This is a genomic window from Maritimimonas sp. 2210JD6-3 (assembly GCF_056591795.1).
The window spans coordinates 1-57,671 of sequence record NZ_JBWQOJ010000017.1; the positions used below are offsets into that span (position 1 = coordinate 1).

Here is a 57,671-nt window from a genome sequence, read left to right on the forward strand (position 1 = left end):
AAAAAACTTATACCAACATCGTTACTGGATTCTCAATATAGCCTTTTAAGGTTTGTAAGAATTGAGCGCCAGTGGCGCCATCCACAGATCTGTGATCACAGGCCATTGTTAATTTCATCGTATTACCTACAACTATTTGTCCTTCCTTTACAATAGGTTTTTGTACGATGGCGCCAACGGATAAAATAGCCGAATTGGGTTGATTAATAATCGATGTAAAGTCAGTAATACCAAACATACCTAAATTAGAAATGGTAAAAGTACTACCTTCCATTTCTTGCGGTGTTAGTTTTTTATTTCGAGCTCTACTGGCATAATCTTTTACTTGAGCACCAATTTGAGGTAAAGTCTGCTCATCAGCAAAACGTACTACGGGTACTACTAAACCATCTTCAACCGCTACAGCAACGCCGATATGTACATGATGATTCTTCTTAATTCGATCGTCAAACCACTGTGAGTTCACCTGTGGATGTTGCTTTAATGCCAAAGCAGTAGCTTTTACAATTATATCATTAAATGATATTTTAGTGTCTGGTAACGAATTAAATTGCTTTCTAAACGCAATAGCGTTATCCATATTAAATTCTACGTTCAAATAGTAATGCGGTGCTGAAAATTTAGATTCACCTAGACGACGCGCAATAACTTTACGCATTTGAGAATTGGGTACCTCTTCAGAACTTTCTGTCCCAGAAGGAACAAAAGGCATGGCTGCAGTGGCTGCAGCACTGGGTGTATAATTCTCTATATCACGTTTAACCACACGACCATTTTCACCAGACCCTTGCACTCTTGAAAGATCAATACCTTTCTCATTAGCTATTTTCTTGGCTAGTGGTGATGCAATGATACGCCCATTAGAACTTATTTGAACTTTTGATGCTTCTACGGAAGATGTAGTAGCCGCAGTAGGTTCATATTTTGATGGCTGTAATTCTTCTTTTGTTTTTTCAGCTTCTTTAGTTGCCTCTTGTGGCTTCCTATCCGCTTTATTAAAAGCACCACTTTTAATGGCCTCAATAACACCAGAAATGTCAGTTCCTTTTTCACCAATAACCGCTAAAACACTATCAACAGGAGCAGAACCACCTTCATCAATACCTATATATAATAAGTTTCCTTCATAAAAAGACTCAAACTCCATAGTAGCTTTATCGGTTTCGATCTCGGCTAAAATATCTCCCTCAATTACATCATCACCTACTTTTTTTAGCCAAGTTGCTACCGTACCTTCTGTCATGGTATCACTCAATCGAGGCATGGTAATAATTTCAACGCCTTCTGGTTTTTCTGCTTCAGAAGTTTCTGATACAGAATTAGTAGCTTCTCCTACTTCTTCTTTTGGGATTTCTTTCTCTTGTGTTTCCTCTTTAGGTGTTGAAGCATTGGCAACTAACGCGGCGATATCTTCACCTTTATCACCAATAATAGCCAAGAGTGTATCTACTTTAGCTGATTCGCCTTCATTCACCCCAATATGTAATAGTGTTCCTTCATGAAAAGATTCAAACTCCATGGTAGCTTTATCGGTTTCTATTTCTGCTAAAATATCACCTTCTTCAATCTTATCACCAACTTTTTTTAACCAAGAAGCTACGGTACCTTCTTCCATGGTATCACTTAGTCGGGGCATATTTATTACTTCAGCCATAATACTTTAATTTTTTTGAATTAAATAAAACTCAACTTTTAAGCTGCAAATTCCAAATTCAATAATTGGATTTTGATATTTTGAAATTTAATAATTTATTACAATCTGTGTTTTAAAAACGGATAGTCTTTTTGTTCATACACTGCATCATACATTACATTCTTCTCAGGATATGCAGATTCTTCAGCAAATTTTTCACATTCGGCCACCATAGCTTTTACTTCTTTACCCATTTTCTCAATATCAGCCTCAGTAGCATATTTTTTCTCTAATAAGATATCTTTTACCTGAGTTATAGGGTCAATTTTTTTGTATTCAGCTACTTCCTCTTTTGTTCTGTAATGCTGTGCATCACTCATAGAGTGTCCTCTATAACGATAGGTTTTCATTTCTAAGAAATAAGGTCCCTCTTTTCGAGCGTGTTCAATAGCCTCATGAACAGCTTCTGCAACTTTTACAGGATTCATACCATCTACAGGCTTACTTGGCATTTCATATCCCAATCCAAGTTTCCAGATATCTTCATGATTTGCGGTTCTCTCAACAGATGTACCCATGGCATATCCATTATTTTCAACGATAAATACGACTGGTAATTTCCATAGCATTGCCATGTTAAACGTTTCATGTAATGATCCTTGTCGTGCCGCACCGTCACCAAAACAAGTTAAAGTAACAGCATCAGAATCATTGTACTTATCTGCAAAAGCGAGACCCGCACCTAAAGGAATTTGGCCACCAACAATACCATGACCACCATAGAAACGGTGCTCTTTAGAAAATATATGCATTGATCCTCCTAATCCTTGTGAGGTACCCGTAGCTTTACCGTATAGTTCTGCCATAACTCTTTTTGGGTCAACACCCATACCAATAGGTTGTACATGGTTACGATACGCCGTAATCATTTTGTCTTTTGTAAGATCCATTGCATGCAATGCGCCTGCTAAGACCGCTTCTTGGCCATTATATAAATGTAGGAAACCTCGAACTTTTTGTTGTATGTAAACGGCTGCAAGTTTATCTTCGAACTTACGCCAGAATAACATGTCTTTATACCATTTTAAGTAGGTTTCTTTAGTGATTTCTTTCATAAAATAAATTTCAATTCATTAGATGCATAGTTACAAAAATACTATTTTAGAAATTGACTTAAAAGAATTGAGAAAATATTTTACGTTAACGATTTAGTTCTTTTTATGAGACATTTGATATCATTTCTTCACCACTTCAGCACCTTCTGGTTTTTCGAAAAGAGTGCTGTCTGGTCTTTGCTCAGATAATGAGATGTTTGTAAAATTTATAGTATTTCTTGGTTCTATTAACTTTCCTTCTTCACTTTTGAACCAGCTAATAGCATTGGGTAAAACGAAACCATTTACCGTTTTCCAGTCGTTATATCGAATATAACTAACATTGTCACTAGCTTCTCCTTTACCATAAGTAACGGTATAACCTAACCATGCCATAGTGTTGTTGTCTTTATCGTAATAAATATAATAATTGTCATCTGGTGAATCACCAATATTAGCCTTATACGATATTTTGAATCCTGGATAGCTTTTTCCTTCAAATAGTAAATCATCTGCTTTTTCATAGTTAATACCTTCATCACCTAATACAAATGGCATTGCATAGAAGTAAAACATTAAATTATGATAAAAACGTGCATTACCTTTGTAATGGGTAGAATCTTGTTGTATCCACGAGTCATTACCATCAAAACCAATAGTATATTTTTCAGATTCTATGAGATCATTACGTGAAATCAGATCAATAGTTTGTTTTTCATTACCGTTGGGTTTTACAATTTCGAATGTGAGGCTTTTCATGTTTTTCCAGTTTTGAATACCGCCATGTTTTTCAAAAACAGCCATTAATTCTTTAGGATATTTAGGCAATTTAATTTCTTTCACTTTTTCTTGAACTACTACTTCGTTTGTATTAGTAGTTTTTTCTTTACATGAACTAAAGAACAGTAGTAAAGCTGCTACTGCTAAAATTATTTTTTTCATCTGTATTAGTTTAGAATTATTTTATATTATTTATGGTTGTAAAGAATCAATTATTATTTACAATTACTAAGCTTCGATATAATCTTCTATTGGATTACAATCACAAATTAAATGTCTGTCTCCGTAAGCATCATCTACACGACGCACTGGAGGCCAGAATTTTTTCTCTCTTACAAATTCAAGAGGATACGCAGCTTCTTGTCTTGAATAGACAAAACTCCATTCGTCTGCGGTTAACATGGCTTCAGTATGCGGTGCATTTTTAAGTACTGAATCACCTCCATTATATGCATCGATTTCAGTTTTAATTTGAATCATAGCATCACAAAAGCGATCAATTTCAGCTTTGTTTTCACTTTCTGTAGGTTCAATCATTAAAGTACCAGCAACTGGAAAGGATAGGGTAGGCGCATGAAAACCAAAATCCATAAGACGCTTTGCAATGTCAACTACTTCTATACCTTTAGCTTTAAATTCTCTAAAATCAACGATCATTTCGTGCGCCGCATAACCTTTTTCGCCTGTATATAATATCTTATAATGTTTTTCTAGCCTAGATTTAATATAGTTAGCATTTAAAATGGCATATACAGTGGCTAATTTTAAACCTTCAGCTCCTAGCATCTTTATGTAGCCATATGAAATTAAATCAACCAAAGCAGATCCCCAAGGTGCAGAAGAAATTGCTGTTATGGCGTTTTTGCCACCAGTAGGTATAATTGGGTTTGTTGGTAAAAATTCAGCTAAATGCTCTGCTACACAAATCGGCCCAACACCAGGACCACCGCCTCCATGTGGTATAGCAAATGTTTTATGTAAATTTAGATGACAAACATCAGCACCAATAGTAGCTGGGTTTGTAAGACCTACTTGTGCATTCATATTGGCACCATCCATATATACTTGGCCGCCATTATCGTGAATGATCTTAGTAATATCTTGTATAGCACTTTCAAAAACCCCGTGTGTAGAAGGATACGTTACCATCAACGCTGCTAGATTATCAGCATGTAACTCCGCTTTCTCTTTTAAATCTTCAACATCAATATTACCTTCTTCAGTTGTTTTTGTTACGACTACTTTCATGCCCGCCATTACCGCTGATGCTGGATTCGTACCATGTGCTGATGCTGGTATTAAACAAATATTTCTATGATGATTTCCTCGAGCATGATGATACGCTCTAATTACCATTAGACCCGAATACTCACCTTGCGCTCCAGAGTTTGGCTGTAAAGTTGTTGCATAAAAACCTGTAATTTCATTTAACGCTATCTCTAAATTTTTAAGCATTTCTTGATATCCTTGTGCTTGTTCGATAGGAACAAACGGATGAATAGTATTCCATGAGCTCGAGCTTAAGGCTAACATTTCTGATGCTGCATTAAGTTTCATGGTACACGATCCTAAAGATATCATGGAGTCTGTAAGCGAAATATCTTTATTTTCTAGTTTTTTAATATAACGCATCATTTCAGTTTCTGAATGATAGCTATTAAATACTTTATTCGTCATAAAGTCTGAAGTACGCTGTAAGGCTTTAGGGATAGAAGAAAACTCTTTAAAATTTACTGTGAAACTTTCTTTTCCTTCCGCTTTAGCTAGAATTTTAATGATTTCATTTATATCATCTATCGATGTAGTTTCATTTATAGAAACACAAATTGAACTGTCACTATTGTAGAAGAAATTTATCGTGTGTTGCTCTGCTATCGTTTTCAATTTTTGTTCATCAGAAACCTTAATGTGAAGTGTATCAAAAACAGTAGAATTTATTTGTGATAACCCTAACTTTTTGATGGCTTCATTCAAAACATTGGTTAATGAATGAATTTTATTGGCAATATATTTTAATCCTTGAGGACCATGATATACACCATACATACCAGCCATAACCGCCAATAACACTTGTGCCGTACAAATATTAGAGGTGGCTTTTTCACGCTTAATATGTTGTTCGCGAGTTTGTAATGCCATACGCAATGCGCGATCACCGTTGGCATCTTTAGTAACCCCTATGATTCTTCCTGGTATTAATCGTTTATACTCCTCTTTTGTAGCGAAATATCCTGCATGAGGCCCTCCATATCCTAAAGGAATACCAAAGCGCTGCGAAGTTCCAACGACTACATCTGCTCCCATATTACCTGGAGCTTTTAAGATGGGTAAACTTAATAGATCTGCGGCAACGATTACTTTAGCTGCATTTTTATTGGCTGCTGAAATGAAATTAGAATAGTCAAAAACCTGCCCATTTTTATTTGGATATTGTACTATAGCTCCGAAAACTTTATCAGTAAATTTAAAATCTTCATGATTACCAAAAACTAATTCAATACCAATGGGAATTGCTCTAGTTTTTAAAATAGAAATGGTTTGTGGAAATACATCTTCAGAAATAAAGAATTGATTTGCATCATTTTTTTTCTGATCTCTAGAACGTGCGGCAAATAATAAAGCCATAGCCTCCGCAGCAGCGGTACCTTCATCTAATAATGATGAATTGGCAAGCTCCATACCAGTTAATTCTGTAATGATGGTTTGATAATTTAGCAATGCTTCAAGACGTCCTTGAGAAATCTCAGCTTGGTAAGGCGTATAAGAAGTGTACCAACTGGGGTTTTCAAAAATATTGCGTTGAATTACCGCTGGTAATATAGTAGGGTGGTAGCCCATTCCTATATAATTCTTAAACTGTTTATTTTGAGCAGCTAATTCTTGTAAATGAGTGCTAAATTCATATTCACTCATCGCTTTGGGAAGACTTAAATGTTTCTTTAATTTAATGTGTGACGGAATCGTGTTGTAGATTAATTCATCTAAAGAGTCTAAACCAATAGTGTTCAGCATTTCTTCAACTTCATGCTCTCGAGGTCCGAGATGGCGTAAGGCAAAAGAGTCAGTTTTCATAAAAAAATTATCGAATAAAAGTTGTCTGTAAAAATACGTAAAACCACGTATTAATTTATAGTTTAAAATATATTTTAATGCACAAACATTTTGTTACTTTTATTCAATGCAAATTATTAGAAAAAATATTGATTTTTATGTTTTTAGTAATCTACATGTAGCGCTAGCCACAGCTGCATTAACAATGATTACTTCTAGACTTTATGGAAATGATACTAGTGCATTTCCAATTTTTGTTTTTTTTGCAACCTTGTTGTCGTATAATTTTATTCGATTGTACAGAAAAGAAGCTATAAAGTCATGGCTTTATGAGTGGATACATATTAATAAAAGACTACTATATATTCTTACATTTATTTCTGTTTTTTGCATTTGTTATTTAGCTACTCAACTACAAATAAAAACATTGTTATTACTTATGCCATTAGGTCTATTGACTTTGTTTTATGTAATTCCAGTTTACAGTAAAAAATCATTACGTTCTTTATCAGGATTTAAGCTTTTTCTAATTTCATTTTGTTGGGCAGCTGTTACTGTATTACTGCCAATAATAAATGAAGAAGTCGATTTAAATAAAGATATTTGGATCACTTTCGTGCAGCGTTTCTTTTTTGTTGCTGCCATTACAATTCCTTTCGATATAAGAGATGTAATTTATGATACGAATACGTTAAAAACACTTCCTCAAGTGTATGGAGAGGCAAAAGCAAAACGAATTGGTATTCTTTTTCTAATGCTGTTTTTAGGAGGTAATTTTTTTAAAACCAATAGTGTAGAATTATTAAGGATTGAATTTATAATAACCTTACTCAGTTTATTCTTGCTAATTAGAAGTACAACCAAGCAACACAAATATTACAGTGCTTTTTTTGTAGAAGCAGTTCCAATAGTTTGGTTTTTACTAATAGTACTTTTTATAAAATAAAAAGCCTTCTCATATGAAAAGGCTTTACTATATAATTCTTTCTGTCTTTTTTACTTAAGAAGTAAACAATTTTTCCATTTTTTCTTTTTCTTCTTCAGCTAATTGTGCGTCTACTAAAATTCGACCACTATGCTCATCAGTAGTAATTTTTTTACGATTTGCAATTTCCATTTGTACTTGCGGAGGAATTGTAAAGAAAGAACCACCAGCGGCTCCTCTTTTAATAGGTACAACAGCTAAACCATTTTTTACTTTGGTACGAATTCTATTGTAAGCGCTTAACAAACGTTTATCTATTAAGTCACCAAACTCAGCAGATTTTTTATTTAAAAGAGTTTCTTCTTTTTGAGTTTCTGCCATAATTGCATCTAATTCACCTTTTTTGTGTTTTAAATGATCTTGACGTTCTTTTAATCGTTCTTTTGCAGCGCTAATGATTTCATTTTTTTGCTCAATTTTTGCATCGAATTCTTTAATATGCTTTTCGGCTAATTGCACCTCAAGTTCTTGGTATTCTATTTCTTTAGATAAAGAATCGAATTCACGATTGTTACGAACATTTTTTTGCTGCGTAGTATATTTTTTAATAAGTTCTTTAGCCTCTGTAATCGTTTGTTTTTTGTTTTTGATACTAGTTTCTAAATTTTCGATATCGCTATTAAAATTGTTTAATCTAGTATTTAAACCTTCAATCTCGTCTTCTAAATCTTGAACTTCTAAAGGAAGTTCGCCACGCATATTTTTTATCTCATCAATTCTAGAATCGATTAACTGTAAATCATATAAAGCTCTTAATTTATCTTCTACGGTAGCTTCTTTCTTCTTTGCCATATTTAAAAGTAATTGATAGGATTTGTATTAACTTCTGATAAAACGACTGCAAAATTACGGAATTTTTTTGTAAGATAATCGGCTAAAAGGTTTTTTGTGAATTGCTCACTTTCATAATGCCCAATATCTGCTAAAACTATTTGGTTTTCAGCCTTATAAAACTCATGGTATTTAAAATCAGCCGAAATGTAAATATCAGCATTAGCGCGTTTTGCAGTATCTATAGCAAAAGCTCCAGAACCACCCAATACCGCTACTCTTTTTATAGGCTTATTTAAAAGTTTCGAATGGCGAATACTCTTCAAGTTAAATTTTTCTTTTAAAAAAATGAAAAAAGCTCCTTCAGACATATTTTTATTCAGTTCGCCAACCATGCCCATGCCAATATGTTGATGCGTATTGTCTGTTGTTATAATATCGTACGCTACTTCTTCATAGGGGTGCGCTTTAAAAAGACTCGTTAGGACACTATTTTCTAAATGCTTCTCAAAAATAACACTTAACATTGTTTCTTCTTCGATATGTAACTTTCCTCGTTCTCCGAGTGTAGGATTCGAATTTCCATTTCCTCTGAAGGTTCCTTCTCCATTACTGTTGAACGAACATAAATCGTAATCACCGATAGCTCCAGCTCCAGCTTTATGCAGTGCATTTCTAACTACTTTTATATCTTTTAGCGGTACATAAGTAGTTAACTTCTTAATAAGTCCAGTTTTAGGGAGTAATATGACAGTGTTTTCTAAACGAAGCATTTCAGCCATTTTAGCAGAGACTCCTTCTGCAGAATTATCGAGCGCTGTATGTGTTGCATAAATAGCAATATTATTCTTTATGGCTTTTAATACGACACGCTCTACATAATTGTTACCGTTTAATTTTTTAAGACCAGAAAAGATAATAGGATGGAAACTGACAATTAAATTGCAGTTTTTCTCAATAGCTTCATCTACAACTTCTTCTAAGGTATCAAGAGTTACTAAAAGACCAGAAACCTCTGTGCTATAATTGCCAACTAATAAACCTACATTATCGAAATCTTCGGCATATTTTAAAGGGGCTATTTCTTCAATAGTATTCGTAATTTCTCTTATAGTCATGCCTATTTAAATAATGAGCTAAAGGTAGTAGTTTTTTTATTTATCTTAGATATCTAAATTTATCATGTACAATTTTGTAAATCAATTATAAAAATGAAGAATAGCCTCGTATTTATGCTACTTATTTTATTTCAAAATTTGATAGTAACGGTTCAAGCCCAAGATAAAAAAGATCTATCACGATGGACTCCCGAAGATATTATCACTACTGAATATATGTCATCTGTTTCTATTTCGCCAAAAGGTGATATGGTGTTGTGGACAAAAAGGAAAATTGTTGAGAAAGAAGATAAGTTTGTTTCTGATATCTATTTAACACGGTTAAATAGCAAAAAAGATGGAAAGTTTAGAACAGTACAATTAACTAATGGTGATGAAAATGATTATAGCCCACTCTTTTCTAAAGACGGTGAAGCTATTTATTTTCTATCGTCAAGAGATAAAGGTAAAAAACTTTGGAAGCTAAGTGTTTACGGAGGCGAAGCTCAGGAAGTAAAGGAATTTAAAAACGGGATTTCATCAATACAATGGAAAGATAATAACACATTATTATTTAGATCAAATGATGGTAAAACGTTGTATGAAAAGCAATTAGAAGACAAAAAAGACAATGTAATAGTGGTTGAAGATTCTGCTCATTGGAAACCTTCACACGTCTATGCGTTCAGTATAAAGAATAAATCAGTGAAGCGCTTAACTAATAATATAAAACCATTAGGGAGTTTTGCGATTTCGCCAAATGGTAAATGGCTTTTTTATAGTATGGCTAGAAATATTAGTTATGCTTCAGACGCACAACAAGATCCTTTTAGTTATTTGCAAAATTTAGAGACTGGTGAGGTAAAACAAATTATTACTGATCGTGGTTTTCCGATTTTTAATATTCAGTTTAGTAACGATAATAAAGGATTTTACTTTATATCGCAGTATGCTTCTGACCCTAAATGGAACGGTGCAGGAGTTTCAGAACTATACTATTATACGATCGCGTCAAATTCTTATAAAAAAGTCGATTTAAAATGGAATTTAGGACTTGGTAGAGGTTATCGAGTTGTTGGTAATAACGCTATTGCTTCGTTAGCAAACAAAGCCACCTTGAAGTTAGCTTATTATAAAAAGAATGCGAATTCATGGTCAAAATCCGAACTTGATTTAAAAGAGAAAAATGAACATACTTCAATTCTAGCAGTAGCTGATAATGGTACAAAAATTATTTACAATTATTCGACTACCGAAAAATTACCTAGGTATTATATCGCAGACATAAAAGGCACAAAATTTAGTAATGAACAAGAATTAATTCAGTTAAATAAAAGCTTGTCAAAAAAAGCAATTACTAAAAGTGAGGTTATTACCTGGAAAGGTTATAAAGACGAGGAAGTAACAGGTCTATTATACTATCCTGAGAATTATGAAGAAGGTAAAAAATATCCACTTATGTTATCTATCCACGGAGGTCCCGCTGGAGCTGATCTTGACCTCTGGAGTGAACGATGGAGTACGTATCCTAATATTTTAGCACAGAAGGGCATGTTTGTACTCAAACCCAATTACCACGGGTCTTCAAACCATGGTTTATCGTATGTAGAAAGCATAAAGGGCAATTATTATGAACCTGAATTGGAAGATATTACCAAAGGAATAGAGATGCTTAATACACAAGGAAAAATTGATATGGATAAACTCGGAACAATGGGTTGGTCTAATGGTGCCATTATCACAACAATGCTTACTGTAAGATATCCTGATATGTTTAAAGTTGCAGCACCAGGCGCTGGGGATGTAAATTGGACATCAGATTTCGGAACCTGTCGTTTCGGTGTAAGTTTTGATCAATCCTATTTTGGAGGTGCTCCTTGGGATGATACTAACGGAAAATTTTATAATGAAAATTATATTATAAAATCACCATTATTTGAGATCGAAAAGATAAAAACGCCTACTATTATTTTTCACGGAAGTGAAGATAGGGCAGTGCCAAGAGATCAAGGTTGGGAATATTATAGGGGTTTACAACAAGTAGGTAAAACTCCTGTTCGTTTTTTATGGTTTCCTGGCCAACCTCATGGTTTGCGAAAGGTAACGCATCAATTACGAAAAATGAAAGAAGAAATTGCTTGGATAGATACGTATTTGCTTAACAAACCCCCTACTAAAAATGAAGCATTTAAAGAAGATAGCCCTTTAGCTGAGGTATTTAAAATTGAAGAAGCTAAACGTACAAAAAATGGATTGTTTGGTGAATATAAAGATGAGGTTTTAATACCAGAGACCTTAACAATCAAAAAAGATTCAATAGCAATTGGTCGTTTTGAGGTAACCAATGCACAGCTTAAAGCATTTAATAAAAACTTTACCTATGATGCAGGTTTAGACAACTACCCAGCAGTAGTGGATAGAAATACTGCTAATGCATATGTAAAATGGTTATCACAAACAACAGGTAATACATATCGATTACCTAACGAGAAAGAAGCAAAATCTTTACATAAAAAAGCACATGAAATTGCAGGGAAAGAATTAACATTAAATTATTGGGCTGGTTACGCTATTACTAAAGATGAAGTAGCCGAGTTGTATAAAAAGCTTAAAGACCTTAAAACTATTTTATTCAAAAAAGTAGGTAAACGAAAAAGTACTAAAGTTGGTGATGCTATTGTTTACGACCTAGGCGGAAATGTAGCAGAATACTACTCAAAAGGAGTATATGGATATAGTTCCTATGATTTTTATGATGTGAATGATGATAAAATGATCAATAGTAAATATGTTGGGATTAGAGTAATAAGGGAGTAAGTAAGAAAATTGATGGATGGTTTAGATATCGTATTGGTAATTTGTAGTGATATTTTTTGCGAGACTAGGCGTAAGCGCTTGTTAAAATAAAAAAGGAATTTAACTCTTAAAAAAGTTAAACTACCGATAAACTTTATTGACACATTTTATGATGTAGTTTCGAAAAATAATTACTCTTCATAAAATTTAACTACATTTTCACCATTCGATTTTTTATAACCACGGTACATCCCTGCAGAATTAAAAGACCATGCAATATTGCCATCTTTATCTAGTGCTACCATACCGCCGCTACCACCTAAATCACCAACTTGCTTAATCACATTGTCTAAAGATGCTTTTAAGCTTAGATTTTTATACTTCATTAAAGTAGAGGTTTCGTGTGTAGCTACCGTTCTTATAAAATACTCGCCTGTACCTGTCGCCGAAACACCACAAGTGGTATTGTTGGCATAGGTACCTGCACCTATAATAGGTACATCTCCAATACGCCCGTATTTTTTATTCGTCATACCTCCTGTTGAAGTTGCTGCTGCGATATTTCCATTTTTGTCTAAGGCAACCGCACCTACAGTTCCATATTTATGGTCATCGATTAATTCTTTATTTTCAATAATCATTGCGGTATGGTCTAAGGTCACTTTTTCACGTTCTTGAGCTTTTAACAATTGATTATAGCGTTTTTCAGTATGAAAATAATTATCGTCAACAAATTCAATTCCGTTTAGTTTAGCAAAATCTTCTGCTCCTTTGCCCGCCATCATAACATGACGTGTACTATCCATTACGATTCTTGCTGCATTTATAGGGTTTTTAATTCGTTTTACTCCTGCAACTGCTCCTGTATTTAAAGTTTTTCCATCCATAATAGATGCATCTAATTCATTTTTGCCTAAACTATTAAAAACAGCGCCTTTGCCTGCATTAAATAGTGGTGAATCTTCCATTATATTAATTGCTTTTTGAACTGCATCTAAACTAGAACCGCCCTCTTCCAAAATTTTATAACCAGCATCTAAAGACTCTTGTAGTTTTTCGCGATAAGCAACTTCTTGTTCAGGTGTCATATTTTCTTTTTTAATGGTACCAGCTCCACCATGTATGACTATGGCAAAACCTTTTTCTTTTAAAGTATCAGTTACAGAAGTTGAATTTTTAGTGATTTGATTTTCTGATGCTCCTTTTTTACAATTTGTAAACAAGAAAAATGACAAAATAGAAAGAAATAGAATAGATTTCATGATGAATTACTTTTTGTTAAAAGTACTGAATATTTTTATTTCCGATCTTCGAGTCTGTAAACAAATTTAAGTCCGCTCCATTTTTGATCTACTGCGCAAACTTTTACATCAACCAACCCGATTTTTAAGAGATGCTCTCGTATAACTTCTCTTTTTAAATCGGTTTTGATACCAGAACTTCCTTTAGGCCAACTTATCCATAATAAACCCTCAGATTTTAATTACTCCATTAAAGGCCTAGTATTATTTTTTAGTTCATCAAATGACTTACAAAACAAGTGGATAAAATCAATAGTATTTTTTTCTTTGCTTTTTATGAATTTTCAGCTACTTTTTTTTATTAATTTACAAGATAAGATTAGTAAATTTGTTATGCGTTTAAAATACGAATGAAAATGATTAGTGAATTAGCGAATAAAATTTTTAAAGAGAGTATAGTAAAATATCATGAGCTTGATGATGTTTATCAATCATTTAAAAATAGGTATCCTGAGAATACTATTGAAAATTTATTATATAAAAAGAATTGGATAGATACTGTACAATGGCATTACGAAGATATTATCAGAGATCCAAATATTGAACCTGTGGCTGCTTTGAAATTAAAAAGAATGATTGATGATTCGAATCAGCATAGAACTAATTTAGTTGAGGATATTGACGATTATTTTTTGATGAAATTTAAGTCGATTAATGTTAAAGAACAGGCTACTATTAACTCTGAAAGTCCAGCTTGGGCTGTAGATAGATTATCAATTTTGGCACTAAAAATTTATCATATGCAGGAAGAAGTTGAGCGTGAAGATGCCTCGTTAGAACATAAAGCTAGATGCCAATTTAAATTAGATGTTTTACTAGAGCAACAAAAAGATCTTTCAACGGCTATTGATCAATTACTTACAGATATTGAAAATGGTGATAAATATATGAAGGTTTATAAGCAGATGAAAATGTATAATGATAAAGAAACGAACCCTGTACTTTATAAAAAGAAATAGGGTTATTTAAATATTTTTAGAATTATGCTGGTACTTTCTATTTGAAATGTTTTTTAGAAGCATTCCAATACACATCCATTTCGGCCAAGGTCATTTCAGAAAGTTGCTTACCTTCTTTTTTAGCAGCTTCTTCTAAAAATTGGAAACGTTGTATAAACTTTTTATTAGTTCGTTCTAAAGCGTTTTCAGGATTTACTTTGATAAAACGGGCATAATTGATCATCGAAAATAAGACATCGCCAAATTCTTTTTCAATATTTTCTTGTTCACCTTTCTCGATAGCCTCATTTAACTCAAAAAGTTCTTCTTTTACTTTATCAAAAACTTGATGAGGTTCTTCCCAGTCGAACCCTACTCCTGCCACCTTATCTTGAATTCTATTGGCTTTTACCATAGCAGGTAGGCTTTTGGGAACTCCTTCTAAAACAGATTTTTTACCTTCTTTAAGTTTTAATTTTTCCCAATTTTGTTTTACCTCTTCTTCATTTTCAACGTTAACATCTCCATAAATATGTGGGTGACGGTCTATCAATTTTTTAGCAATAGCATTAGCTACATCTGCGATATCAAAAGCATTCGTTTCAGACCCTATCTTAGCATAGAAAACAATATGTAATAATAAATCGCCAAGTTCTTTCTTGATTTCTGGTAAATCATTATCTAAAATGGCGTCACCTAATTCGTATGTTTCTTCTATAGTGAGATGGCGTAAAGATTGGAGTGTTTGCTTTTTATCCCACGGACATTTCTCACGGAGTTCATCCATGATATCTAATAGCCTTTTAAAAGCAGCGAGTTGTTCTTTACGCGAATTCAAATTATTCTTCTTCGTCTGTGGTTTCTTCAGTTAGAGTGGTAAAATCAAAATTAGAAGCTACAAGAATATTATACCATTGCACTACCTTTTTAATATTCGAGACATATACACGTTCTTCATCAAAATCGGGTAATACTTCACTAAAGAAAGTTTTTAAAGTATCATTATTTTCTTTGTGACTAATTGTTTGTTTTCCATTTTCTTTATCCGCAATAGTTGCAAAAACTTCACGCAGAGGTACTTCTTCTTCGTACGTATAAATAGCAATATCGTTCAAAATACTCACATTTTGAACGGCATTTACTGGAAATCGTTTGTTGTCGATTAGAGAGCGTACAATAATACCTCCTTTAGTTTGTGAAATGATTTCATATAATCCAGGTTTTCCTGAAATCGCTACAATTTTATCTATTGTCATTTTTATATTATTTTTTAGGAAAACGCATTCTGTATTCTACCTCTACTTTTCCTTTACTTATATTGTCTAATTTCTTTTTGATTAATCGTTTTTTTAAGGAAGATAATTTATCGGTAAATAATTTTCCTTCAATATGATCATATTCATGTTGTATTACCCTAGCTGCTAATCCATCGACAGTTTCTATATGTTTTTTGAAGTTTTCGTCATAATATTCTATGGTTACAGTTTCTTGACGAAATACATCTTCATTAATATTGGGGATACTTAAGCAACCTTCACTAAACACCCATTCATTACCTTCTTCTTTTAAGATTTTTGCATTGATAAAAACTTTATTAAAATTTTGTAAAAATTCTTGTTCTTCTTTACTCAGTTCATCATCTTCTGCAAAGGGTCTAGTATCTACTAAAAACAATCGTATGGCTTTACCTATTTGCGGAGCTGCCAACCCGACACCACGTGCATTTTTCATGGTATCTTTCATATTTTCAATAAGTTTTTGTAGCTCTGGGTAATCTTTATCAATCTCTTTTCCTACTTTTCTTAAAACAGGATCACCATATGCTATAATTGGTAAAACCATAAGTGTTTTCTAATTTATGAGGTGCAAAAGTACGAAAATAGGTGAAAGCTAAAAGTTACAAACTTGAAGATTTTTTATCTATGTAGAATATAAATACGATTGCAAAATTATGGTAGCACTAATTTCATCAACTAATGCCTTATTTCTACGTTGTTTTCTTTTGAGACCACTATCAATCATGGTTTGAAATGCCATCTTAGACGTAAAACGTTCATCAATTCGTTTAATGGGAATTTCAGGAAACGTCGTTGAAAGTTTTTCTAAAAACGGAATAATTAAAGCTTCACTTTCTGAAGGAGTGTTATCTAGTTGCTTAGGTTCACCAACCAGTATTAATTCAACAAATTCTTTTGTAATGTAATTTACTAAAAAAGAAAAGATATCTTTTGTTTCAACTGTTGTCAAACCTGAGGCAATAATTTTTAATTCGTCAGTAACAGCAATGCCTGTTCTCTTTTTTCCGTAGTCTATAGCTAATATCCTTCCCAAATTTAAAATTTTTACAAAAATACAGTATCTGTTTTTAGCTTTCTAAAATTGTGCCAATCATTTACAAGCAATTATATTTGCAAGTATAATACAATAAGTAATGAATAATTTACAAGAAATAATAGAAACAGCTTGGAATAACCGAGATCTTTTAAAAGAAGAAAATACAATTAATGCGATTAGAGAAGTAGTAAATCTACTTGATAGAGGGAGTTTACGTGTTGCTGAACCCACAAATGGTGGCTGGCAAGTAAATGAATGGGTAAAAAAAGCAGTAGTGTTGTATTTTCCGATACAAAAAATGGAAGTTTTAGAAGCAGGTATTTTTGAGTATCATGACAAAATTCCATTAAAAAGAGGGTACAAAGAAAAAGGAATTCGTGTAGTGCCGCATGCAGTAGCCAGACATGGAGCTTACATATCTAAAGGAACCATTTTAATGCCAAGTTATGTAAATATTGGAGCTTATGTTGATGAGGGTACCATGGTTGATACGTGGGCAACCGTAGGTTCTTGTGCGCAAATCGGTAAAAATGTACATTTATCTGGTGGTGTAGGTATTGGCGGTGTTTTAGAGCCTTTACAAGCGGCACCCGTAATAATTGAAGATGGATGTTTTATAGGTTCTCGTTGTATTGTTGTTGAAGGAGTAAGAGTAGAGCAAGAAGCTGTTTTAGGTGCTAACGTTGTTTTAACTATGAGTACAAAAATTATCGATGTTACCGGAGATACGCCAATTGAAATGAAAGGAAGCGTACCCTCACGTTCTGTTGTAATTCCTGGAAGTTATACTAAAAAATTTGCAGCAGGAGAGTATCAAGTACCATGTGCATTAATTATTGGTAAGCGTAAAGAAAGTACTAATAAAAAGACTTCTTTAAATGATGCGCTACGCGAATATGATGTAGCGGTTTAAAATCTTTGATTGAAAAAAATTCTTGTCATACAACAAAAGATGATCGGTGATGTACTGGTCTGTTCTATACTTTGTAATAACTTAAAAAAAGCATATCCAGATGCTGAGATTCATTATATGGTTTATGAATCTACTACTCTTGTTTTAGAAGGTAATCCAGCTTTTGACAAACTAATTTTATTTAAAGATGTTCATCGTACTAGTAAACTAGCTTTTTATCGATTTTTAAAACGAATCCGCCAAGAAGAGTATGATTTATTAATAGATTCATATTCTAAATTAGAAAGTTGGTTAACTGCTTTTTTTTCTAGAGCTAAACGAAGAATTTCTTATAAAAAACCTGGTAGAGGTTTTTTGTATACCGATTTGGTAGATACCTATGAGGAGCCTTTAAGTAATTTAGGGTTAATCATTGAACGCAGATTATCTTTACTCGATCCGTTAAATTTAGATATAGATTTAGACCCTATTCCTAAATTATATGTTACTATAGAAGAGAAGTTAAATGCAAAAAAGTTAATGAATGAGCATGGTGTTGATTTCTCTAAAAAAATAATCATGATCTCTATAATTGGTAGCTCAGATGTTAAAACTTACCCACTCAATTATATGTCTAAAGTTATAGATTTTGTGGTTGGGCAAATAGACGCAAATGTTTTATTTAATTATATACCAAACCAATTAGAACAAGCAAAAGAAATTTATAAGAGATGTAAGGAGTCAACTCGAAGAGCAATCTTTTTTAATCTTCTAGGGAAAAGCCTTCGAGAATATATTGCACTAATGAATGAGTGTGATATGATAATTGGTAATGATGGAGGTGCTATTAATATGGCAAAAGCCTTAAATAAACCTTCCTTTATAATTTTTTCGCCATGGATAGAAAAACAAATGTGGTCAACTTTTGAGGATGGGAAATTTCATAAATCGGTACACTTACAAGAATATAAGCCTGATCTGTTTGAAGGAAAGTCAGAAAAATATTTAAAACGAAATTCTATAGAATTATATCAGCATTTTAAACCAGAATTCATTTTTGATGACTTAAAAGCATTTTTAGATTTCAATATAAATAATGGAGCTAAACTTGATTTAAACTCTCTAATAAAAGCTAAAGATGTAAAAGAGAAAAAGCCATTCTCTGCTATAGTAATTACAAAAAATGAAGCTGAAAATTTATCCTCTTTAATACGAAATTTAAGTTTTGCAGACGAAATCATTATTGTAGATTCTAACAGTACAGATGATACTTCAGAAATGATGAAGGATTATCCACACGTGAATTTTATTCAACATAAGTTTACTAATTATTCTAATCAGCGAAATTTTGCCATTGAACAAGCTTCAAATAATTGGATATTGTTTGTTGATGCTGATGAGCGTTTACCAAAGAATCTACAATGTGAAATTCTAAAATCTCTTAAATCACAAAACAATATTGTGGCTTATAATATACCTAGACAATTTTATTTTGTAGAAAAACCACTTAAATATGGAGGTTTTCAATCTGATACCGTAACTCGTCTATTTAATAAAAATTTTGCTAGATATGAAACTACTAAATATGTACATGAAATACTAAAAATTAATGGTGAATCAGGCAACTTTAACGGCAAAATTTTACACTATTCTTATAAAAATTACGAAGATTTTAAGAAGAAGCTAACATCATATGCAAAACTAAGAGCACAAGAATTAAAAGAAAATAACGTTAGGCCTAATTTTTTTCATTTCTATATCAAACCAGCATATAGATTTTTTCATCATTATATAATTAGGAGAGGATTTTTAGATGGAAAAGCAGGTTATACTATGGCAAAATTACATGCTTTTGGTGTAAAACAGCGTTTTATTGAGCTTAAAAAATTATATACTAATCAACCTTAATTGGTATACCTAATAATCTTTTCTTCCAACGTTTTTTTCTAAAGAAACGATATTGAAACGCTTCAGTTTCGCCCCACATTTTTTCAAATACTTTTTCATATGGTTGATTAATAAGCTTGGCATATTCATCGCTCATAACTTCCACCATCTCTTTTTTAGGAGTTAAACGAGAAAAATTTGTTATACGCGAATCAAAATCTAGATCAAAAAATTTCATTCGATTGAGGTCAACTAGATAGAAGTCATAATTACTACTATTCTTTTTAATTAAGGTATTTCCCGGAGAGTGATCTTTAAAATAAATACCTTTTTCATGTACTTTGTATGTGAACTGAGTAAATTGTCTTAAAATTTTTTCATGCTCTGGATAATTAGGATCAGACACTAAAGTTCTATACATAATATCATAATCGATATGCTCACTAAAGTAGTAGCTGTTCTTTATTCCGTAAGGTGAAAAATATTCATAATAAGCAATAGGCTGCGGTGTACCGATACCTTTTTCTAGTAATTTGTTAGCGTAAGTGTAAGAACGCTCAGCTTTAGATTTTCTAAAAAATTTATAAGCTACCTGATTAAAAATATTAGGGATTTTAAAAGATTTTATATTAACATTTAGACTATCAATTTTTACCGAACGCATTTTATTACGTTTCTCATAATCATAATCGCCAGAAGTTTCAAAACCTTGAATTATAGCTTCAAAATGATCTTTTAAATGAAGATAATCTTTGTGTATTTTGTAATTCATTTTCACTGACAAAGCTACTTTAAATACTTATCAATTCCGTTTTTGCACCAAGTTAGTTTGTTTTTGATGGTGTTTTGTTGAATTTCATCATTTATGTTTAAACGCTCACGAGAGTTTTCGGGGTGATAAATATGGTATATAATACCAGCATATCTTAACCTCTTTCCTAGTATGCCTTTATTTAAAAGTCTAGATATCATCTCAGAATCTTCTCGCCCCCAACCAGTCATGTCTTCATTATAACCATTTATTGCAACAATGTCATCTCTCCAAAACGATAAATTACAACCTCGAATTTTTTTAGAGAGTTCATTTTTAGGGCGATAAAGTTCGCTTAAAATAGGAATATGTAGATTTCTAGTTCTTTTTTTAATTCCCTTAGCAAAGAAATTGTATTGAACTACTTTATTACTAAATAAATTTGATAAAAATGACTTTTGAATATTGACTCTCGAGCCAAATAAATAAACTCCTTTTTGAGCATGTTTAATATGATCTCTAACAAAATGCTTATGTATAATACAATCTCCATCTAATTGGATTAGATAATCAGAAGAAGTTTGTGCAAATACTTTGTTTAATACTTCAGATCTTCTAAAACCTTTATCTTCATGCCAAAAGTGTATCAATTTTGTTGGATAATCATTTTTAAAACGTTCAATTACTTTTGTAGTTTCTTTTTTTGAACCATCATCTGCAATAATTACTTCGTTGGGCATTAAACTTTGCTCTTTTATACTTAATAGAACAAGTTCTAAAGCTTCTGGCCAATTATAAGTGGTTAATACTAATGAAGTAGAAAAATCATTTTTCATCTAAAATTTCATTGTATAAGTCAAAAATTTGTTTTGAAAGTTGAGATGTAGTGAATTTATCAAATAATAATTTATGAGATTTTTCAACAAACTTTTTTTGAAGTTTTTGATCATTTATTAGTAGCTGTAAATTTTTAGCTAAGTGTTTATAATCTTTGGTTTCAGATAATAATCCATTTTCATTGTGCACAACAGCTTCTGGTATTCCGCCAGCTTTAGTACTAACTACAGGGATTTTCTTTAAAAAAGCTTCGTAAATAGTAATTGGCAACCCCTCTCTTTCTGAAGTCATTAAGTATATATCTAATTGAGAAAGTAAATCTATAGCATTTTTTTGAAAACCAGCCAAAGTAATATAATCTTGCAAGTTATATTTATCAATAAATGGTTCAAATATTTCTGTGTACTTACTTTTATAACCTATCTGCATAAAATGAATATTTTTTATATTTAAATTATTAACAAGTTCATTTGCGGTTTCTACAAAAGTAACAAGATCTTTAGCTCTGTTGTGATTAGCGATGTTACCAATTAGAACTTTATCATTATTGATATTAAAATATTTTCTAAGAACTACGTCATTTTTATTTTGCTCTCGATCAATTTTTATACCGTCATATATTGTAATTAATTTATGATGATTTTTGGGTTTCAAAGTATTTTTAAAGGATTCTTTTACAGCGTTAGAGACACAGATAATTTTCTTAATGTTCTTATAATTGTATTTATATACACTAAGCCCTTTCTTTTTTGTGCTTATTCCTTTTTTAGAAAAAACAGCAGGTGTTTTTAGACAAAATAGTAGGTCTGAAACAACATACCCTGTAACAGAATCACTAGTATGCAAATGAAGAATGTCAATTTTTGTTTCTTTAATAAATTTTGCTAAGCTTTTGGTATAGTAGTAAGTAAAAAGTTTTGACTTTGGTACGCTTTTATATACTAACTTATGCTTAATAGTATATTCTTCTAATGGGGAACCCTTAAAACAATAGATAATATTCTTTATACCCAACTTTTTAAGATCTGGAATACTATCTACTAATTGTTGTTCATTACCTCCCCAAGTAGTTGCTCCTGATAGATGTAGAACATTCATAAAAAAAAATTTATGCAAATATAAAATAGTTGATTACAAGTATATACACATTACTATTTTATTATTTTTGTTGGATGCAAAAAGAGATTAAAAATAGCCTACAATTTTTAGAAGAAGGTAAAGTGATTTTATACCCAACAGACACTGTTTGGGGTTTAGGCTGTGACGCTACTAATGAAGAAGCCGTTGCTAAAATTTATAAGATTAAACAGCGCGAAGAAACTAAGAGTTTAATTATTTTAGTGGCTGATTTTGAGATGCTCAAAAAATATACAAATGTTATTCCTAAAGAGGTTAAAGCAATCATCAAAGAATCTGAAAGACCTACAACAATTATTTATAATAGTCCTAAAGGTTTGGCTACAAATGTAATTGCTGAAGATAATACTGTTGCAATTAGAATTGTGCAAGATGAATTTTGCCAAAAACTTATTTCAAAGTTTGGTAAACCAATCGTTTCTACATCAGCAAATATTAGTGGTAACCCAACCCCAAAGTCATTTAAAGAAATAGATACTTCAATTTTGGATGCCGTTGATTATGTGGTAAATTTGCACCAAGAAAAAATCTCAACGCAATCTTCGAGAATCATTAAGTTTAATGAAGAGGATAAGGTTGAAATTATTAGAGACTAAAATCTATGCAGCACACTTTTTATAAGGAGGCTATTTCGTCTAAAATTTTTCAGATAATAAGCAAAGCTTCTAATCTATTAGGGTTAGAGAGTTATGTTATTGGCGGCTATGTACGCGATCTTTTACTAAAACGTGGTAATGCAAAAGATATTGATATAGTTGCTGTTGGTAGCGGTGTAGAATTAGCTAAAAAAGTAGCTTCACTTTTACCTGCGAAACCTAAAGTACAGGTTTTTAAAACCTATGGAACTGCGATGTTGAGACATAATGATATTGACTTAGAATTTGTAGGCGCCCGAAAAGAGTCTTACACCGAAAATACTAGAAATCCTAAAGTTGAGCCTGGTACTTTAGAAGACGATCAAAATCGTAGAGATTTTACTATCAATGCTTTAGCTTTAAGTTTAAACGAAATTAATTTTGGAGAATTACTCGATCCGTTCAATGGAGCAAGAGATCTTGAGAATAAAATCATTAGAACACCCTTAGATCCTGATATTACGTATTCTGATGATCCGTTGCGAATGATGCGTGCCATTCGTTTTGCTTCTCAGTTAAACTTTACGATAGAAGAAAAATCGTTAAAAGCAATTTCGAAAAATGCAGAACGGATAGATATAATTACTAGAGAACGTATCGTTGATGAACTACATAAAATTTTACTTTCTGATAAACCCTCTATTGGTTTTAGATTATTAGAAGAAACAAAGCTTTTAGAAAGATTCTTACCCGAATTAATTGCATTAAAAGGTGTTGAAGAAGTAGAAGGACAAACACATAAAGATAATTTTTATCACACGTTGCAGGTTGTAGATAATATAGCTAAAAAAACAGATAATTTATGGCTACGGTGGTCAGCTTTACTACATGATATAGGCAAAGCACCCACAAAGCGATTTCATAAAAATATTGGTTGGACTTTTCATGGTCACGAATTTGTAGGTTCTAAAATGGTGTATAAAATATTTAAACGTTTACGGATGCCATTAAATAATAAAATGAAGTACGTGCAGAAAATGGTATTGTTAAGTTCACGACCCGTAATTTTGGCTGAAGAAGAAGTTACCGATTCTGCAGTACGACGTTTAATTTTTGATGCTGGTGATGCTATTGATGATTTAATGACACACTGTGAAGCCGATATTACTACGAAAAATCCAAAGCGGTTTAAACAGTATATGAACAATTTTAAATCAGTACGTGATAAAATTAAAGAAGTAGAAGAGCGAGATCGTGTTCGAAACTTTCAGCCTCCAATTACAGGAGAACTTATAATGGAAACTTTTAATTTAAAGCCATGTAGAGAAATTGGTCAAATAAAGGAAGCTATAAAAAATGCCATTTTAGACGGTAAAATTCCGAATGAGTACCATGCTTCCTATGAATTTATGTTAAAAACCGCATCGCAATTAGGTCTAAAAAAATAGTGTATTTAACCAACTTATTGGTCTTATACAATGAATTTTAGACTAAGCTATAAAAGTTTTCAGTAGGTTATAGTGGATACTTTTCTTTATGATGAACCTATACTTAAGTATAGAATAAAGCAAAATGATATTTTTTCAAACCTTAGGTTACTTCCTGTAAAGTTTGATTTGCAATTGTATGCTTTCAGTTTGCCAAAACGTCAAGCTTTGTTAGAACAATGTATTTTTTAGAAGACTCTTGAAATCACTGAAGGTCATGAATGGCGAGTGGTTGTGGATGAATATGGTTTAAATCAGTTATAATTTTTTTAATTTTAGTGTAACAAAATTGCTAAACTGAGCGTCTATTGTTAAAACAACTCTCCGAAATTAACTCAAAGTACACTCTTTTATGTTCGACATAGATCGTTGGCAAGAAATTTTTGATACTATTCGTAAAAATAAATTACGAACTTTTCTCACGGGGCTTTCTGTAGCATCGGGTATTTTCATATTGGTAATTTTATTAGGTTTTGGTCAAGGATTTCAGAATGGAATAAAAAAAGAGTTTGCGAAAGATGCTACTAACAGAGTGTGGGTATGGACTCAAGTCACTACAAAAGAGCATAATGGTTTAAACCCAGGAAGAAGAATCCAGCTTAAGAATGAAAACTTAGAATATCCAAATCAGGTATTTTCGGAAGATATTGAATTCAATTCGGGTGTATTTAGAGTTCGCGGTGTTAGTATCAATTATAAAAAGGAGTCTGGCGCTTATGGCATTCAAGGTGTTGGCCCAGACTACCAACGTATTGAAAATGTAAAAATGGTGACAGGTCGTTATATCGACGAGTTAGATATGGATGGCAATCTTAAAGTTGTCGTGATAAGCAAGAAAATTAAGCGAGAATTAATGAAAAAGGTTGAAAATCCTTTAAATGAATATTTACAATTATCAGGAATCAACTTTAAAATTATTGGTGTATATGCTGATGAAGGAGGAGAGCGTGAAGAAAATAGAATATATATACCCATAACAACTGCCCAAAATGTTTTTAACGGACAAAATAAATTGGCAAATATGTCCTTTACCTTGACCCCAAAAGAAACGTTTGACGAATCTGTTTTTGCTGCCAATAAGTTCACAGAAAAACTAAAAAAATACTTACAAAAAGCACACCAAGTTTCTCCAGATGATAATAGTGCAATTGGCGTATGGAGTGCAGAAGAAGAAGCAAAAAGATATTTTACAATGACCAATAACATTGCGATGTTCTTCTGGTTTGTTGGAATATGTACTATCATTGCAGGTGTTGTAGGGGTGAGTAACATAATGCTTATCATAGTTAAAGATCGCACACGAGAAATAGGCATACGAAAGGCATTGGGAGCAAAACCTTGGTCTATAGTAGGTATGATATTACATGAAGCTATTTTTGTAACGGCTATTTCGGGCTTTACTGGTTTGATCTTAGGTATGGGTTTGTTAGAAATTGTAGGGCCTAATGTTGAAGTACAATATGTGTCAAACCCAACGGTTAATTTTTCAATAGCCATGACTATGGTAATTTTATTAATAGTAGCAGGGGCTGTTGCTGGGTTTTTCCCAGCATGGCGTGCAGCAAAAGTTCAACCCATCGTAGCACTTAGAGACGAATAATATGTTTAGCAGAGATCGTTGGAAAGAAATATTAGAAGTGCTATCAGGTAACTGGTTTAGAACAGTATTGACCGCTTTTGGTGTATTCTGGGGAATTTTCATATTACTTATTTTGTTAGCAGCTGGTAAAGGCTTTGAAAATGGAGTGAATATGGAATTCGGAGATGTAGCCACAAATACGATGTTTATGTGGACTCGCACGGCAACAAAAGCCTATAAAGGTATGCCTAAAGATAGAAGATTTAGTCATAGACTTTCTGATGTTGAAGATATAAAACGTAATGTGTCAAATTTGAGATTCGTTTCTCCGCGCAATCAATTGGGTGGTTTTAATGGTGCTAACAATGTAGTGAGAGGCACTAAAACAGGTGCTTATGATGTATATGGTGATTACCCTGAAATCATTAAACAAGAGCCCATGGATATCAGTAAGGGAAGGTTTATCAATTATAACGATATCAATAAAAGAAGAAAAGTAGCTGTTATTGGCGAAGGAGTACACAATGAGTTATATGATAAAGAAGAAGAAGTGCTTGGAAGCTACATTAAGATTCAAGGTGTGAATTTTATGGTGATTGGTATTTATAAAAAGAAAAGTAGTGGTGGTGATGGTGAAGAAGGTCAGAAACAAGTATATGTACCCTTTACTTCTTTCTCGCAAGCTTTTAATAGAGGTGATAGAGTAGGCTGGATGGCAATTACTGCAGAAGACAATACACCGATTACGGCTATTAAAGAAAGTATATTCAACATCGTTAAAGAGAATCACAGCATACACCCAGACGATGAACGAGCTGTAGGGCATTTCGATTTATATGAAGAATATAGCCGCGTACAAAATTTATTCGCAGCAATAAGAATAATGGCATATTTTGTCGGAACCTTGGTGTTATTAGCGGGTATTATTGGTGTTAGTAACATTATGCTTATTGTGGTAAAAGAACGTACAAAAGAAATTGGTATTCGAAGATCCTTAGGGGCCTCACCATGGAATATAAGAAGTCAGATTTTGACTGAATCTGTGTTTTTAACTATTATTTCAGGCATGGCAGGTATTGTATTCGCTTCTTTACTAATATATCTTATCAATTATCTATTAGATAGCAACGGACCTGTAGATATGTTTGCAAACCCGAGTGTAAATATTGGTGTTGTATCTATAGCCTTAACTATATTGATTGTTTCGGGGCTCTTGGCAGGATTTATACCGGCTCAAAACGCAGTAAGAATAAGACCCATTGAAGCATTAAGAACAGATTAAATTTAAACCAGAAACATATTATATATGAAAAAGTCAGTAACCATTTTTATATTAATAGCTATCGTAGTCACTTTTGCAGCGGCAATGTATTATCTATATCAAAAAAATCAGGAAGATCCTGTAGTGTATAAAACTGAACAACCAGAGACAAAGACTATTGTTAATAAAACTGTTGCCACAGGAAGTATATTACCATTAGAAGAAGTTTTAATCAAGCCGAACATATCAGGAGTTATTCAGGAAGTATATGTAAAAGGAGGGGATATGGTTAAGGAAGGCGACTTACTCGCTAAGATCAAAATAATCCCGAATCTTAATTCTTTAAACAATGCTAAAAATCAGATTGAGACAACAAAAATTGCCTTAGATGACCAAAAGCGCAATTATGATCGCCAGAAAGCACTTTTTGATAAAGGAGTAATTTCTAGACAAGATTTAGAAAGAGCAGATGTAACTTATAAGCAAGCACAACAAGATTATAGAGCGGCAAATAGAAATTACGATATTGTACGTACGGGTTCAACACGAGGCTTGGGGAGCGCTGCAAATACCCTAATTAAAGCTACAGTAGCAGGTATGGTACTAGATGTGCCTGTAGAGGTGGGTAACCAGGTAATAGAAGCTAATAATTTTAATGAAGGTACTACGATTGCTTCTTTGGCTGATGTAAACAAACTTATTTTTGAAGGTAAGATTGATGAATCTGATGTAGGGAAAGTAAAAGAAGGATTGCCTATTGAGATTGTTGTTGGTGCTTTAAAAGATATAAAATTTGAAGCTGTTTTAGATTATATCGCTCCGAAAGGTGTGTTAGAAAATGGTGCGATACAGTTTGAAATTAAAGGAACATTAAAAAAACTAGATACTACTTTTGTACGTGTAGGTTTAAGCGCAAATGCATCGATTATTTTAGCAAAAGCAGATAGTGTATTGGCGATTAAAGAAGCTTTAGTACAGTTTGATAAGGAAACTAAGTTGCCGTATGTAGAAGTTAAAAATGGTGATGAGTTTAATAGAAGAGATATTTCTTTAGGTGTTAGCGATGGTATTCATGTTGAGGTAAAAGACGGGCTTACTAAAGAGGATGCTATTAAAATCTGGAATAAATTAAAAGAAGAAGATAATAAGAATAATAATTCTTAATCTTAAGATTAGTTTCGTTATCGACTTTGTATATAGCAAAAAGGACAGAAAGAAGTAATTATCATTTCGGTTGAACTACCTTATAAATATAATAAATCCTTTGCTAATGTCTAAGCAGGTATTCGATTTATTATGTTGTTGATTCTATGCGTTGGGAAATATTGCTTTAATTTTGTCTTCAGTTACAACTTGTTTTGTTGTAATTACCTTAATCTTTGGTGATTCAACTAAATTCAATTCTTTTACTTCCTCAATCACATTGTCAAAATCAGTACTTGTGGCGCAAACTGCGCTATCCAATCCTATTACGTCGCCAATTTTCTGTTTGGCATTTACCATACTTGCATCATCTTCCGACAATGTTATTAAATAACATTTAGACCTACGATGGACATATTTCATCGCAATTGCTTCTAAATCTGCTTGTTTGTATCTTTCTCTAAAAGATGTTTTTGCACTTAAACAAATTGGACCTCTATCAGTTGAATAGAGTAAAAGATCATAGTTAATGTTTGGCACAAATGCAACTTTGGCATTCATATAAATTGGATAAATCTTTTCGCGAATTAGCAAGGTCGCAATGATGATTTCAAAAATCTTTCCGTTAACACCTCTTTTCTGTTGTTCGTTGTTGAGAAGAACATCTCTTTGTAATAAATATGCCTCCCAATATTTTGAAATATACTCGCTTGGTCTTTCGTATTCAACTTCCATAAAAGACGGAAATAGTTTTTCAAATATTCCACCTGCAAGAGTTGATGATCCTTTTACTATGTCTAAATCTTGTAATAATGCCATTATTTGATTTGCAATTTTTCAATTATTTTTTCCGCTGTGGCTTGAATAGCTGGAACTGCAACTGAATTTCCAAATTGTTTATAAGCTTGTGCGTCTGATACTATTATTTTGAAATTATCGGGAAACCCTTGAAGTCTTGCCCATTCTCGTGGTGTCATTTTTCTAATTCCCTCACGATTTACTTCGCCCGAAATATTTGTGACTGGTTTAAAGTTTGTCAATCTGTTGTCTAAAACTAAATTTCGCTCTCTTCCCATTCCTCCACAAACAACCGCATTTGCAGTTCCGTCATTTGGTATAATTTCGTAACCAAACCCATTTCCTTTGCTTTCATGTCTTGCTCTGTGGTTTTTTAAAGTTTGCACGTATGTTGTCGATAAATAATATTTTACCGAAACCTCGTTTTCCTCTAAAATGTCATCCAAAACAGTATTTTTATCTGTTGGTAGAGGATATTTGAAATCTGTTATTCTTAAATCCTTTCTAAATCCTACGATGAAAATTCTTTCTCTGTTTTGAGGAACTCCAAATTCTTTAGCATTTAAAATCTGAGGTTCAGGAACGTAATAATTCAAATCTTCTCGCAGAACATTTAAAATTGTTTTTAAAGTTTTTCCTCTATCATGATTGCGTAATCCTTTTACATTTTCGAGAAAAATGGCTTTTGGTTGTTTTTTCTTTATAATTTCTGCAACATCAAAAAAAAGTGTTCCACGAGTGTCCTCAAATCCGCAACGTCTGCCAGCAATTGAAAAAGCTTGGCAAGGAAAACCTGCACATAGCACATCGAAATTATCTGGTATATAGTTTTTCGTTTTTGACTTGGTAATGTCGCCAAAAGGAATTTCGCCAAAATTTGCTTTGTAAGTTTGTTTTGAATATTTATCCCATTCGCTTGTAAAAACACATTTTCCTTTAAGGTTTTGAAGAGCTAATCGAAACCCTCCAATTCCAGCGAATAAATCAATGAATTTAAACATTGGTTTTTCAGGTGCTGGAAAGGGAACGGATTTATTAATGTCAAAAATCAAATATTGAAGTGCCTCTTCTGCAACTTTATTTGTTATTTGATTTTCTGGATATTCTTTTGATAGGATTTCTTTCACATAAGAAAGAGCATCTTTTCTGTAATACTGGGAAACACCGTTTTTGTAATTGTGCAAATAATGAGTAAAAGAAGCTGGTTTAGAGTTGTCTGACTCAACTATTTTTCTTTCAAATAGCTGTCCATCAATGTTTTCTATATCAATGTTTTCTTTTATCATACCATTGTAAATTCAACTTCACAAGTTAAAAAAGATTTGTTTGTTTTATGAGCTCTGTTTGCTTTTTTGTTCACATTCTTTTGTCGATAAAATTGTATGAGTACAAAGACAAAAATTAAAGAGCTGACTTAGGGGGTGGCGTTTATCTTGTAAAGAACGTTAAGCTAAGAAGAGTTTTAATTCATTTTAGCGCACGATAACGAAGTTCGTATTTTTTGAAGAAAGTTAATTACCGTATTTACAGGTTTTCTACACTTTTTTAATCACATTGGTCACAATACCCCAAATCATAAAATCGCTTTCTTCAGTGATTTTTATGGGTTTATAGTTTGAGTTTTCGGGTTGTAACCACAGTTGTTTACCTTCTATAAGTAATCGTTTTACAGTAAACTCACCATCTAAAATACATACTGCAATTTTATTATGTCGAGGTTCTAAGCTTCTGTCAATTACCAGCAAATCATTATCATCTAAACCTGCACCAATCATAGATTGCCCAGAGACACGTGCGAAAAAAGTAGCAGTTTTATTTTTAATAAGCTCTTCATCTAAAGAAATACGACGTTCTTTAAAATCATCAGCTGGTGAAGGAAAACCAGCAGCAATGCCCGAATCAGCAAAAATAGCACCTACACTATCAGAAGGCTTTGGTGTATAAATTAGTAGATTTTGCGATACAGGAACACTCATAATTTTATGTAGCTGGTTTATAACTTTTCTTATCGATGACCATTTTAGCAATAATTTCTCTCAAAATCTCAGAGGTACCACCACCTATAGGACCTAAGCGGCTATCACGTAATAAACGAGCCATCGGATATTCTTCCATATATCCATAACCGCCCAACATTTGCAAACATCCATTAGCAACTTCATCAGCAACCTTTGTAGAAACTAATTTAGACATGGTTGCTTCCTTTACAACATATTCTCCATCATTTAGGCGCTTTGCAACGGTGTAATTAAATGTTTTACACACTTCAACTTCACTTACCATATCAGCGATTTTATGACGTAATGCTTGAAATTTATCAATGGTTCTACCAAAAGCTTCACGTTCACCCATATATTGTAAAACATATTCTAAAGCATATTCAGATCGTGCATGTGCATTCACACCCATCACCAAACGTTCTAGAGCAAAATGCTGCATAATGTAAGGAAAACCTTTTCCTTCTTCCCCCATCAAATTTTCAGCAGGCACTTTTACATTATCGAAAGCAATCTCTGCAGTATCAGAAGCTCGCCATCCCAATTTATCGAGTTTTGTAGCTGAAACACCTGGCAAATTACTATCGATTACAAAAATACTGATACCTTTATTTCCTAGTTCTACATTCGTCTTGGCGGCAACTACCATATAATCTGCGTAAACACCATTTGTGATAAATGTTTTTGATCCGTTTAATATATAATGATCGCCATTTTTTATGGCTGTAGTGCGCATTCCGGCAACATCAGATCCGCCAAAAGGTTCTGTTACGCATAGGCATCCTATTTTTTCACCATCAACGCTAGGTGTGAGATATGCCTTTTTAATACGATCGTCACCTTCTTTATTTAAATGCGTCATAGCTAGATAAGCGTGTGCCCACATTGCAGCTGCAAATCCGCCAGAATTTATTTTTTGAAGTTCTTCTAAAAAGATAACGGTATAGAAAAGATCTAAACCTAAACCACCATATTCTTCAGGAGTATTTAAACCGAAATAGCCCATTTCGCCAAACTTTTCCCAGATAAAACGTTCGATAGTACCTGTTTCTTCCCATTTTTCAATATGTGGAACGACTTCTTTTTGCAAAAAATCTTTAAAACTTTGCCTAAATGATTCGTGTTCTTCAGTAAAATATAAACTCATTAAAGTGGATTTATTTAGCTTGTAAATATAAGGCTATTCTGTCAAATTTGTCTAGTGGGAATCCGTCTATTTGTTTTAATTCTTCTAGTGATTGTAGTTCAGCAACTTCATCTCGATATTCAAAAATTTTCTTAGTGAGTTCGTAATCAATATAAGGGAGTGCTAATACTTCTTTAAAGGTAGCTTCATTAACATTAACCTTTTTGATTTCAGGTTTTTGAAGTACTTGAAACCGTTCTAGAACTTTGTTAGCAACTTCTTTGTCTAAATAATAAACTTCATATAATTGTTCATTGATTAGAAAACCACCTAGCTTATTTCTATAGTTAACAATACGTTGTGATAGACGGTCGCCAATGCCATTGATAGTTTTTAATTCGTCGGTTGTGGCAGTGTTAATATCTTTGATACTAATGTCTTTAGCATGCTTAGATTTTTTAAGTTTATTCGAAACGGCGCTATAGTTTTTTCTTTGATTCTTTTTAACAACCCAATCTGGAAACTTAAAATATGGAGAAATCTTATTTAATAAACTATCAGAAATTCCTGTTACTTGCTGAAATTCTTTTACAGAATTAATATACTTTCCTTTTGCGCGATGCGCTAAAAGTCTATCAATTTCTATAGGTGACATACCAAGTTGGTATCCTTTAAAATCGGTGATAAAACTCGGGTTAAAAGGATATATTTTAGGCTTTCTTGCTTCAATCTCAACTTGTTTCAAAGAATCTATTTCTTGTTGAAGTTTTGTAATTTCTAAAGTATTGAGATTTGTAATTTCTTTTGAAGAAAAATCAACAAAGAAGATAATTAGCTGTAAAGTAATTATGAGTATTGCTAAAAACAAAACCCCATTTCGTTGGCGCTTATTGTACCAGAAATAGGGTTTCATCATTATTAATTGAGTTAGATTATTCTTTTTCTCCTCGAATTGCCGATAGGTATCTAGTTAATTGTTTTTTAACAACTGGGAATAAGAAATATAAACCTACCATATTTGGGAATACCATAGCAAAGATCATTGCATCTGAAAAGGCCCAGATAGACCCCATACTTGCTGCGGCACCTATTACTATAAAGGTTAAAAATAATAGTTTATAAACTAAGTCAGCGGTTTTACCACGACCGAATAAAAATTTCCAAGACTGTAGTCCGTAATAAGACCAAGAGATCATCGTAGAAACGGCAAATAAGAACACAGCTATCGTTAAAAATACATTTGAATATGGAATATATTGTGCGAACGCTTTCGAGGTAATTCCTGCGCCTTCATATGATACTCCATCGATTAGAACAGCACCAGAACCGTCACCTCCATATTGAAAAATAGCACCATCGCCACCTCCAAAATTAAAAATGATAATTACTAAAGCTGTCATTGTACAGATAACAACAGTATCAATAAACGGCTCTAATAAAGCAACTAATCCTTCAGAAGCAGAATATTTTGTTTTTACTGCAGAGTGTGCAATAGAAGCAGAACCAGCACCAGCCTCATTTGAGAAAGCCGCTCTTTTAAAACCTACTAATAATACACCAATTAGACCACCAACGCCAATAGCTCTTGGGTTAAAGGCCTCTCTAAAAATTAATCCAAGAGCATCATCAACTAACCCGAAATTCGATATTATTATGTATAAACAAGCAATTAGGTATAGTACAGCCATAAATGGCACTACTTTTTCTGTTACAGAAGCAATACGCTTAATACCACCAATGATAATGATACCAACTAGAACGGCAATTACCAGCCCAATAATTGTTCCAGCCATAGCACTTTCTAAACCTAGAAGTTCTTTTAAAACAATAGTTGCTTGGTTTGATTGTGCAGCATTTCCGCCCCCAAAAGAACCTCCTATACAGAAAATTGCAAATAACACAGCTGCAATTTTACCTAAGGTTGCGAATCCTCTTTCTTTAAGTCCTTTACTGATATAATACATGGGGCCACCATACACAGTACCATCTTCACCAACATCACGATATTGTACACCTAAGGTACATTCTACAAATTTTGTTGACATACCTAAAAGACCACAAACGATCATCCAAAATGTGGCTCCAGGTCCACCTAGGGCAATTGCTAAGGCTACACCAGCGATATTACCATTACCAACAGTTCCTGATACTGCAGTGGCTAATGCCTGAAAGTGAGATACCTCTCCTTCTTTACTTTCATCACGAATGGTTTCTATTGAATCACCACCAGGTGTAACATCTCCATATGCAGGTTCGGTAATAGCATGATCTACTTCATCGTATTTACCTCTAACAACATTAATTGCCGTAAAGAAATGGCGAATGTTAGGGAATTTAAAATATAATGTAAAAAAAGCGGCACTACCTACTAATAAAACTAAAACAAATGGTATTTCAGGGTCTTTCCATACAGGAAAGAATATTACTTTACTGAAAAAATCTGATATAGGTTGAAAAGCTTCATCAATTCGTTGATCTAATCCCTTCTCTTGAGCAAAAGTTACGTAGGGAATTACTAAAAATAGTAATGAGAGAAGTTTTTTATTCATAATTTATATTGGAGTTAGTGTTTTTCTAGCTCGCAATATCATAAAAAAATGTCCTCACTACAAATTTTAAGGGTTAAATATTAAGAAATTATTAAGGATATTGTAAAAAAATCCCCCAAGTAAAATAATATTACTAAGGGGATCAATTAACCAAAATTGAAAAACTGTTTTCTAAAGGAACCCCGAATTTTGCTTTTCGTTGCTGTCGCGGTTTCTTCTTCTTTTTGCTTTGTTTTTACCACCACCAAAACGATAGTTAAAACCTAAGAATGTAGTTCTGCTTTCCCATTGAAATCTCCCATTTTGAACAAACGGATTTGTAGAATTAAATGTAAAATTCATGCCTTGAAATATATCATTTACTCTAAATGTGATATCGCCTTTTCCTTTAAGCACTTTGTAATTTGCCCCAATAGTAATCATCCACATATCATCCACCTTCCATTGAATATCTTCTTGTGGGCCTCTATACATGGCAAATAATTGTAATCTTAAATTTTTTGTAGCTGTAAAACTATTACTAATACGTGCATTAAAAACTTCATTAGTTACTTCTCTTTGCTGAGCATTTTCGATAGAAAGATCTGCGGTACCAAATTGTTTTTGAGAGTAAAAATCCATACTTGCATTGGCTCGCCACCATTTTGCTAATTTCAAATTTGCAGAAAACTCTATACCATATGCATCAGTATTATTAAAATTTGTAAACGATAAAATCTGTCTAACGTCTGACGCATCTGCTGGATCTTTGTATGTCACCCTTGATATAGCGTCATTTATTTTTCTATAGAAAGTGCCAAATGTTAATGATCCTGGTTTAATTTTACGTGTATAATTTAGTTCTATTGAGTTTGTGAATTGTGGTACTAATTCAGGATTTCCAATAGAGGTAATTAGAGGAGTACTCCATTCTCGAATAGGATTTACTTGCTGAATAGAAGGTCTGTCAACTCTCCTACTGTAGCTTAGTTGAAACTGATTCTTCTCGCTTGGATTATACGTAAAGAATGCTGAAGGATATACACTAAAAATCTCATCGGTTACAACCTCATTCTGTTGGTTTTCTTGCCTGAAAGTACCCTCAATTTCATATTGCTCAAAACGTGCACCTAATTGCATAGTTACCTTCCCAAATTTATGTCCATAATTTACATAGGCAGAATAGATATTTCGATCATAATCAAATGATGAGTTTCCAATTCTTTCTGTGCCTATAATTTCATTAAGATCATTAAATGTGTAACGTTCTTGATTAGTTTGATTGTCATTTTCAGTATTGTTTGTTCTGTACTCTAACCCTAATTCTAATTTGCCTTTTTCAGAAACGGGATTCGTATAATCTAAATTTAACAATACATTTTCTCTATCATTTTCTATAAGATTGAAAAAGTTAAGTAATCGATAATCGAAATCGATGATATCAACTTCTGCATCACTGTTTGAAGCATCTTCGGGAGCATCAGATTCAGAATACGTGGCTTCAAATTCGATATTATGTCCTTCTTTTTCAAAATCTAACTTATAATTTACATTGTAAGCACTTGTTTGATTTTCTTGATCTTGTAAATTCCTAGCATCGCTTACCAATTCGTCAATTTGCCTAATTTTTACACTACCGATTCCATCACTATCAAACCAATTTTGAGTGGTATAAAAAGATAAAGTGTTCTTATCGTTTATATAAATATCTGCACCAACTTTAAATAAGTGAGATTGATTATCATTTGCAAAAATAAAATTTTGACGATTTACCGATGGCCGTTCTACAAAACCAAAATTGTAACGTTCACCTCCGTTATATCCATAATTACCAAAGAAATTTACTTTTCCAGTTTTATAGTTCATATTTGTTGATGCATTGTAACGTACATAATGACCAGCAGTAACACCTGTATTTAATGAGCCATTAAAACCTTGATTTGCATTTTTATGTAACACAATATTTATAATACCCGACATACCTTCTGGGTTATATTTTGCAGAAGGATTTGTAATTAATTCTACACTTTTAATAGATGTAGAAGGTATTTGTTGTAGTAACTGAGCCGCGCTAATATTGGTTGGCTTTCCGTCAACAAGTACTCGTACATTTTCGTTTCCACGTAAGCTTATGTTACCTGTTTGTGAATCAACATTTACTGAAGGTACGTTGTTTAAAAGTTCAGAAGCAGTGGTGCCAGCTGAAGTTAAATCTTTGCCTACGTTGATTACCTTTCGATCTACTTTTTGAGTAATTGTAGATGTTTCTGCAACGACGGTTACTTCATCTAAAGCAGCAGCACTTTCACTAAGTTTTACGGTTCCGAGATTTTGTTTTAAGTTTTTACCAGTCAAATTTATTTCTTGTTTATAGGTATTATATCCTATAAATTGAATTTCGACCATGTTCTTTCCTTCAGGAATCTTACTGACAGTAAATATCCCATTGTCATCAGATACGCCACCTGTAACTGTTGCACCCGTCATATCTTTAATAACCACAGTTGCATAGGGAATTGCTTCTTGTGTATTGGCATCTACAACTTTACCTGAAATACTACCTTTTTTTGGAAGTTTATTTGCTGGCATTTGAGCAGTCACAGCAATACTTATCAATAAAAAAAGTGCATGAATAAATTTTCTCATTTGTTTTCTAAATTTTGTTTGAATTATTTCATTTTGAGTTGTATTATCATTTTTATGACATATAATTGACGCTCTATTACATATATTTGTAACAGTATTTAACAGATGATTAACACTACTTTAACAGAATGAGTAAAAAGACACTTGTAATTGGGGCATCGCTTAAAACAGAGCGATATTCTAATATGGCGATTAAAAGATTGATAGCTAGTAAAAATGAAGTAGTTGCAGTAGGCTTGAGGAGCGGAGAAGTAGCAAGTGTGAAAATTGAGACCGAAAAGAAAGATTTTAAAAATATAGATACCGTGACTCTTTATATAAACTCAAAAAGACAGGTTGATTATTACGATTACATCATTTCTTTGAAACCTAGAAGGGTAATTTTTAATCCCGGGACAGAAAATTTTGAGTTTGTCAAATTGTTACAAGCAAATAACATTCTTGCTGAAGTAGCTTGTACTTTGGTACTATTAAGTAGCGAGCAATACTAATTTTGATGAGCGATAAGGAGCTCTTTACTTACTTCACTTTCAACCGTAAATACTTTTCCTTCTTTAGCTAGAGATACATTATGAAAAACGGTTTCAGCTTCTTCTTTAAATAAAGAAAGGTCATCATATCTGCTAGAATAATGCCCAAGTATCAATTCGCCAACTTTCGCTTGTTTTGCAATTAAACCAGCTTGTTCGGCTGTTGAGTGTTTGGTTGGTTCGGTTAGTTGTTCTTTATCTTTTAAGAATGTTGACTCATGATAAAGCAAATCGACACCTTTAATTATAGAAATAATGTCAGGTTTATACATGGTGTCGCTACAATATGCATAACTTTTAGGCTTAGGCGGATTAAAAGTAAGCTCACGATTTTTTATGATAGTACCATCTTCGGTAATAAAATCTTTGCCATTTTTAAGATTCTGATAATCACAAATTTCTATTTCAGAATTTTCTTTAATTGCCTCTATATTTAATTTTCGTTCTTTAGATTTTTCTTTAAATAAAAACCCATTTGTGTAAACGCGATGCTTTAAGGGTATTGTGTGAATTTCTACTTTATCATCTTCGTAAATCATTGTACTATTCTCAGAAGTAAGTTCATGAAATACTAAGTCAAACTGTAAGTACGAATTCGAAATTTTTAACTGTAACTCTATAATTTCTTGTAACCCTTTAGGTCCATAAACATGTAAATCATTTTGCCTTTTCAATAAACCAAATGTTGAAATAAGACCTATGAGCCCAAAAAAATGATCTCCATGTAAATGAGAAATAAAAATATTATCAATCTTAGAAAATTTGACTTTGTATTTTCTAAGTTGTACTTGAGTTCCTTCACCACAGTCTATTAAAAAAGAACGATTATTAATTTCTAAATACTGTGCCGTAGGATGCGCAAAAGTTCTTGGCGTAGCCGAGTGGCAACCTAATATGGTTAATGCGAAGCTCACTTATTTTATAACAATACGTTTAGAAATTATTTCATTACTTGTTTTAATAGAATAAATATAAATTCCTGAATCTAGCTTATCTCTGTAGAACGGAATGTAATTTACTCCTTTTTTAGTGTTGTACTTTTGAATATGTACTGTATTGCCAATCAAATCTTTTACCGAAAATTCTATTTTGAAAATAGCGTCAGCATAAAATTTAATTTTTGTTGTAACACTAAAAGGGTTTGGTGATGCCACAATATCTCTTATCACTAAAGTAGTATCTCTAGCAATTTCATTCTCAGCGTTTTGCTGAGCAAAAGCTGTAAAAGAGAATGTAACAATAAGTATAAAAAGTAGTTTTTTTATCATACGCAATTTTAATTAAAAACCTAAATCTCGCTCAATTTTTTCCATTTCTATTATATCTTTTGCTTCTGTGATTGTTGGAACTACGATAATTTCTTCTGGTAAGATATCTGTATTAATTCCATTAACAACTACTACAAAAGACATACCATTGTCTTTATGCGTTTTTGAATGTTGCAAAAATAATAAGATATTTTCTGTATTTACCCCTTTTAAATCAGAAAAGTCTATAATAATATTATTGTTGCTAAAAGTAATATATTTTTTTTTAAAATCAGAAAAAAAATCTGAAACCGATTTTCCAGAAGGCTTTATAAGAATTTCCGTATCATTTTTTTTCAGTTCCATTATAGTATTATCGTTTAATTTGTTGAGCCAATAAATAAATAACTGCCATACGTATGGCGACACCATTTTCAACTTGATTTAAAATTATAGATTGATCAGAATCTGCTACATCACTTGTAATTTCAACACCTCTGTTAATAGGTCCTGGATGCATTATTACAATTTTCTTGCCAAGCTTGTCTAGTAATTCTTTATTGATTCCGAATAACTGTGCATATTCTCTAGTAGAAGGAAAATATTTAATATCCATTCGTTCATTTTGCACACGTAACATGTTAGCTACATCACACCATTCTAAGGCTTTTTTTAGATTGTGCTCGACTTTTACTCCTAACGTAGAAATATACTTTGGTATTAAAGTAGTAGGCCCACAAACCATAACTTCTGCACCTTGTAATTGTAATGCATAGATATTCGATAATGCAACTCTAGAATGTAAAATGTCTCCTACAATCACTACTTTTTTTCCTTTTACAGAACCTAGTTCTTCTTTAATAGAATACGTGTCAAGTAGTGCCTGCGTTGGGTGTTCATGAGCACCATCACCAGCATTGATAATTTTTGCATCTATGTGTTTAGAAAGAAAAACCCCAGCTCCAACATTTGGGTGTCTCATCACCACAATATCTACTTTCATAGAAAGAATATTGTTTACCGTATCAATTAAAGTTTCCCCTTTTTTTACAGATGATTGACTCGCAGAAAAATTTATAACATCTGCTGATAGGCGTTTTTCAGCGAGTTCAAATGATAATTTTGTACGGGTGCTATTTTCAAAAAAAAGATTAGCGATCGTTATATCACGCAAAGAAGGTACTTTTTTAATAGGACGATTAATAACTTCTTTAAAATGATCGGCAGTTTCAAAAATTAAGTCAATATCTTTTTTGTTAAGATATTTAATTCCTAATAAATGTGCTACACTTAACTGCTTCATTTAATTTGTGTTAATAATATATACGGCATCTTTCGTATCATTCTCTTTCCAAGAAACTTTGACTTTCTCAGAATTAATTACATCAACTTGTCTGCCTCTATAGTTAGGTTGAATTGGTAAATGTCTGCTAAATCGCCGATCAATTAGTACTAATAACTCTATTGAAATAGGCCTCCCAAAAGATTGAATAGCTGTTAAAGCCGATCGAATACTTCTCCCTGAATACAAAACATCGTCTATCAGAACCACTTTCTTATCTTCGATAGCAAAATCTATTTTAGTTGAACTTGCTTCTAAGGGCTCTTCTCTACGTCTAAAATCATCTCTAAAAAAAGTAATATCCAATTGCCCTTGTTTCAAATCTTTAATTTGATAGTCTTCTTTTAAAATTTTACTAAGTCTATTGGCTAAAAATACACCTCTTGGTTGTAACCCGAGAAGTACAGTATTCGAAAAGTCTAAATGATTCTCTAACAACTGATTGGCTAAACGATGAAGAATGATATGAATATCTTTCGCGTTGAGTAATGTTTTTTGAGCCATGTTGCTATCCAAACCTTGTTTGGAATACAAAAGTAAACTATTTTTTGAAAAATAAGAGTAGAGTCTGGTGTTAATTAATTTGTTAAAAACATTTCAAGAACAAGGTTAAACAAAATAGGTCTTATGGTACTTTTATTAGGTAACCCAGAGCTACATTATATGTTTCAATTTCCTGACGCTAACAACAACTTACCTCTTATCAAATTCGAATCAATGCTAAAAACTAATAGTGTTTATTTTTTTGATTCTATTGAGTTTGAAGAGATCATTAATCACTATTTAAATTCTGGTAAAATATCATTGGCAAAAAAAGCTATTGATCTGGGTATGAAACAGCATCCAACATCAATTATTTTAAAGTTAGCTTTAGTAGAGGTGTATATTTTTGAAGAGAAATTTGATAAGGCTTATTCAATGCTTAATAAACTTGAAGAAATTGAGCCTTCTAACGATCAGATTCATCTCCATAAAGCTACAATTTTCTCAAAAAAAGACATGCATAAAGAAGCCATACAAGCGCTTAATAAAGCTTTGTTGTTTGCTGAAGACGAGGTAGATATCATATCTATGATTGGTATGGAATATCTTTATCTTGATGATTATGAAACGGCTAGATTGAATTTTGCGAAATGTTTAGATGTTGAGTTCGATGATTATTCATCACTATATAACATTATCTATTGTTATGATATGGAAGGAAAGCATCATGAAGCAGTCGATTATTTGCAAGATTATATAGATAAAGAACCCTATTGTGAAATTGCTTGGCATCAATTAGGACGTCAACATTATATCTTAGAAGAGTATAAAGAAGCATTAAAAGCCTTTGATTATTCTATTGTCATAGACGATCAATTTATAGGAGCTTATGTTGAAAAAGCCAAAACTTTAGAAGAACTAAAGCGGTATGAAGAAGCTATTGCTAATTATTTAGTATCAATAGAGTTAGAAGATGGAACTCCGTTTATCTATCTACGTTTGGGTATGTGTTATGAAAAAATATCAGATAAAAAACAAGCATTAAAATACTATAATCTTACGGTTAAAGAAGATCCGTTATTAGATAAAGGGTGGTTAGCTTTGACAAATTTATATATAAAACAGAAAAATTATCATAAGGCTTTATATTTTTCGAATAAAGCTTTGCAAATTGATAATGAAAATCCATTATATTGGGCAAATTTTGGAGAGATCAATCTCAAGCTTAATTTATTTGAAGAAGCCGCTAAAGCATTTCAGAAATGTATTGATTTAGAAGATTATAGGTTAGATGTTTTTGTAGCATTAATAGATATTTTATTTTATTTAGGAGAATTTCACGATGCTTTAGAAGCTTCGAAAAAAGGGAAAAATTTTTATAAAGATTTTGCTGAAATTGAATATCGTTTAAGCGGAATGTATTTTCATACTTTAGATGATAAAAACGGATTGAAATTCTTAAAGAACGCCTTAAATTTAGACTTTGAATATCATCAAATTATAAAAGAGTTATATCCTACAGTTTTTGATAAAGTAGAGGTAAAAGAACTCATTTCAACTTTCAATAAGTAATATCCTAAGATTAAATTTTAATACACATTTTTTGATATGGTGAGCCAACTATATTAATTATATTTGGTGGGCTAATTCAAATCGTTAATGAATCGTACTTTTTTAAATTATTTTATCATTTCCCTAAAGGGCTTAGCTATGGGGGCAGCAGATGTCGTGCCGGGAGTGTCAGGAGGAACTATCGCATTTATTTCTGGTATATACCAAGAGCTTATAGAATCGATTAATAAGATTAATTTTAAGACGTTTGCAATTTTTAAAGAAAAAGGCTTTAAAGAAGCATGGCAATCTATAAATGGTAATTTTCTTTTAGCACTATTGCTCGGTATTGGGGTAAGCATAGTGTCTTTATCAAAAGTAGTAAATTGGTTGATAGAAAATGAGCCCATACTTATTTGGTCTTTCTTTTTTGGATTGGTTTTAGCCAGTGTTATCTATATCGCTAAACAAATAAAAGGTTGGAATTTAGCGACAATTTCAGCTTTGATAATTGGTGCGGTAGCAGCGTACTATATTACTACGCTGCCACCACTTGTTTCTGGCAATTCATCTTCAATATTTTTGTTTTTATCTGGAGCACTTGCCATTTGTGCTATGATATTACCAGGTATTTCGGGTGGATTTATATTGTTATTGTTAGGAGCCTATAAACCAGCTCTTGATGCTATTGAAGATAAAGATTTTAAAACGATTTTACTTTTGGCGACTGGTGCTATAGTAGGATTACTTTCGTTTTCAAGACTACTAAAATGGTTGTTTACCAAGTATGAAAAACTCACTTTAGCTGTTTTAACAGGTTTTGTAGCGGGATCACTTAATAAAATATGGCCTTGGAAAACAGTCTTAGAATCTGAAATCATAAATGGTAAGTTAAAAATATTAAAAGATAAAAGTGTATCGCCTTTTAATTATGAAGGTGAGCATCAATTGTCACTTGCTATTATTTTAATGATTGTTGGGTTTGTTACAATATTATTATTAGAAAAATTAGCCGTAAAAAAGCCCATCTAAAAATGCCAGAAAAAACACGTACCCTTATTGATGCTATAGTACTCTTTCTTAAAGGAGTAATGATGGGCGCAGCAAATAAAGTACCAGGTGTTTCAGGAGGGATGGTAGCCTTTGTTGCAGGATTTTATGAAGAAATGATTTATTCGTTTCAGAAAGTAAACGCTAAAGCCTTTAAGTTGCTATTTAATGGAAGGTTTAAGAGTTTTTTTAGATATGTTAACGGACGATTTTTAGTTATTCTTTTCGCAGGTAGTGTCTTCAGTTATTTTAGCGTATCGTTACTGTTAGATTATCTTATTCATAATTATGAACTATTCGTATGGTCGGTATTTTTTGGGATGATCATAGGATCCATTTTTTATATAGCTAAAGGGTTTAATGATTGGCGATCAAAAAATATTATCGCAATTTTTATTGGTGCAGCGATTGGTATTGCAATAAGTTTTATGAGTCCTGCAAAAGAAAATGATAATTTATGGTTTGTTTTTCTTTGCGGAATTATCGGTGTCTCGGGTATGACCGTACCAGGATTGTCAGGTTCTTTTATTCTAATCCTTTTAGGAAACTATGTATTACTCTTAGTAGATGCGGTGAATATGTTATATCGAACCATCACAGATGTGTTTTCAGGAGACTTTTCTTTTCTTGATAATGATGAACGTATTCGATATCTTAAAATTATAGCTTCTTTTGGAGCGGGATCGGCTTTTGGTTTAGTAGTGACTTCACAAATTTTAGGATATGTGTTAAAACGTTATCATCAAATTGTTACAGCAGTTATTATTGGGTTTATTTCGGGTTCTTTGGGTATTGTATGGCCTTGGAAGAAAAAGATTTTTAAAACCGATATCGATGGATCATTTTTGTTAGATTTACAAGGGAATCAAATTTTAGAAAATTATAAACGTTATATACCAGATATGAGTATAATACAAAATTGGTATGCAGTTTTGTTTGTCATACTTGGAATAGGAATCATTTTATGGATAGATCGCTATGCAGGAAAAACGGGAAGACGTGTTTAAATTTGGATTAGTAGGTAAAAATATTTCTTATTCTTTTTCAAGACAGTATTTTTCTGATAAGTTTAAGAAATTGAATATAACTGAATATGAATATGTTAATTTTGATATAGATTCAATTGAGGAATTCCCGTTACTAATTTATAACAATGAAAGCCTCAAAGGCTTAAATATAACCATACCTTATAAAGAAGAAGTACTGCAATTTTTAGATAAAATTGACAGTGACGCGCAAAAAATTGGAGCTGTAAATACGATTAAGGTATTGCCAAATAGAAAGCTAAAAGGATATAATACAGATGCGTATGGTTTCGAAAACTCATTAAAACCTTTTCTTAAAAAGCATCATCAAAAAGCACTTATTTTAGGAACAGGAGGAGCTTCAAAAGCAATTAAGTTTACACTTGATAAATTAGGTGTTTACTCGAAATTCGTTTCTCGAAACCCTAAAGAAACAGATATACTTTCGTATGGAAGTTTATCGAAGAAACGATTAGAAGATTATCATATTATTATTAATTGCACGCCTTTAGGTACTTTTCCAGATGTTACTAAATATCCTGCTATAGATTTTGAGTTTTTAACAGAAAAGCATTTGTTGTTTGATTTAATTTATAACCCATCTAAATCAACATTTTTAGAAAAAGGAGAGGCAAAAGGAGCTACTATAGTTAATGGGTTACGAATGTTAGAATTACAAGCAGAAGAAGCTTGGAGAATTTGGAGAATATAATATAAATGTTAAATTTACACGCCCAATTAAATCCCTATGAATCAGAAAATCGAGAAAAATCTGCACTGCAGATTTTGTTCATCTGAGCTGAGAACTTCGTTTGTTGATCTTGGTTCTACTCCGTTATGCCAAAAACATATAACGCAGAAAGAGTTTCATTCTTCAGAGAAAAACTACCCTTTGCATGCTTATGTATGCGAGAACTGCTGGTTAGTTCAATTAATAGATTATGAAATACCTGAAGCTATATTTTCAGATGATTATGCATATTATTCGTCATATTCAGATAGTTGGTTAGATCATGTAAAGAGTTATACAAACATGATGATTAAAAGGTTTGATTACAATGATGATACTTTAGTTTCTGAAATGGCGAGTAATGATGGATATTTACTTCAATACTTTTTGAAAAAGGATATTCCTGTTCTCGGTATAGAGCCAGCTGGTAAAGTTGCAGATGTAGCTATAAGTAAAGGTATCAAAACAGAAAAAGTTTTTTTTGGAGTTGAAACAGCAAAAAAACTAGCAGCCAAATACGGGAAAACAGATTTATTAATTGGAAACAATGTTTTAGCGCATGTTCCTGATATTAATGATTTTGTGGGGGGTATGAAAATTTTCTTAAAAGATCAAGGTGTTATAACTATAGAATTTCCACATCTCCAGAATCTTATAGAACTAAATCAGTTTGATACTATCTATCACGAACATTTCTCATATTTATCTTTTACTGCCGTAAATACCATATTTTCTCATCATAAATTAGAAATTTTTGATGTAGAAGAACTCCCAACGCATGGAGGTTCACTTAGAATTTATGTAAAACATAATAAAGATACTACTAAAGCAGTGAATTTATCTGTTAGAAATCTTTTACAAAGAGAAATTGATTTAGGATATACTTCTAAAAATATATATGCTGAGTTTAGTGAAAAAGTAAAAGAAACTAAAAGAGCATTACTTGAATTTTTAATAGAAGTAAAAAGAGAAGGTAAAGTCATAGTGGGCTATGGCGCACCTGGCAAAGGTAATACACTCTTAAATTACTGTGGTATAAAAACTGATTTTATTGATTATACCGTAGATAGAAACCCTAACAAACAAAATGCATATTTACCAGGTTCTAGAATACCAATATATGACCCTGAAATGATTGCAGAGACAAAGCCTGATTATATTCTTATTTTACCATGGAATTTAAAACAGGAAATCATGCAACAACTTTCATATGTCAATGAGTGGGATTGTAAATTTGTTATTCCTATCCCTAGAGTTGAAGTACTAAATTAATTATTTAATTATTATGAAAGTAATATTATTTTGTGGAGGGAAGGGAACAAGATTAAGAGATTTTTCTGATGTAGTACCAAAACCAATGGCAACTATTGGATATAGACCAATTTTGTGGCAAATTATGAAGTATTATGCGCATTTTGGGCATAAAGAATTTATATTGGCACTCGGCTACAAAGCAGATGTGATAAAAGATTATTTTATTAATTATAATGAAACTATTACGAATGATTTTGTATATTCTAAAGGAGGTAAAAAGTTAGAATTATTAAATTCTGATATTGAAGACTGGAAAATAACATTTGTTGATACTGGCTTGCATTCTAATATTGGAAAACGTTTTATGAAGGTCAAAGAATTTGTAAAAGATGATGAAATGTTTCTAGCTAATTATGCAGATGGTCTTACCGATATGCACTTACCATCGATGATTAATCATTTTATAGAGCAAGAAGATAAAGTGGCTAGTTTAATGGCCTACAAGCCTATAGAAAGCTTTCACACCATTTCAGCTCTAGAGAATGGACAGATAACCGCAATGGAACCAATGTCACAATCTTCTCTGTGGTTAAATGCAGGTTATTTTATTTTTAGAAAAGAGATATTTGATTATATCGAGTATGGAGAGGAGCTCGTACAAGAACCCTTTCATAGGCTTATAGATCAAGACAAATTAACATCTTATAAATTTGATGGCTTTTGGAGACCAATGGATACTTTTAAAGATAAAATGATATTAGATGATATGATGGATAAAGGAAATGCAGTATGGGAAGTTTGGAATCAAAATGGTAGCATAAAATAATGTTAGAATTAAGCCTCGATAATAATAAAGCACTTAACATACTACTGTTAGGTGCGCATTGTGACGATATAGAAATTGGTTGCGGAGGAGCTATCTTAAAGATGATAGAAAAATATCAGATTGATAAGATTAAATGGGTGGTATTTGCGTCTAATGAAGTCAGAAAAAAAGAAGCTATTAAATGCGCAAAAAAATTCTTAAATGAGATACAGCAAAAAGAGATAACAGTATTAGATTACAAAGACGCTTTTTTAGAATCTTCTAAATTCGAAATTAAAGAATATTTTGAATCAATAAAGACTAGTTTTAATCCTGATATAATATTCACGCATTATCGAAATGATCGTCATCAAGACCATAGATTGATTTCAGATCTTACCTGGAATACTTTCCGAAATCATTTTATTTTAGAATATGAAATTCCAAAATATGATGGTGATTTTGGTCAACCAAATTTTTTCGTAAAACTTTCAGAAAAAGAAGCGAGCAAAAAAGTAGATTTAATTATAGATTCCTATATAAGTCAATTAGATAAGCATTGGTTTGACAAAGAAACTTTTTTATCATTATTGAGGTTGCGAGCTATAGAAAGTGCTAATAGCTCAAAATATTCTGAAGGTTTTTATGTGAGAAAAGCGATTCTTTAATTCTTCAATTTTTATCGCAACCTTTTACCCATTTTTACATCTATACTATAGGTTTGGTTTTGTGATTTGCCAAGCTATTAGTATCTTTCGAGACCTTTAGTTTTAAAAGAGGAACCTTAAACATTTTGATATGTTAGATAATATTGATGAGAATAAAAATATTGAAGAAGTACAAGAAGAAAAGACTTCTAAAGTACGTGAAGAATTAGTATCAAAGACTACAGAGAAAAAGACTGAAGAGCCTGAAGCAGACGATTTGGTAAATGCAGGTGAGGCTCAAGATGTTGAAGAGCTTAAAGAACCAGAAAAAAAAACAGATTATTCAAGTTTTGATCTTGAATCTCTAGTAAATGAATTTCAAAAGTTATTAAAAAAAGATACTGTTCATCAGATAAAGAATGAAGTAGAAGTTATTAAAACTAATTTTAATCAAAAGTTTGGAGCGCTTTTACAAGAAAAAAAGAAAGCTTTTATTGATGCAGGTGGTAATGAAATTGATTTCCATTATAATTTTCCTCTAAAATCACGATACAATGATCTTCTTTTCGAGTATAAAGTCAAAAGAGATCGATACTACAAAGAACAACAAGAACTACAAAAAAATAATTTAGAGAAGCGATTGGCACTTATAGAAGAAGTGAAATTGCTTATAGATAATGCCGAGCCGTCAACAATGTATAAGCAATTTAGAGAATTGCAAGATCAGTGGCGTACTATAGGTAAAATTCCTCACACAAAATATAACGATGTTTGGCGTACGTATCATCATCATGTAGAACGTTTTTATGATCTTTTACATTTAAGTAATGATTTTAGAGATTTAGATTTTAAACATAATCTAGAAGAAAAACAAAAATTAATAGTTAGAGCAGAAGCCTTAGTTAATGAGCCAGATATAAATAAAGCTTTTAAAGAGTTGCAGATGTTGCACCGCATGTGGAAAGAAGATGTTGGTCCCGTAGCTCGAGAACAAAGAGAAGAGGTGTGGGAAAAATTTAGTGAGGCTACTAAAAAAATTCATGATAGAAGACATGAAGCTCATAAAGAATTAGAATCAAAATATGTTGAAAATTTAGAGAAAAAGCTTGCTGTAATTGAAGATATTAAAAAATTAAAAGCAGACAGTACCGATTCTCATTCTGATTGGCAAAAGAAGATTAGAACTCTAGAAACTTTGCGTCAAGAGTTCTTTAAGATAGGTCGTGTACCGCGTTCTAAGAGTAATCATACTTGGGCTGCTTTTAAAGAAGCTACTAGAGAATTCAATAGAGAAAAAAACACCTTTTATAAGGGCGTAAAAAAAGTTCAGCAAGAAAATTTAAATAAGAAAATGGAGCTTGTTAATAAAGCCGAATCTTTAAAAGATAGTGAAGATTGGGATACTACTACTCCTGTTATGAAGCAGATTCAATTAGATTGGAAAACAATAGGTCATGTGCCCAAAAAATATTCTGATGAAATTTGGAAACGTTTTAAAGATGCTTGTAATCATTATTTTAATAGATTGCACGGTGTACAAGATGAAGCAAACAAAGGGCAAATAGAAGTTTTTAATAAAAAGAAAGACTTATTAGAAAATTTAAAAAGCCAGGCCGATAAAAATGAAGCATTAACACTAGATGTAGTACAATCGTATGTTGATGATTGGAAAAAGTTAGGTCAGGTGCCATATGATATGCGCCATATTGAGTCGAAATTTAACAAAGTTTTAGATAAACTTTACGGAAAATTAGACATGGATAAAACAGAGATTGCCATGCTAAAATTTAAAACGATAGTTGACCAGTACCAAGTCAATAATGATGTGCGAAAATTAGAAGCAGAGCAATTGTTTGTAAGAAAGAAAATTGATGAAGTTACTCGTGAAATTCAGCAATTGGAAAATAATATCAGTTTTATTTCTAACGCAGGTGATGATAATCCGTTAGTGAAAGGTGTACGACAAAATATTGCATCCTATGAAGACGATCTCACTATATGGAAGTCAAAATTAGAATATTTAACAAAGTTAGAGTATTAGATTTCTTTTTACCAACGTATAACAACGCTGCCCCAAGTAAAACCACTACCAAAAGCAGCCAGAATAACGAGGTCATTATCTTTTATTTTTCCAGCTTCCCAAGCTTCAGTTAAAGCAATTATAATAGAAGCAGCGGTCGTATTTCCATACTTTTGAATGTTGTTAAAAACTTTACTGTCTTCTAACTGAAATTTTCGTTGGATAAATTGTGCAATTCTTAGATTCGCTTGATGTGGAATTAACATGTCAATATCTTCTTTCTGAAGATTATTTGCAGTTAAACCTTCAACGATTGCCTCAGAAAAACGTACCACAGCATGTTTAAATACAAACTGCCCGTTCATATATGGAAAGTACGATGTATCATTCGGATCATTTTCTGCCAAAATTTCGGGTACCCAACGCCCAGTAGCTGGCCCTTCTAACGAAAGTTCTTTAGCATGCTTTCCTTCAGAATGTAAATGTGAAGATAATATACCTTTATTTTTTTCTTCAGTTCTTGTTAAAACTGCAGCACCAGCACCATCCCCAAAAATTACGGTAACACCACGACCACGGGTAGAACGTTCTAATCCGCCAGAGTGATTTTCAGAACCTATTACCAATACATTTTTATACATTCCGGTTTTAACAAACTGATCGGCAACCGATAATCCATAGATAAATCCAGAACATTGGTTGCGAATATCTAAAGCACCTATCGTAGGCATGTCTAGCATATCTTGCACACGTACACCGCCTCCAGGGAAATACATATCTGGGCTCAATGTGGCAAATACTATAAAATCTATATCATCTTTTGTTAAACCAGCTCTTTCAATAGCTATGGTTGCAGCTTTAGCTCCCATTGATGAAGTTGTATCATCAGTTTTTGGATCTATCCATCGACGCTCTTTAATACCAGTTCGTTCTTGAATCCATTCATCACTGGTCTCCATCCATTGCTTAAGATCATTATTTTTGACCACGTTTTCAGGCACATAATACCCAAGGCCTATAATTTTAGAATTATACATATAAAATTATTTGTGTCTTAATTACGATTTCAAATATATAAATTTATTATGCATCGAATAATAAAAAAATGGCTGTCATCTTGTCATTATTATTGTTTTGGTATTTTTTTTGACTAAATAATTTTAAGAATCAATAAAAACTAAAAATATATATCATGGCAAAAGGAACTATTAATGTTTCAGTCGAAAACATATTTCCATTAATTAAAAAATTCTTGTATTCTGATCATGAAATCTTCTTACGTGAATTAATTTCGAATGCAACAGATGCTACACTTAAACTTAAGCATTTGACCTCAGTAGGTGATTCGAAAACTGAGTATGGAGAACCTAAAATTGAAGTAAAGATTGATAAAGAAGGTAAGAAATTACATATTATCGATCAAGGTTTGGGTATGAGTGAAGAAGAAGTGAAAAAGTATATTAATGAAGTTGCTTTTTCTGGTGCCGAAGAGTTTCTAGATAAATACAAAGACTCTGCTAAAGATGCTGGTATTATTGGTCATTTTGGTCTAGGTTTTTATTCAGCATTTATGGTGGCCGATAAAGTTGAGATTATAACCAAGTCTCATGTGGCTGAAGAACCAGCTGTACATTGGACATGTGATGGCTCACCAGAATTTACACTAGAAAAAGCCAATAAAGAAGATCGAGGAACGGAGATCATCTTAAATATTGCTGAAGATTCTACTGAATTTTTAGAAGAATCTAGAATACGTGAATTGTTGACAAAGTATAACAAATTTATGCCGATACCAATTAAGTTTGGTACCAAAGAGGTAAACGATCCCGATCATACGCCAAAAACAATAAAAGATAAAGATGGCAAAGAAACTACAGAACCTCAAAAGAAGATCACGGTAGATGATATTATCAATAATCCAAACCCAGCTTGGACGAAGCAACCAAAGGATCTAAAAGATGAAGATTACAAATCATTCTATCGAGAACTGTATCCTATGCAATTCGAAGAACCGTTGTTTAATATTCATTTAAATGTAGATTATCCTTTTAACCTTACGGGAATCTTATATTTCCCTAAGATGACAAATAATTTAGATATTCAAAAAGATAGAATTCAATTATATCAAAATCAGGTATTCGTAACAGATAATGTAGAAGGTATTGTGCCCGATTTCTTACAGATGTTACGTGGTGTGATCGATTCGCCAGACATTCCATTAAATGTTTCTAGAAGCTATTTGCAAGCTGATGGAGCAGTAAAGAAGATATCGTCGTACATCACAAAAAAAGTTGGAGATAAGTTACAATCATTATTCAAAAAAGATCGTGAAGAATTTGAAAAGAAATGGAACGATATCAAGATCGTAATCGAATATGGTATGCTTTCAGAAGAGAAGTTTTATGAAAAGGCTCAGAAGTTTGCATTATATCCAACAGTAGATAATTCATATCTTACATTCGAAGAGTTAGTTGAAAAAATAAAACCAGCTCAGACTGATAAAGATAAGAATATTGTGGTGCTGTACGCTAGTAATAAAGAAGAACAACACAGTTACATACAAGCAGCCAAAGATAAAGGTTATGAAGTACTGTTATTAGATTCACCTATTGTTTCGCATTTAATACAGAAAATTGAAGGCGAACATTCAGAATTATCAGATAAAAAACAACCGATTAAGTTTGTGCGTGTTGATTCTGACTATATTGAAAATTTAGTTAAGAAAGATGAAGAACAAATCTCTAAGTTATCTGATGATGAGAAGAATAAATTAAAAGAGATTGTAGAAGGTATTGTGCCTAAAGAAAAATATACAGTTCAGCTAGAAGCGTTAGATTCTAATTCGAATCCGTTTATTATCACGCAGCCAGAGTTTATGCGTAGAATGAAAGAAATGCAACAAACTGGCGGTGGAGGCTTTATGGGGATGGGCGGCTTTCCAGAGATGTATAATCTTGTTGTGAATACCAATAATGATTTGATGCAGAAGATTTTAAAAGCAAAGGCTAAAAAAGAGGAATACGTAAATCAAGCGTTAGATTTAGCGAAATTGTCACAAAATTTATTACAAGGTGAAGATCTAACTAATTTTATTAAACGTAGTTATGACCTCATGAAGCAATAGCGCTTATTGCTTTTAGATAAATCTTATCAATTAAAATAAGGAGGTCGTCTAAAAAGTAATTTTTAGGCGATTTTCTTTTTGGTTAAATTTGATTCTGTATCATATAGCTACATTTGTGAGTAATGGAGCTGTTATTTTTTTATTCGGATATAAAATTTAAGGCTATTTGTTACAAAACAAATATCTTAGAAACATGAAGAACGATTTTATAACGTAGCGTTACAAGAACAAGCAGCAGTACGATTAAGGTCTTAAAAACTGCTTTTATGTTCATTCTTAAAGTAGTTAACAATTGCTTTAAAAATTTGCAAAAAAAAGACTGCCTTTTCAGACAGCCTCTTCTTTATTCTTTCAAAAAGAAGATAGATTTTTAATTAGGTGTTGTAACGGGTATTGTTAGTTTCGCTTTTTCCCAGTTAAAAATTATCGCATTTTTACCAACGGCGTATTCTAGAGATTCTTGATTCTCTTTAGTAAATTCTGGTTTCACTTTAACACGAACAGCGTCATCAGATTCTTTATATGAGTATGCGCCCCAAGCATCATTCTTTGTATTAAAAATGGCAATCCATTCTCCTTCTTCATTGGGTATGATGAAAAAACCATACTTTCCTGCCTTTAAAGAGGTGTCTCCAATTGTAACGGTATTATCAAAAGTAACGGTTGTATTTTCATTTGCACCCGCTCTCCAAACTTTACCATATTTTTCTAAACCTCCCCATACGGTTCTTCCTTTTACACTTGGTGAACCATAATCTATAGATACGTTTACACCGTTTATAGTTCCGGTAGCTTGTTTTCTTGGACTCTTTTGTGCACAAGCGATACTTGTTACCAAAAGAAAACTTAAAATTAAACTTAGTTTTTTCATATATTAAAATTTAGAATTTGTTTTTATTTAGACCATTCTGCAATGGAAGCTTCATTCATTTTTACATAATTCTGATTGCCTGCTTTTTTAGCTACTTCTAGAGAAGTTTTTGCTGCAGCAATAGCTTCTTTTACCTTGCCCATTTTAGCTAATATTAATGATTTTTCACGCATCATCCAGAAAGCTTCAGGACGCATTTTTGTTGCTTTATCTACCCAAGTTAAGGCTTGATTCAAATCTTTACCAGAGTCTTTGTAATATTTAGCTGCACCAAAATAATCATTTGCAGATGGGCCAGCCATAATTTTTTTGATACTAGCTGTAGCTTTACTATCAGTTGGCACATTAAATGGTACACCTACATATACATCTTCCCAAAGTAAACCTAGCGTGGCACCATCATCTTTAAGATCATCAAAAGTAATCGTAAAAGTTTCGATTGGCATTGGCATTTTTTGTACTGGTACTTTTACGGTTAAAGCAACTAAAGCATCACTCCATTTTCTTGGAGTTCCCCAGTTATTAGCATCTTTATAAAAATATACCTCCCACATTTCTGGATTAGGTTTTGTATATAGTGCATAGGTTCCTTTTTGAATAGTGTCACCATTGATAGTAATATCATCACCAAAAGTTATTTTAGTGTTAGCATTAGCGCCAGTTCTCCAAACTTTATCATATGATTCTAATCCGCCGAATATTTTACGACCTTTCATAGAAGGACGAGAATATTCAACACTTACGTCTGTAAGACCAACTTTTTGTTCTAATTTAGAAGAAGGACTCGGTGCGGGAGTTTCAACCTGTGCACTTACCGAGAGAGCAGCAAATACGAATGCTACTAATAAAGTAATTTTTTTCATTTGTGAATTATTTAGGTTTTCAATTTTGTCTTTCAAAGATACTAAAAATTACACCCTTGATTTGGCTTTAACGTTTCTTTAACGATATTTTCGTCGTCTTAAAAATGTAAAAATAAACCCAAATATTGCTAACAAAGCGAGCGGTAAAACTACATTAATAGTTTGCCAATAAGAACGTTCGTTATAGGCCTTTTGTTTGTCTAAAAACTGTAATTGAATAGTCTTTGAACGAAGATTAATAAGACCTGAATCATCTAAGAGGTAATTCACGGTGTTTAGTAAAAATGTAGCATTACCATTTCTAAGGTTAGTCCATTTGTCTAGTCCTAATTCTAAGGGTTGTCCTTGATGAACTTGGTTTGCAATTAGATCTCCATCAGCGATTATCGCCATTTTAGTAAATGTACCCTTATCTTTTTGCAAATCTGAAGTAAATGGTTTTACACGACTTGCGTAAGCCGATTTAAATTCACCTTCTAGTAATACTCCTAAAATTTGATCACCATTATTATAATCTTTTGGTTGTGGTTTTTTAGAAATTTCTTCTAAAGAAATTATAAATGGCGTGCCAATAGGTTTTGAAAGCTTTGAGCTTTGTAGCAATATAGTTTTTTTAATATCATTTTTAAGCGTGTCTATAGAATTGCCAAAGCGCACATTTACAGGATCTGTATTCTGCGTAATTGGGTGATTGTTTTTAGAGGTAATCATCGGGTAATATTGCCATAGAAAATCTTCATATTGCGTTCTATTGCCAACTTGACCAGAAGCCAATCGTATAGTAGCGCTATACATGTCTTTAACGATATCATAATTTAAACGAACACCATAACTAAATAGTAAATCGGTGAGGTCAAGGTCTCTATTAAAAGCTAGTGACTGCCCCGTTTGCATTAAGCTATCTAATTCAGCATGTACATTATCAATAAGCCATAATGATTTACCACCATTCATTACAAATTGATCTAGCGTAAATTTTTCACTTTCAGAGAATTTTTCTGTAGGCTTAGCAATAATGGCTAAATCATAATTGGTTAATTTTTCAAGTGTGTTTTGCGGATTTTCACTTACAGAATCTAACGTAAAAGGAGCAAGCCTATAATAGGTTCCTAACGTTCTTAAAAAACTGGCTAAATAAATATCTTCAAGCTCTCCATTTCCTTTTAAAATGGCAATAGTTTGCTTTTTATCTGAAGAAACTTTATGCATAGCATCTGCAAAAGCATACTCTAAATTTTGAATAGATCCTTGTAATTGCTGTTCTTGAGAGCTCGCTGATTGGCTTGCTAAAAGTGATACGTGTTCTGTTTTATTATTGTACGCTACGGTGGCCCAAGGAAAAATAACAGCTTCAGATACTTTACCTTCTTCTTGAACGGATAGGCGACTGGGTTGTAATCCTTGTTGTGTAAGTTCTTCAGCTTGATCTAAAGGATCAATAAATCTAAACTTAATGTTTTTATTGATAGCACTTAATTCTTCAAGATGTTGACGTGTTTCTGTCTGTAATCGTTTAAACTCAGACGGAAAATCGCCTTGAAGATATACTTTTATGATTGCTGGTTTATCAATATTTGCAAGAATATTTTCAGTGGTTTCAGATATAGTGTAGCGCTTATCATTTGTTAAGTCAAAACGCTTATAGAATTTGTTTGCTACTACATTTAGTAACACTAGTCCGACAAGTAAAACAATGGCTTTTGAGTATTTTTTCATTCTTGTTCTAATTTTAGTTTTGTTAAGAATAAAAAGAATACGGTAATACTTATAAAATAAAACAGATCACGGGTATTTAGTACACCTCTAGATATACTATTAAAATGTTCTTGCATGCCAAATTTTTCGATTCCGTTTAAAACATTCATGTCAGCTAAAGCGGCAAAACCATAATACATAAAAAATGATATACCAACAGCTAAAATAAAAGCTACGATTTGGTTATTAGATAATGTAGAAGTGAACAAACCAATGGCTGTATAGGCAGCAGCTAAAAATAGTAATCCAATGTAGGAACCTAAGGTACTACCTACATCTAAATTACCGATAGGATTTCCTAATGAATGAATACTATATGCATAGATTAGTGTTGGTAGTAATGCCAAAATAATTAAAACCAGCGCACCAAAAAATTTTCCGAGTACTATTTGCCAATCTGTTACGGGTTTTGTCTTCAAAATTTCGATGGTACCTAATCGAAATTCATCAGAAAAACTACGCATAGTAACAGCAGGTATTAAAAACAAAAAGAACCACGGAACTATAAAGAAAAAGCCGTTTAAATCTGCAAAACCAGCATTTAAAATATTAAAATCACCTTTAAATACCCATAAGAAAAGTCCGTTTATGAGTAGAAATACTGCAATCACCAGATAGCCTATAGGTGATGCAAAAAATGAATTGAGTTCTTTCTTTAAGATTGCTAACACAGTTACATTATTTATTATTTTCACTAATCACTAATCACTAATCACTAATCACTAATCACTAATCACTAATCACTAATCACTAATCACTAATCACTAATCACTAATCACTAATCACTAATCACTAATCACTAATCACTATTTTATCTACACTCCAAGCTTCAGGTTTATCATTAAATAGTACTTTAGTTTTTGCCCAAACACCTTTAAAAAGCTCAGATTGTCGATACTTTTCTAGGTCTTTTTCTGTTTTCCAATAGCTATAGGTAAAAAAGACATTTG

General features: G+C 32.3%; 52 protein-coding genes (1 of these 52 running past the window's edge). 20 read left to right on the forward strand and 32 right to left on the reverse strand.

All coding sequences use genetic code 11. The features are described 5' to 3' along the window. Positions 1-7: 7 nt before the first annotated feature. From AC1EUY_RS08785 to gcvP, 4 genes are all read right to left on the reverse strand, one after another. Positions 8-1,654: a pyruvate dehydrogenase complex dihydrolipoamide acetyltransferase gene (locus AC1EUY_RS08785; protein ID WP_480195150.1), complete on the reverse strand. Its 1,647-nt coding sequence runs from the start codon at positions 1,652-1,654 to the stop codon at positions 8-10. Between the two features lie 98 nt (positions 1,655-1,752). Further along, positions 1,753-2,748, reverse strand: coding sequence for a pyruvate dehydrogenase (acetyl-transferring) E1 component subunit alpha (gene pdhA, locus AC1EUY_RS08790; RefSeq protein ID WP_480195151.1), 996 nt, complete (start codon positions 2,746-2,748; stop codon positions 1,753-1,755). Positions 2,749-2,868: 120 nt separating this feature from the next. Beyond that, on the reverse strand, positions 2,869-3,669 hold the full coding sequence (locus tag AC1EUY_RS08795) for a DUF6503 family protein (protein WP_480195152.1): 801 nt from the start codon (positions 3,667-3,669) through the stop codon (positions 2,869-2,871). A gap of 66 nt (positions 3,670-3,735) precedes the next feature. Beyond that, the gene (gcvP, locus tag AC1EUY_RS08800; protein ID WP_480195153.1) at positions 3,736-6,579 is read right to left on the reverse strand and encodes an aminomethyl-transferring glycine dehydrogenase; all 2,844 of its coding nucleotides are present in this window, start codon (positions 6,577-6,579) and stop codon (positions 3,736-3,738) included. 106 nt (positions 6,580-6,685) lie between these two features. Between gcvP and AC1EUY_RS08805 the strand changes: the two genes are divergently transcribed. Next, a complete protein-coding gene (locus AC1EUY_RS08805; RefSeq protein WP_480195154.1) occupies positions 6,686-7,504 on the forward strand; it encodes a UbiA prenyltransferase family protein in 819 nt (272 codons plus the stop codon). A gap of 54 nt (positions 7,505-7,558) precedes the next feature. Here the strand turns inward: AC1EUY_RS08805 and AC1EUY_RS08810 are convergent, their stop codons facing one another. Both AC1EUY_RS08810 and AC1EUY_RS08815 read right to left on the reverse strand, forming a co-directional pair. Then, entirely contained in the window at positions 7,559-8,335 is a 777-nt protein-coding gene (locus tag AC1EUY_RS08810; RefSeq protein WP_480195155.1) for a zinc ribbon domain-containing protein, read from the reverse strand. Between the two features lie 2 nt (positions 8,336-8,337). Continuing rightward, a complete protein-coding gene (locus AC1EUY_RS08815) occupies positions 8,338-9,432 on the reverse strand; it encodes a Nif3-like dinuclear metal center hexameric protein (protein WP_480195156.1) in 1,095 nt (364 codons plus the stop codon). Positions 9,433-9,525: 93 nt separating this feature from the next. Between AC1EUY_RS08815 and AC1EUY_RS08820 the strand changes: the two genes are divergently transcribed. Continuing rightward, on the forward strand, positions 9,526-12,228 hold the full coding sequence (locus AC1EUY_RS08820) for a S9 family peptidase (RefSeq protein WP_480195157.1): 2,703 nt from the start codon (positions 9,526-9,528) through the stop codon (positions 12,226-12,228). Positions 12,229-12,398: 170 nt separating this feature from the next. Here AC1EUY_RS08820 and AC1EUY_RS08825 read toward each other — a convergent pair whose 3' ends face one another. Beyond that, positions 12,399-13,469 (reverse strand): isoaspartyl peptidase/L-asparaginase family protein, encoded by a 1,071-nt coding sequence (locus AC1EUY_RS08825; protein WP_480195158.1) that lies wholly within the window; start codon positions 13,467-13,469, stop codon positions 12,399-12,401. A gap of 395 nt (positions 13,470-13,864) precedes the next feature. Between AC1EUY_RS08825 and AC1EUY_RS08830 the strand changes: the two genes are divergently transcribed. Then, the gene (locus tag AC1EUY_RS08830) at positions 13,865-14,467 is read left to right on the forward strand and encodes a DUF4254 domain-containing protein (protein ID WP_480195159.1); all 603 of its coding nucleotides are present in this window, start codon (positions 13,865-13,867) and stop codon (positions 14,465-14,467) included. Between the two features lie 37 nt (positions 14,468-14,504). Here the strand turns inward: AC1EUY_RS08830 and mazG are convergent, their stop codons facing one another. The 4 genes from mazG to ruvX form a co-directional block, all read right to left on the reverse strand. Continuing rightward, entirely contained in the window at positions 14,505-15,284 is a 780-nt protein-coding gene (gene mazG / locus AC1EUY_RS08835) for a nucleoside triphosphate pyrophosphohydrolase (RefSeq protein ID WP_480195160.1), read from the reverse strand. A 1-nt stretch (position 15,285) separates the two neighbouring features. After that, complete coding sequence (locus tag AC1EUY_RS08840) at positions 15,286-15,702, reverse strand: DUF5606 family protein (RefSeq protein WP_480195161.1); 417 nt, start codon at positions 15,700-15,702, stop codon at positions 15,286-15,288. Positions 15,703-15,709: 7 nt separating this feature from the next. Next, a complete protein-coding gene (gene def, locus AC1EUY_RS08845) occupies positions 15,710-16,288 on the reverse strand; it encodes a peptide deformylase (RefSeq protein WP_480195162.1) in 579 nt (192 codons plus the stop codon). A gap of 78 nt (positions 16,289-16,366) precedes the next feature. After that, positions 16,367-16,777 carry a Holliday junction resolvase RuvX gene (ruvX, locus tag AC1EUY_RS08850; RefSeq protein ID WP_480195163.1) on the reverse strand — a complete coding sequence of 137 codons (411 nt, stop codon included), beginning with the start codon at positions 16,775-16,777 and terminating at the stop codon, positions 16,367-16,369. A gap of 100 nt (positions 16,778-16,877) precedes the next feature. Here ruvX and AC1EUY_RS08855 point away from each other — a divergent pair, with 100 nt between their 5' ends. Both AC1EUY_RS08855 and AC1EUY_RS08860 read left to right on the forward strand, forming a co-directional pair. Further along, entirely contained in the window at positions 16,878-17,693 is an 816-nt protein-coding gene (locus tag AC1EUY_RS08855; protein WP_480195164.1) for a 2,3,4,5-tetrahydropyridine-2,6-dicarboxylate N-succinyltransferase, read from the forward strand. Between the two features lie 9 nt (positions 17,694-17,702). Beyond that, positions 17,703-19,580, forward strand: coding sequence for a glycosyltransferase family 9 protein (locus AC1EUY_RS08860; RefSeq protein WP_480195165.1), 1,878 nt, complete (start codon positions 17,703-17,705; stop codon positions 19,578-19,580). Here the strand turns inward: AC1EUY_RS08860 and AC1EUY_RS08865 are convergent. Genes AC1EUY_RS08865 through AC1EUY_RS08875 form a run of 3 tightly spaced genes read right to left on the reverse strand, consistent with a single transcriptional unit; the run spans position 19,567 to position 22,245 of the window. Then, positions 19,567-20,331: a Kdo domain containing protein gene (locus AC1EUY_RS08865; RefSeq protein ID WP_480195166.1), complete on the reverse strand. Its 765-nt coding sequence runs from the start codon at positions 20,329-20,331 to the stop codon at positions 19,567-19,569. The genes AC1EUY_RS08860 and AC1EUY_RS08865 overlap by 14 nt on opposite strands. 14 nt (positions 20,332-20,345) lie before the next feature. Then, positions 20,346-21,146 (reverse strand): glycosyltransferase family 2 protein, encoded by an 801-nt coding sequence (locus AC1EUY_RS08870; RefSeq protein ID WP_480195167.1) that lies wholly within the window; start codon positions 21,144-21,146, stop codon positions 20,346-20,348. After that, positions 21,136-22,245, reverse strand: a complete 1,110-nt coding sequence (locus tag AC1EUY_RS08875; protein ID WP_480195168.1) for a glycosyltransferase family 4 protein — start codon at positions 22,243-22,245, stop codon at positions 21,136-21,138. Before AC1EUY_RS08875 ends, AC1EUY_RS08870 begins: the two co-directional genes overlap by 11 nt. 74 nt (positions 22,246-22,319) lie before the next feature. On the opposite strand from AC1EUY_RS08875, the gene AC1EUY_RS08880 reads away from it, so the two are divergent. The 5 genes from AC1EUY_RS08880 to AC1EUY_RS08900 all read left to right on the forward strand — a co-directional run bounded on the left by AC1EUY_RS08880 (position 22,320) and on the right by AC1EUY_RS08900 (position 28,350). After that, positions 22,320-22,880: an L-threonylcarbamoyladenylate synthase gene (locus AC1EUY_RS08880; protein WP_480195169.1), complete on the forward strand. Its 561-nt coding sequence runs from the start codon at positions 22,320-22,322 to the stop codon at positions 22,878-22,880. Positions 22,881-22,885: 5 nt separating this feature from the next. After that, positions 22,886-24,307 carry a CCA tRNA nucleotidyltransferase gene (locus AC1EUY_RS08885; protein ID WP_480195170.1) on the forward strand — a complete coding sequence of 474 codons (1,422 nt, stop codon included), beginning with the start codon at positions 22,886-22,888 and terminating at the stop codon, positions 24,305-24,307. Positions 24,308-24,698: 391 nt separating this feature from the next. Continuing rightward, on the forward strand, positions 24,699-25,946 hold the full coding sequence (locus tag AC1EUY_RS08890) for an ABC transporter permease (RefSeq protein WP_480195171.1): 1,248 nt from the start codon (positions 24,699-24,701) through the stop codon (positions 25,944-25,946). Between the two features lies 1 nt (position 25,947). Continuing rightward, positions 25,948-27,207 carry an ABC transporter permease gene (locus AC1EUY_RS08895; protein WP_480195172.1) on the forward strand — a complete coding sequence of 420 codons (1,260 nt, stop codon included), beginning with the start codon at positions 25,948-25,950 and terminating at the stop codon, positions 27,205-27,207. Positions 27,208-27,231: 24 nt separating this feature from the next. Next, complete coding sequence (locus AC1EUY_RS08900; protein ID WP_480195173.1) at positions 27,232-28,350, forward strand: efflux RND transporter periplasmic adaptor subunit; 1,119 nt, start codon at positions 27,232-27,234, stop codon at positions 28,348-28,350. Positions 28,351-28,494: 144 nt separating this feature from the next. Here AC1EUY_RS08900 and AC1EUY_RS08905 read toward each other — a convergent pair whose 3' ends face one another. The 7 genes from AC1EUY_RS08905 to AC1EUY_RS08935 form a co-directional block, all read right to left on the reverse strand. Then, positions 28,495-29,148: a PDDEXK family nuclease gene (locus AC1EUY_RS08905; RefSeq protein ID WP_480195174.1), complete on the reverse strand. Its 654-nt coding sequence runs from the start codon at positions 29,146-29,148 to the stop codon at positions 28,495-28,497. Further along, entirely contained in the window at positions 29,148-30,413 is a 1,266-nt protein-coding gene (locus AC1EUY_RS08910) for a DNA cytosine methyltransferase (RefSeq protein WP_480195175.1), read from the reverse strand. Before AC1EUY_RS08910 ends, AC1EUY_RS08905 begins: the two co-directional genes overlap by 1 nt. 249 nt (positions 30,414-30,662) lie before the next feature. Continuing rightward, positions 30,663-31,103: a LexA family protein gene (locus tag AC1EUY_RS08915; RefSeq protein WP_480195176.1), complete on the reverse strand. Its 441-nt coding sequence runs from the start codon at positions 31,101-31,103 to the stop codon at positions 30,663-30,665. Positions 31,104-31,107: 4 nt separating this feature from the next. Beyond that, positions 31,108-32,271 (reverse strand): acyl-CoA dehydrogenase family protein, encoded by a 1,164-nt coding sequence (locus AC1EUY_RS08920; RefSeq protein ID WP_480195177.1) that lies wholly within the window; start codon positions 32,269-32,271, stop codon positions 31,108-31,110. Between the two features lie 10 nt (positions 32,272-32,281). Next, the gene (locus AC1EUY_RS08925; RefSeq protein WP_480195178.1) at positions 32,282-33,166 is read right to left on the reverse strand and encodes a ComEA family DNA-binding protein; all 885 of its coding nucleotides are present in this window, start codon (positions 33,164-33,166) and stop codon (positions 32,282-32,284) included. A 16-nt stretch (positions 33,167-33,182) separates the two neighbouring features. After that, positions 33,183-34,799 (reverse strand): alanine/glycine:cation symporter family protein, encoded by a 1,617-nt coding sequence (locus AC1EUY_RS08930; RefSeq protein WP_480195179.1) that lies wholly within the window; start codon positions 34,797-34,799, stop codon positions 33,183-33,185. Between the two features lie 171 nt (positions 34,800-34,970). Continuing rightward, complete coding sequence (locus tag AC1EUY_RS08935) at positions 34,971-37,424, reverse strand: TonB-dependent receptor (protein WP_480195180.1); 2,454 nt, start codon at positions 37,422-37,424, stop codon at positions 34,971-34,973. Positions 37,425-37,552: 128 nt separating this feature from the next. On the opposite strand from AC1EUY_RS08935, the gene AC1EUY_RS08940 reads away from it, so the two are divergent. Next, on the forward strand, positions 37,553-37,915 hold the full coding sequence (locus tag AC1EUY_RS08940) for a CoA-binding protein (RefSeq protein ID WP_480195181.1): 363 nt from the start codon (positions 37,553-37,555) through the stop codon (positions 37,913-37,915). Here AC1EUY_RS08940 and AC1EUY_RS08945 read toward each other — a convergent pair. From AC1EUY_RS08945 to pyrR, 5 genes are read right to left on the reverse strand one after another with little or no spacing between them, the layout of a single operon-like run. Continuing rightward, positions 37,912-38,868 (reverse strand): ribonuclease Z, encoded by a 957-nt coding sequence (locus AC1EUY_RS08945; protein ID WP_480195182.1) that lies wholly within the window; start codon positions 38,866-38,868, stop codon positions 37,912-37,914. The genes AC1EUY_RS08940 and AC1EUY_RS08945 overlap by 4 nt on opposite strands. After that, positions 38,869-39,222, reverse strand: a complete 354-nt coding sequence (locus AC1EUY_RS08950; protein ID WP_480195183.1) for a T9SS type A sorting domain-containing protein — start codon at positions 39,220-39,222, stop codon at positions 38,869-38,871. 12 nt (positions 39,223-39,234) lie between these two features. After that, complete coding sequence (locus AC1EUY_RS08955) at positions 39,235-39,567, reverse strand: ribonuclease Z (RefSeq protein ID WP_480195184.1); 333 nt, start codon at positions 39,565-39,567, stop codon at positions 39,235-39,237. 7 nt (positions 39,568-39,574) lie between these two features. Continuing rightward, positions 39,575-40,504 carry an aspartate carbamoyltransferase catalytic subunit gene (locus tag AC1EUY_RS08960; RefSeq protein WP_480195185.1) on the reverse strand — a complete coding sequence of 310 codons (930 nt, stop codon included), beginning with the start codon at positions 40,502-40,504 and terminating at the stop codon, positions 39,575-39,577. Beyond that, complete coding sequence (gene pyrR, locus AC1EUY_RS08965) at positions 40,505-41,047, reverse strand: bifunctional pyr operon transcriptional regulator/uracil phosphoribosyltransferase PyrR (RefSeq protein ID WP_480195211.1); 543 nt, start codon at positions 41,045-41,047, stop codon at positions 40,505-40,507. A gap of 123 nt (positions 41,048-41,170) precedes the next feature. On the opposite strand from pyrR, the gene AC1EUY_RS08970 reads away from it, so the two are divergent. The 8 genes from AC1EUY_RS08970 (at position 41,171) to AC1EUY_RS09005 (ending at position 50,129) form a co-directional block, all read left to right on the forward strand. Next, the gene (locus AC1EUY_RS08970) at positions 41,171-42,598 is read left to right on the forward strand and encodes a tetratricopeptide repeat protein (RefSeq protein WP_480195186.1); all 1,428 of its coding nucleotides are present in this window, start codon (positions 41,171-41,173) and stop codon (positions 42,596-42,598) included. 87 nt (positions 42,599-42,685) lie between these two features. Beyond that, positions 42,686-43,609 carry a polyprenyl-phosphate transporter gene (locus tag AC1EUY_RS08975; protein ID WP_480195187.1) on the forward strand — a complete coding sequence of 308 codons (924 nt, stop codon included), beginning with the start codon at positions 42,686-42,688 and terminating at the stop codon, positions 43,607-43,609. Positions 43,610-43,611: 2 nt separating this feature from the next. Further along, entirely contained in the window at positions 43,612-44,634 is a 1,023-nt protein-coding gene (locus tag AC1EUY_RS08980; RefSeq protein WP_480195188.1) for a DUF368 domain-containing protein, read from the forward strand. Further along, positions 44,606-45,364: a shikimate dehydrogenase family protein gene (locus AC1EUY_RS08985; protein WP_480195189.1), complete on the forward strand. Its 759-nt coding sequence runs from the start codon at positions 44,606-44,608 to the stop codon at positions 45,362-45,364. Before AC1EUY_RS08980 ends, AC1EUY_RS08985 begins: the two co-directional genes overlap by 29 nt. Before the next feature lie 36 nt (positions 45,365-45,400). After that, a complete protein-coding gene (locus AC1EUY_RS08990; RefSeq protein ID WP_480195190.1) occupies positions 45,401-46,654 on the forward strand; it encodes a methyltransferase domain-containing protein in 1,254 nt (417 codons plus the stop codon). Between the two features lie 13 nt (positions 46,655-46,667). Beyond that, positions 46,668-47,462 carry a sugar phosphate nucleotidyltransferase gene (locus AC1EUY_RS08995; RefSeq protein ID WP_480195191.1) on the forward strand — a complete coding sequence of 265 codons (795 nt, stop codon included), beginning with the start codon at positions 46,668-46,670 and terminating at the stop codon, positions 47,460-47,462. Then, on the forward strand, positions 47,462-48,109 hold the full coding sequence (locus AC1EUY_RS09000; RefSeq protein WP_480195192.1) for a PIG-L deacetylase family protein: 648 nt from the start codon (positions 47,462-47,464) through the stop codon (positions 48,107-48,109). Before AC1EUY_RS08995 ends, AC1EUY_RS09000 begins: the two co-directional genes overlap by 1 nt. 130 nt (positions 48,110-48,239) lie before the next feature. Then, on the forward strand, positions 48,240-50,129 hold the full coding sequence (locus AC1EUY_RS09005; RefSeq protein ID WP_480195193.1) for a DUF349 domain-containing protein: 1,890 nt from the start codon (positions 48,240-48,242) through the stop codon (positions 50,127-50,129). 8 nt (positions 50,130-50,137) lie between these two features. Here the strand turns inward: AC1EUY_RS09005 and AC1EUY_RS09010 are convergent, their stop codons facing one another. Beyond that, the gene (locus AC1EUY_RS09010; RefSeq protein ID WP_480195194.1) at positions 50,138-51,145 is read right to left on the reverse strand and encodes a 3-oxoacyl-ACP synthase III family protein; all 1,008 of its coding nucleotides are present in this window, start codon (positions 51,143-51,145) and stop codon (positions 50,138-50,140) included. Positions 51,146-51,300: 155 nt separating this feature from the next. On the opposite strand from AC1EUY_RS09010, the gene htpG reads away from it, so the two are divergent. Continuing rightward, the gene (gene htpG / locus AC1EUY_RS09015) at positions 51,301-53,232 is read left to right on the forward strand and encodes a molecular chaperone HtpG (RefSeq protein WP_480195195.1); all 1,932 of its coding nucleotides are present in this window, start codon (positions 51,301-51,303) and stop codon (positions 53,230-53,232) included. A gap of 370 nt (positions 53,233-53,602) precedes the next feature. Here the strand turns inward: htpG and AC1EUY_RS09020 are convergent, their stop codons facing one another. The 5 genes from AC1EUY_RS09020 to AC1EUY_RS09040 form a co-directional block, all read right to left on the reverse strand. Further along, complete coding sequence (locus tag AC1EUY_RS09020) at positions 53,603-54,103, reverse strand: DUF2911 domain-containing protein (RefSeq protein WP_480195196.1); 501 nt, start codon at positions 54,101-54,103, stop codon at positions 53,603-53,605. 23 nt (positions 54,104-54,126) lie between these two features. Beyond that, positions 54,127-54,966, reverse strand: coding sequence for a DUF2911 domain-containing protein (locus AC1EUY_RS09025; RefSeq protein WP_480195197.1), 840 nt, complete (start codon positions 54,964-54,966; stop codon positions 54,127-54,129). Positions 54,967-55,044: 78 nt separating this feature from the next. Next, positions 55,045-56,682: a gliding motility-associated ABC transporter substrate-binding protein GldG gene (gene gldG, locus AC1EUY_RS09030; RefSeq protein WP_480195198.1), complete on the reverse strand. Its 1,638-nt coding sequence runs from the start codon at positions 56,680-56,682 to the stop codon at positions 55,045-55,047. Further along, positions 56,679-57,392 (reverse strand): gliding motility-associated ABC transporter permease subunit GldF, encoded by a 714-nt coding sequence (gene gldF, locus AC1EUY_RS09035; RefSeq protein WP_480195199.1) that lies wholly within the window; start codon positions 57,390-57,392, stop codon positions 56,679-56,681. Before gldF ends, gldG begins: the two co-directional genes overlap by 4 nt. A 121-nt stretch (positions 57,393-57,513) precedes the next feature. After that, a protein-coding gene (locus AC1EUY_RS09040) for a putative quinol monooxygenase (RefSeq protein WP_480195200.1) crosses the window boundary here: on the reverse strand, positions 57,514-57,671 show its 3' portion. It continues 139 nt past the right edge of the window; only the last 158 of its 297 coding nucleotides appear in the window; its start codon lies beyond the right edge, outside the window; the stop codon is at positions 57,514-57,516.

Excerpts from the sequence above, each read along its gene's own strand:
- AC1EUY_RS09025 (WP_480195197.1), bottom strand. The coding sequence starts at position 54,966 with ATGAAAAAAATTACTTTATTAGTAGCATTCGTATTTGCTGCTCTCTCG.
- AC1EUY_RS08980 (WP_480195188.1), top strand. The coding sequence starts at position 43,612 with ATGCCAGAAAAAACACGTACCCTTATTGATGCTATAGTACTCTTTCTT.
- AC1EUY_RS09020 (WP_480195196.1), bottom strand. The coding sequence starts at position 54,103 with ATGAAAAAACTAAGTTTAATTTTAAGTTTTCTTTTGGTAACAAGTATC.
- pyrR (WP_480195211.1), bottom strand. The coding sequence starts at position 41,047 with ATGGCTCAAAAAACATTACTCAACGCGAAAGATATTCATATCATTCTT.
- AC1EUY_RS08930 (WP_480195179.1), bottom strand. The coding sequence starts at position 34,799 with ATGAATAAAAAACTTCTCTCATTACTATTTTTAGTAATTCCCTACGTA.
- AC1EUY_RS08890 (WP_480195171.1), top strand. The coding sequence starts at position 24,699 with ATGTTCGACATAGATCGTTGGCAAGAAATTTTTGATACTATTCGTAAA.
- AC1EUY_RS08875 (WP_480195168.1), bottom strand. The coding sequence starts at position 22,245 with ATGAATGTTCTACATCTATCAGGAGCAACTACTTGGGGAGGTAATGAA.
- def (WP_480195162.1), bottom strand. The coding sequence starts at position 16,288 with ATGGTTTTACCAATTATAGCATATGGTGATCCTGTTTTAAGAAAAGTA.
- gcvP (WP_480195153.1), bottom strand. The coding sequence starts at position 6,579 with ATGAAAACTGACTCTTTTGCCTTACGCCATCTCGGACCTCGAGAGCAT.
- AC1EUY_RS08805 (WP_480195154.1), top strand. The coding sequence starts at position 6,686 with ATGCAAATTATTAGAAAAAATATTGATTTTTATGTTTTTAGTAATCTA.
- AC1EUY_RS08990 (WP_480195190.1), top strand. The coding sequence starts at position 45,401 with ATGAATCAGAAAATCGAGAAAAATCTGCACTGCAGATTTTGTTCATCT.
- AC1EUY_RS08925 (WP_480195178.1), bottom strand. The coding sequence starts at position 33,166 with ATGATGAAACCCTATTTCTGGTACAATAAGCGCCAACGAAATGGGGTT.
- AC1EUY_RS08920 (WP_480195177.1), bottom strand. The coding sequence starts at position 32,271 with ATGAGTTTATATTTTACTGAAGAACACGAATCATTTAGGCAAAGTTTT.
- AC1EUY_RS08910 (WP_480195175.1), bottom strand. The coding sequence starts at position 30,413 with ATGATAAAAGAAAACATTGATATAGAAAACATTGATGGACAGCTATTT.
- AC1EUY_RS08815 (WP_480195156.1), bottom strand. The coding sequence starts at position 9,432 with ATGACTATAAGAGAAATTACGAATACTATTGAAGAAATAGCCCCTTTA.
- AC1EUY_RS08870 (WP_480195167.1), bottom strand. The coding sequence starts at position 21,146 with ATGAAAAATGATTTTTCTACTTCATTAGTATTAACCACTTATAATTGG.
- AC1EUY_RS08975 (WP_480195187.1), top strand. The coding sequence starts at position 42,686 with ATGAATCGTACTTTTTTAAATTATTTTATCATTTCCCTAAAGGGCTTA.
- AC1EUY_RS08825 (WP_480195158.1), bottom strand. The coding sequence starts at position 13,469 with ATGAAATCTATTCTATTTCTTTCTATTTTGTCATTTTTCTTGTTTACA.
- AC1EUY_RS08820 (WP_480195157.1), top strand. The coding sequence starts at position 9,526 with ATGAAGAATAGCCTCGTATTTATGCTACTTATTTTATTTCAAAATTTG.
- pdhA (WP_480195151.1), bottom strand. The coding sequence starts at position 2,748 with ATGAAAGAAATCACTAAAGAAACCTACTTAAAATGGTATAAAGACATG.
- AC1EUY_RS08985 (WP_480195189.1), top strand. The coding sequence starts at position 44,606 with ATGCAGGAAAAACGGGAAGACGTGTTTAAATTTGGATTAGTAGGTAAA.
- AC1EUY_RS08795 (WP_480195152.1), bottom strand. The coding sequence starts at position 3,669 with ATGAAAAAAATAATTTTAGCAGTAGCAGCTTTACTACTGTTCTTTAGT.
- AC1EUY_RS08950 (WP_480195183.1), bottom strand. The coding sequence starts at position 39,222 with ATGATAAAAAAACTACTTTTTATACTTATTGTTACATTCTCTTTTACA.
- AC1EUY_RS08885 (WP_480195170.1), top strand. The coding sequence starts at position 22,886 with ATGCAGCACACTTTTTATAAGGAGGCTATTTCGTCTAAAATTTTTCAG.
- AC1EUY_RS08935 (WP_480195180.1), bottom strand. The coding sequence starts at position 37,424 with ATGAGAAAATTTATTCATGCACTTTTTTTATTGATAAGTATTGCTGTG.
- AC1EUY_RS09005 (WP_480195193.1), top strand. The coding sequence starts at position 48,240 with ATGTTAGATAATATTGATGAGAATAAAAATATTGAAGAAGTACAAGAA.
- AC1EUY_RS08840 (WP_480195161.1), bottom strand. The coding sequence starts at position 15,702 with ATGACAATAGATAAAATTGTAGCGATTTCAGGAAAACCTGGATTATAT.
- AC1EUY_RS08955 (WP_480195184.1), bottom strand. The coding sequence starts at position 39,567 with ATGGAACTGAAAAAAAATGATACGGAAATTCTTATAAAGCCTTCTGGA.
- AC1EUY_RS08880 (WP_480195169.1), top strand. The coding sequence starts at position 22,320 with ATGCAAAAAGAGATTAAAAATAGCCTACAATTTTTAGAAGAAGGTAAA.
- AC1EUY_RS08810 (WP_480195155.1), bottom strand. The coding sequence starts at position 8,335 with ATGGCAAAGAAGAAAGAAGCTACCGTAGAAGATAAATTAAGAGCTTTA.
- AC1EUY_RS08905 (WP_480195174.1), bottom strand. The coding sequence starts at position 29,148 with ATGGCATTATTACAAGATTTAGACATAGTAAAAGGATCATCAACTCTT.
- htpG (WP_480195195.1), top strand. The coding sequence starts at position 51,301 with ATGGCAAAAGGAACTATTAATGTTTCAGTCGAAAACATATTTCCATTA.
- AC1EUY_RS08995 (WP_480195191.1), top strand. The coding sequence starts at position 46,668 with ATGAAAGTAATATTATTTTGTGGAGGGAAGGGAACAAGATTAAGAGAT.
- AC1EUY_RS08895 (WP_480195172.1), top strand. The coding sequence starts at position 25,948 with ATGTTTAGCAGAGATCGTTGGAAAGAAATATTAGAAGTGCTATCAGGT.
- AC1EUY_RS08865 (WP_480195166.1), bottom strand. The coding sequence starts at position 20,331 with ATGAATTACAAAATACACAAAGATTATCTTCATTTAAAAGATCATTTT.
- AC1EUY_RS08960 (WP_480195185.1), bottom strand. The coding sequence starts at position 40,504 with ATGAAGCAGTTAAGTGTAGCACATTTATTAGGAATTAAATATCTTAAC.
- AC1EUY_RS08915 (WP_480195176.1), bottom strand. The coding sequence starts at position 31,103 with ATGAGTGTTCCTGTATCGCAAAATCTACTAATTTATACACCAAAGCCT.
- gldG (WP_480195198.1), bottom strand. The coding sequence starts at position 56,682 with ATGAAAAAATACTCAAAAGCCATTGTTTTACTTGTCGGACTAGTGTTA.
- AC1EUY_RS09010 (WP_480195194.1), bottom strand. The coding sequence starts at position 51,145 with ATGTATAATTCTAAAATTATAGGCCTTGGGTATTATGTGCCTGAAAAC.
- AC1EUY_RS08970 (WP_480195186.1), top strand. The coding sequence starts at position 41,171 with ATGGTACTTTTATTAGGTAACCCAGAGCTACATTATATGTTTCAATTT.
- AC1EUY_RS09000 (WP_480195192.1), top strand. The coding sequence starts at position 47,462 with ATGTTAGAATTAAGCCTCGATAATAATAAAGCACTTAACATACTACTG.
- AC1EUY_RS08855 (WP_480195164.1), top strand. The coding sequence starts at position 16,878 with ATGAATAATTTACAAGAAATAATAGAAACAGCTTGGAATAACCGAGAT.
- AC1EUY_RS08940 (WP_480195181.1), top strand. The coding sequence starts at position 37,553 with ATGAGTAAAAAGACACTTGTAATTGGGGCATCGCTTAAAACAGAGCGA.
- AC1EUY_RS08900 (WP_480195173.1), top strand. The coding sequence starts at position 27,232 with ATGAAAAAGTCAGTAACCATTTTTATATTAATAGCTATCGTAGTCACT.
- AC1EUY_RS08785 (WP_480195150.1), bottom strand. The coding sequence starts at position 1,654 with ATGGCTGAAGTAATAAATATGCCCCGACTAAGTGATACCATGGAAGAA.
- AC1EUY_RS08830 (WP_480195159.1), top strand. The coding sequence starts at position 13,865 with ATGATTAGTGAATTAGCGAATAAAATTTTTAAAGAGAGTATAGTAAAA.